Origin of the sequence: Ensifer sp. Root423 (assembly GCF_001426275.1) — a bacterium.
Classification (GTDB): Bacteria; Pseudomonadota; Alphaproteobacteria; order Rhizobiales; family Rhizobiaceae; genus Ensifer; species Ensifer adhaerens.
The window spans coordinates 1-53,913 of sequence record NZ_LMEG01000001.1 but is presented as its reverse complement, the minus strand read 5'-3'; the positions used below and the strand labels follow the sequence as shown (position 1 = coordinate 53,913).

Sequence of the window (53,913 nt, the reverse complement as noted above, 5' to 3'; positions counted from 1 at the left end):
AATGGTGTCCACTACGGCACGCCCTACGTCTGGGGCCCGAACGTGCTGATGTACAACAAGGACGCCTTCAAGGGCGAAGCGCCGAAGAGCTGGAACGTCGTCTTCGAGGAAATGAACCTGCCCGACGGCAAATCCAACAAGGGCCGCGTCCAGGCCTATGACGGCCCGATCCATGTGGCCGACGCTGCCAACTACCTGATGAAGCACAAGCCGGAACTCGGCATCAAGGACCCCTACGAAATCAATGAAGACCAGTACAAGGCAGCGCTCGAGCTGCTGCGCGGCCAGCGCAAGATCGTCGGCCGCTACTGGCACGACGCAATGATCCAGATCGACGACTTCAAGAACGAAGGCGTCGTCGCCTCCGGCTCCTGGCCGTTCCAGGTCAACCTGATGGAAGCCGAGAAGCTGCCGATCGCCTCGACCATTCCGGAAGAAGGCGTGACCGGATGGGCCGACACCACCATGCTGCACGCCGACAGCCAGCATCCGAACTGCGCCTATATGTGGATGGAGCACTCGCTGTCGCCGAAGGTCCAGGGCGACGTCTCCGCCTGGTTCGGCGCCAACCCGTCGGTCGGTGCGGCCTGCAAGGGCAACGAACTCTTGACCGACGCCGGCTGCAAGACCAACGGCTACGAGGACTTCGACAAGGTCAAGTTCTGGAAGACGCCGGTGACGAAGTGTGAAAGCCAGGGCGAATGCGTGCCCTATCACCGCTGGGTCTCCGACTATATCGGCGTGATCGGCGGCCGCTAAGCCGTCAGACCTATCGCAAGCATTTGCCCCTCACCCTGACCCTCTCCCCGCACGCGGGGAGAGGGAACGCCCCCGGCCAAACCGTAGGGCGTGAACTTGAGGCAAGACGCCCGCCGCACGTCCCCTTCGCCCCGCCTGCGGGGCGAAGGTGCCCGGCAGGGCGGATGAGGGGCCACATTTCCCGGAGCCATACAATGACCACCGCCGTTCTCTTCGACAATGTTTCCCGCCACTTCGGCGCCGTGCGCGCCGTTGATGGCGTGAACCTCGAGATTGCCGAGGGCGAGTTCTTCGCCATGCTCGGCCCCTCAGGCTCCGGCAAGACCACCTGCCTGCGCCTGATGGCCGGCTTCGAGCAGCCGACCGGCGGCCATATCGAGATCTTCGGCGAAACGGCGGAGGGCGTGCCGCCCTATCGCCGCAGCGTCAACACCGTCTTCCAGGACTACGCGCTCTTCCCGCACCTCTCGATCCTCGACAACGTCGCCTATGGGCTGATGGTCAAGGGTGTCGGCCGCGAGGAGCGCCGCAAGGCGGCCGAGGACGCACTCGCCATGGTCAAGCTGCCGGGCTATGGCACCCGCCGTCCCGGGCAACTCTCCGGCGGCCAGCGCCAGCGCGTGGCGCTCGCCCGGGCACTTGTCAACAAGCCCAAGGTGTTGCTCCTCGACGAGCCGCTCGGCGCGCTCGATCTGAAGCTGCGCGAGCAGATGCAGGAGGAACTGAAGAGCCTGCAGAAGTCGCTCGGCATCACCTTCGTCTTCGTCACCCACGACCAGGGCGAGGCGTTGTCGATGGCCGACCGCATCGCCGTCTTCAACGATGGCCGCATCCAGCAGCTTGGCAGCCCGGAAGACGTCTACAAGCAGCCGAAGACGCGGTTTGTCGCAGATTTCGTCGGCTCGTCCAACGTGCTGCCGCAAAAGCTCTGCCAGCGGCTCGGGCTGAAGGCACCCTTTGCGAGCCTGCGTCCCGAAGCGATCGTCCTCGCCCAGCCGGTAGATGGCGCGCTCAGCCTCTCGGGCACCGTCTCGGCCCATAGCTTCCTCGGTGCCGTCAACCGTGTCGTCGTCGATGTCGATGGCGCCCGCGTCGCGGTCGCCAGCCCCGCAGCGCTCGCCGTGCCCGCGCTCGGCAGCCCCGTCACCATCAGCTTTGCCGCAAACGAGCTGCACCCGATGGAGGACGCATGACCGCCTTTGCCGAACCCCTCGTTCTGCCTGAACGCCGAGGCCCCGCCGGCCGCCTGTCGGACTTCTTCTGGAAGCACCCGCATCTGCTTCTGTTGATCATGCTCGCCCCGCCGCTGCTCTGGCTCGGCGTCGTTTATCTCGGCTCGCTGTTTGCGCTTCTGCTCCAGAGCTTCTTCTCGATCGACGATTTCTCGGGCCTGATCAACTACGAGTTCACGCTCGCGACCTATCGCCAACTGCTCAGCGAAACCAATCTCGACATTATCCTGCGCACCGTGCTGATGGCGGCGACCGTCACCGTCGCTTCCGCCGTCATCGCCTTCCCGATCGCCTATTACGCCGCGCGCTACGCACAGGGGAAATGGAAGGTGCTCTTCTATCTCGGCGTGATGCTGCCGCTCTGGTCGAGCTATCTGGTCAAGATCTATGCCTGGAAGCTGATTTTGGCCAAGGAGGGCATCCTCACCTGGTTCTTCGAAAAGCTGCATCTCATGTGGCTGCTCGACGGCTGGCTGTCGCTACCCGTGGTCGGCGGCAACTCGCTCTCGGTCAGCTATACCGGCACCTTCATCGTCTTCGTCTATGTCTGGCTGCCCTTCATGATCCTGCCGATCCAGGCAGCGCTGGAGCGCGTGCCCGGCAACCTGATCGAGGCCTCCTCCGATCTCGGCGGCACGCCGGCCCAGACCTTCCGCCACGTGCTCTTTCCGCTGGCCCTGCCCGGCATTGTCGCCGGCTCGATCTTCACGTTCTCGCTGACGCTCGGCGACTACATCATCCCGCAGATCGTCGGCTCGTCGCGCCTCTTCATTGGCCAGGCCGTCTATGCCCAGCAGGGCACGGCCGGCAACATCCCGCTGGCCGCCGCATTCACGGTCGTCCCGATCGTCATCATGGGCGCGTACCTCTTCGTCGCCAAACGCATGGGAGCCTTCGATGCGCTCTGAACGAAACCGCTCACCGATGGGCCTGAAGATTGCGGCCGCCGCCGGCCTCGCCTTCCTGCACCTGCCGATCCTCCTGATCTTCCTCTATGCCTTCACGACGGAGGAAAAGAGCTATCAGTTCCCGCCGCCGGGGCTGACGACGCAGTGGTTCGCCGTTGCCTGGAACCGGCCCGACGTCTGGGCGGCGCTAACGCTTTCGGTCAAGGTCGCCTCAATCGCAACCGCGGTCGCGCTGGTGCTCGGCACGCTCTGCGCCGCAGCCGTCAGCCAGACGCGCTTCTTCGGCCGCGAGACGGTCTCGCTGCTCGTCATCCTGCCGATCGCGTTGCCCGGCATCATCACCGGCATTGCGCTGCGCTCCGCCTTCTCGATGGCCGATATTCCGTTTTCCTTCTGGACCATCGTGCTCGGCCACGCGACCTTCTGCATCGTCGTCGTCTACAACAATGCGGTCGCCCGCTTCCGGCGGATTTCCGGCTCGCTGATCGAGGCCTCGATGGACCTTGGCGCCGACGGCTTCCAGACCTTCCGCTACATCATCCTGCCCAACATCGGCACGGCTCTGCTTGCCGGAGGCATGCTCGCCTTCGCGCTCTCCTTCGACGAGGTGATCGTCACCACCTTCACTGCCGGCCAGCAGTCCACGCTGCCGATCTGGATGCTCGAAGAGCTGATCCGCCCGCGCCAGCGCCCGGTGACCAATGTGGTTGCCATGGTCGTGGTGCTCGTCACTTTCCTGCCGATCCTCGGCGCCTACTACCTCACCCGCGACGGCGACCAGATCGCCGGCGCCGGCAAATAACTCGACTATCAAGGGAGAACAGACATGGACACCCAACTGCTGATCGGATCGCGCTTCGAGGCCGGCACCGAGGCCGACGAACACATCCTGAACCCGCGGACGGGCGGCAAGATCGTCGATCTGCCGGAAGCCTCGCATGCCCAGGTCGAGGCGGCCGTCGACGCTGCTGAAAGCGCCTTCACCAGCTGGTCGCAGACGACACCGGCCGAACGCTCCAACTATCTCTTGAAGATCGCCGATGCGATCGAGAAGGATGCGGACGGCTTTGCAGCCCTCGAGGCGCTCAACTGCGGCAAACCGATCAATGCGGTCAAGAATGATGAGCTGCCGGCGATCGTCGACTGCTGGCGTTTCTTTGCCGGCGCCGTGCGCAACCTGCACGCCCCGACCGCAGGCGAATACCTGCCCGGCCACACCTCGATGATCCGCCGCGATCCGATCGGCATCGTCGGCTCGATCGCGCCGTGGAACTATCCGCTGATGATGATGGCCTGGAAGCTGGCGCCGGCGATCGCCGGCGGCAACACCGTCGTCTTCAAGCCATCCGAACAGACGCCGCTGACGGCGCTGAAGCTCGCGCGGGTGCTTGCCGACATCCTGCCGGAAGGCGTGGTCAATGTTGTCAGCGGCCGCGGCGAAACCGTCGGCAATGCGCTGATCAACCATCCGAAGATTTCGATGGTCTCGATCACCGGCGATATCGCCACCGGCAAGAAAGTGCTGGCGGCGGCCGCCAAGACCGTGAAACGCACCCATCTGGAGCTCGGCGGCAAGGCCCCGGTCATCGTCTATGACGACGCCGACCTCGAAGCGGTGGTCAACGGCATCCGCACCTTCGGCTATTACAATGCCGGCCAGGACTGCACCGCCGCCTGCCGCATCTATGCCGAAGCCGGTATCTACGAGAAGCTGGTCGCCGACCTCACCTCGGCCGTCTCGACCATCCGCTACAACCTCGCCGACGACACCGAAAACGAGATCGGCCCGCTGATCTCGCGCCGCCAGCGCGATCGCGTTGCGAGCTTCGTCGAGCGCGCCGCCGACCAGAAGCACATCGAGATCACCACCGGCGGTGCCGCCGGCAGCTCGGACGGCTTCTTCTTCCAGCCGACGGTTGTGGCCGGCGCCACGCAGGAAGACGAGATCGTGCGCCGCGAAGTCTTCGGCCCCGTCGTCTCCGTTACCCGCTTCACCGGCAAGGACGATGCCGTCGCCTGGGCCAACGACAGCGACTATGGCCTCGCCTCCTCCGTCTGGACCAAGGACATTTCCCGGGCGATGAAGGCCGCCTCCCGCCTGCAATACGGCTGCACCTGGATCAACACCCACTTCATGCTGACCAACGAGATGCCGCATGGCGGCGTCAAACAGTCGGGCTACGGCAAGGACATGTCGGTCTACGCGCTCGAGGACTACACCGCCGTTCGCCACATCATGATCAACCACGGCTGAGGCTCACCGCCCCGGGCGCGGAGAATGCATGCAAACGAAACAAACGGGAGGAGTTTGCGATGTACCGTCGTCAATTGCTTGTTACCGCTGGAGCCCTCGGCCTCAGCGCCCTCGTGCTCACGCCGGCGGCGTTTGCCGCCGACGCGGCGCCGGATGTGGTCGCGGCCTATGTCGCGGCCTGGAATGCCCATGACTCGAGCAAGGCCGCATCCTACTTCGCCGATGACGTCACCTATTACGACGCGTCGGTCGGCAAGCCGGTCACCGGCAAGGATGCCGCCAAGACCGGCGTCATCGACAATTTCCTGAACGCGGTGCCTGATGCCGTCTGGACCATGAAGGGTGATCCGATCGCTAGCGGCGACAAGGTCTCCTTCGAATGGGAGTTCTCCGGCACCAATTCGGGCGCCTGGGCCGACGGCACGGCCGCGACCAACAAGAGCTTCAAGTTCACCGGCGCCTCGGTCTTCACCGTCAAGGATGGCAAGATCGCCGCCCAGAACGACTATTACGACGCGCTCGGCTTTTACAAGCAGCTCGGTCTGATGCAGTAGACGAGCCGAGCGGCGGTTTCGCCGCTTCGATGGCCGCAGGCTTCGGCTTCCGGCCATCGTCTCTTGGCTTCAAATCATGAATACAAAACTCATAAATGACTTGCACCGGAAAAAATCTTGAGTAACACGATCACCTTATGAGTTTCTGACCACGCTCAGAAGGTATCGCATGCTTGCAGGACGGCGTTCTTCCAAGGCTCCATTTCCGATCGGGCTTACCCGCGCGCGGGTGACGTCTTGACGGCGGCCGTGTCCGAACCGGTCGTCGCGACAGGCGGCCCCAAGGCGCTGTCGGCCGCCTTTGCCGGCACCCATGCCTGGTGCAATGAGAAGATGGTGCTCTCGGACGAGCTTTCCGACGGCATGGCGCTGCCGGACTTCTTTGCCTCCGGCGCCTTCGACCGCGCGCTCGATATTCACACGGAGAAATCCGGCGCCAGCGACCGCCGTGCCGTCGCCTCCATGTGGTCGCTCTACTATTTTTCGAGCCTCACCATTCCCTATCTCGTCGCGCGCGTGCTTGACCATCAGGTGCTGCCCGTCGCCTTCGATCAGATGAAGGTGGCGCTCGCCGAGGATGGCCTGCCGCGAACCTTCGGTGTCGCCACACCGGGCGACTGGCAGAAAGCGGACGATAGCGACGTTTTCGCCACGCTTGCCCCCCTGATGCAGGGGCATCTGCGTGAGGTCGTCAGCTATCTCAAGTCCGTCGGCGGCATCGCCCCGAAGCTCGCCTGGAACAATGCGCTCGTCTATATCGACTATGCGCTGCGCGCCTCCGGCATCGAGCCGCTGAACGCGCAGGCCGACGCGCTGATCGGCAGCAAGTCCCTGCCGGACGGTACACCCAATCCCTTCTTCGATTGCCTGCGGCACGAGGAGGAAGATGGCGCCCGTGTCTGCCGGCGCAAGATCTGCTGCCTGCGCTATCTGCTGCCCGGCGTCCCGAGCTGCGGCAGCCTCTGCGCCCTCCCAAGCCAAAGGAACCAATAGGTTTTGTCTTCCCGCTTCCTCTTCCCGGCCGCCCTGCGGCTGACGCTCGTTTTCATCACCGCCCTGCTCTTTGCTGTCTCCGCCCGCGCCGAAAGCAACTGGCCGATGACCGTAACCGATGCGGTCGGCCGCGAGGTGACGATACCGGCAAAGCCGAAGGCGATCCTGCTTGGAAGCGGCTTCAATCTCGTCGCCCTGTCGCTCATCCATCCCGATCCCGTCAGCCTGCTTGCGGCCTGGTCCGGCGACATGAAGACCGACAACCCCGAGATCTACGAGAGCTTCCGGCGTAAGTTTCCTGATATCGCCGACGTGCCGCAGATCGACGATGGCACCGGCCCGGGCCTCTCCTTCGAGACGCTGCTGACGGTGAAGGCCGATCTCGCGCTGCTCAATAACTGGCAATCCGACACCGAGTCCGGCAGGCGCGCCATCGAGTATCTGACCGGCATCGGCGTGCCCGTGGTGGTGGTCGATTTCAACAACGACGCGCTGACCGGCACGCCGCGCATGATGCGTCTGCTCGGCCGCATCCTCGAACGGGACGAACAGGCAGAAGCTTTCGCCCGGTTCTACGAGGACAAGCTCAAGCTGATCCGCGACCGCATCGCCGCCAAGCCGGAACCGCGCCCGCTGGTGCTGATGGACGCCTTCCCCCAACCCGACCGCTGTTGCTGGGCCTATGGCACCGGCGGTCTCGGCGAATTCCTGACGGTGGCCGGCGGCCGCAACTTTGCCGAAGGCGTGCTGCCACGGCCGGGCGGGACCGTCAACGCCGAGGCGATCATGGCCGCCAATCCGGAAATCTATATCGCCACCTCCTCGCCCGGCGGCAAATACGGCACGCTCTCGATCGGCCCCGGCGTCAGCGAAGACGAAGCGCGCGAGACGCTGGCCCGCACCATCGAGGCGCCGGCGCTGAAGACCATCCGCGCCGTCGAGGAAAAGCGCGTGCACGGTCTCTGGAACTTCTTCAACGCGATCCCGCTCAACATCGTCGCCGCCGAAGCCTTCGCCACCTGGATCCGGCCGGATCTGTTCGGCGATCTCGACCCCCAGAAGAGCCTTGCCGAGATCAACGCCCGCTTCGCCGCGGTGCCCTTCGAGGGCACCTACTGGGTGGACCTGACACCCGCCAGATAGGGAGACGTCCTGTACACGCGAGCGCGGACCCACGCGGCATCGTCATGCGTGTTCACCAATTCGTCAGGGTGCTTCCTTTCGTCCGACGCCCCGGCGTGTTGCCAGTCGGCGCCCACCCTATATAAAGGCCAGGTGGTATAGAGCACCGTTCCAAAATGCGAGCGTCGCTGTAACACGTTGATCGGCTGCACGATTTCTCTGTTGCGTCGATTCCGGACCAAGGAATGATGCGGGGTTGAGGAGGATCTTGATGCTATGGTTGATCGCGTTACCGCTGGGTCTTGTCGTGGTGTATCTGGCAGCGCGCTTCAGCCGCTTTCGTCATTGGGCCGAACCGATCCTCTCCGTCGCCGTGGCGCTCGGCCTGCTCGTCGCCTTCATCATCTGGTTTGCCGACCGCGACGGTCGCACGCCGGCCGCGCCCCCGCCCGTTGAGACGACCCAACCGGCCGGCCTCACGGCCGCCGACGTTGCCCTCGAAGGCCTGACCTTCGAACAGAGCCAGCCGGAGAGAAGCTTCCGGCTGCGCGGCACGGTGACGAACAAAGGGCCGCAACTGCTCGAATATTTCCGCCTCGCGGTAACGCTCGAAAACTGCCCTGACGGCAATTGCGAGACGATCGGCAACGACACCGCACTCATCCTCGCCCGCGTGCCGGCGGGCCAGAGCCGTTCGTTCGAAACCTTCCTCACCTTCCCCAACCGCGAGGGCGAAAGCCTGACGGCGCCGAAATGGACGACCGAGATCCAGGAAGTCCGCGGCGCCAACCGGTAGTCGGCGGCGCGGGAGCGGAAGCACCTGAACGGTAGCCCCGTCTGCCCGCGCCCGACCGTCAAGCCGCTGCCGGTCGCTGCAACGCCTCGACGAGCTTCGCCGTCGACAACACCTCGGCAAATTCCGCCCGCAAGGTCGCCACGTGGGCGCGGTGGATTTCGCGCGCCGAGATCACTCCGCCTTCGCCGTCCGGCTGGTCGAAACAATCGCAGGCATCCTCGACGAGGATCATTCGGTAGCCGAGATTGGCGCCGACGCGCACCGAGGTCGAGACGCACATGTCGGTAGAAATGCCGAAGGCGACGACCGTCTCGACGCCGAGACGACGCAGGCGCAAGTCGAGGTCGGTACCGATAAAGGCGGCGTTGACGCCCTTGGTGACGAGTGCCTCGTCTCCCATCGGTCCGAAGCCCGGCCGGAAGCCGTTGCCGGGCGCGCCGAGGGAAAGCGTCGAGCCGGGCATGACGCTGTCGTGGCGCACGTGAATGACTGGTCGGCCGCTTGCCCGCCAGGCGGCAAGAAGCGCAAGGCCGTTGCTGTCGACCGCCTCATTCCAGCGACGCGGCCAGGGGGTGCTGTCAAAGGCCTGCTGCATGTCGATCGGCAGCAGCACGGCGTTGTCGGGGACACTCATTTTGGGCATGGCAAGGCTCCTTGGTTGTAGGGAGACGCTATCTTGCCTATCGTCCGATTTCACTGGACATGATGACGCCTGACCGGACATATGTCCGGAAATGGCGACAAGGAGGCGACGTTTTGACGGAAATCGATGAAAAGGATCGCCTGCTTTTGGCAGCGCTCAGGCAGGATTCGCGCCAGAGCCTGGTGGCACTGGCCCGCCACAGCGGTCTTTCGCGCAGCGCGGCCCATGACCGGCTGCGACGGCTGGAATCGAAGGGCGTCATTGCCGGCTACACCATCCGCCTCGGCATCGAAGACCAGAGCCCGACCGTCAAATCGCTGATCGCGATCACCTTCCAGCCCGGCAAGAACTGCGACCATATCGTGCCGCATCTCTCGGCCATGCCGCCCATCGTCACCTGCTGGTCGCTCGCCGGCGCCACCGACCTGATGGTGCTGGTCGAATGCGCCTCCAACGGCGATCTCGACACCATCCGCCGCCAGATATCGATCATCCCGGGCGTCGCGACGGTGCAGACGCACGTGGCGCTGAGGACGCATTTCAACCGGCGGGACTAGGCAAACGAAATGCGTCGCCGGCACGCTTGCACCGGCGACGCGATTTGCCTGCAGCTTGCCGCTCAGGCCGGCCGGCTGATCTCGTCGAGATACCAGTTGATGTAGCGCAGCTCGTTCTGCTCCATCGGCGCGATTGGGCCTGGCACGAAGTAGTGCGAACGCACGCCGCGCGACGTGTGCTCGATGATCGCCTTGTCCTCGTCGGTCGTCACCTTCCAGAGCCAGGTGAGCTTTTCCAGATCGTAGTCGCGCCCCTCCTCGGCCTTGCCGTCGACGAGCCAGATCAGCTCCATCTCCGAGGTTTCGGCCGTCTTCGGGATGAAGCGGTAGATCATGCCGTGGTCCGGATAGCAGACGAGGAAGGTGGTGCCACCCAGATGGATCGAGGTGACGCCGCCGTCGAAATCGGTGAAGCGGCCCATCAGCGTGCTCAGCGCCTGCCCGTCCTTGCTGCCGGTCTGGACGCCATCATAGAGCGCGTAGCGGAAGGCATGAATGGTCTCCTTGCCGCCGGTGGAATTCTGCCAGTGATTGCCGGAGGCGACCTCGATGCCGAGCGCGCAGGTGCGCGCCTCCATCCTGGCGTTCAGTTCCTCGATCAGGTGCAGCGGCTGTTCCAGCGCATGGGTTTCGGAATATTCCGGATGCGCCGGCCCGCAATGGTAGCACTCGACATAGTTTTCGACCGCAAGCTTCCAGTTGGCGTCGATCGCATAGCTCTGACGATGGGCGATCTTCGCCGATCCCCAGCCATACTGGCCGCAGGTCGCACGCAACAGGCGCTCGACTTCGGAGAAATCAAGCGGCTCGGCGGCAAAGGAGATGAAGATCAATCCTTCGACGACACGCACGTTGAGCTTCTTCAGGCCGTGGTCCTCGCGCTTGAAGTCCTTGGGCATCAGCCGCGCCGCCTTCAGCGCGCCATCATTGCCATAGGTCCAGGCATGGTAGGGACAGACGAAGGCACGGGCATTGCCCTTGTCCTTGGTGCAGACCTCGGCCCCGCGATGACGGCAGACATTGAGCATCGCATGGATCTCGCCGCTTGCCGTACGGGTGACGATCACCTGCTCGGAGGCCATGCGGAAGACCTCGAAATCATTGGCGTTGGGGATCGCGCTTTCATGGGCGACGCAATGCCAGTGACGCCGAAAAACCCGCTCGAGGTCCCGTTCATAGATCTCCGGGTCGAGGTAGAAGGCGCGGGCAAGCCCATGGCCCGGACGATGGCCGGCGACCAGCTGATCGATGCGGTCGCCCGCAACTGTCGTATCCTTAAGCTCCGATGCGAGCATGGACTGAACTCCAGAAAGAAGACCGGAAACCCGCGATCCGGCACGCGTATTTTCGTTGTGCCTCGAAGAGCCCCTCATCCGCGCGGTGAGGGGCTGTCTCAAGCGCCAGGCACGCCACCCAACGCCTGCCTACATCCGCACCCGCTCCGCCCGCGGGTCGTACATCGGCTTCAACGACGCCTCCGCCTTCACCCGCGTTCCGGCGATCTCGATCTCGAAGCTTGATCCGAGCACGTCCTCTGCGCTCTCGCCTTCCGAGGGCACGTAGCCGAGGCCGATGGCGCCGCCGAGGTGGTGGCCGTAATTGCCTGACGTGATCGTGCCGACGATCTTGCCGTCGCGAACGATCGCCTCGTTGTGGAAGAGCAGCGGCTCTGGATCTGCGAGCCGAAACTGCACCAGCCGGCGCGAAAGCCCGCGATTGTGCTTGGCAAGCACCGCCTCGCGGCCGATGAAATCGCCCTTGTCGGCCTTGACCGCAAAGCCGAGTCCGGCTTCGAGCACATGATCTTCGTCGGTGATGTCGTGGCCGAAATGGCGGAAGGCCTTTTCGATGCGGCAGCTATCCAGTGTGTGGATGCCGCAGAGCTTGAGGCCCAGGTCCTGCCCCGCCGCCTCCAGCGCCTCGAACACATGCGCCGTCTGGTCGGTCGAGACATAGAGCTCCCAGCCGAGCTCGCCGACATAGGTGACGCGGTGGGCGCGGGCGAGGCCCATGCCGACCTCGATCTCGCGCGCCGTGCCGAACGGATGCCCCGCGTTGGAAAAATCGTTCGGGCTCACCTTCTGCATGAGCTCACGCGCCTTCGGCCCCATGACGCAGAGCACGCTTTCGCCAGCGCCGACATCAGTGATCACCACGAACTCGTCCGTCAGATGCTTGCGCAGCCAGGCGAGGTCGCGCTGGAGCGTGGCACCGGGCACGACCAGCAGGAAGGCGGTTTCCGACAGCCGCGTCACCGTCAGGTCGCTCTCGATGCCGCCGCGGGCGTTGAGCATCTGGGTATAGACGATCCGGCCGGGCTCGACGTTCATCTCGTTGGCGCAGAGCCGCTGCAGGAAGGAAAGCGCATCGCGCCCTTCAACCCGGATCTTGCCGAAGGAGGTCATGTCGAACAGGCCGACGCCGTTTCGCACCGCAAGATGCTCGTCCCTCTGGTTCTCGAACCAGTTCTGCCGCTTCCATGAATAGCGGTACTCGCGCGACTGGCCTCCCTTCGCAAACCAGTTGGCGCGTTCCCATCCGGCGACTTCACCGAAGACAGCGCCGCGAGCTTTCAGATGCTCGTGCAGCGGCGAACGGCGCACCCCGCGCGCGGTCGCCATCTGGCGATAGGGGAAATGGTCGGCGTAGAGCAGGCCGAGCGTTTCCGAGACGCGGTCTTTCAGATACGCGCGGTTCTTCTGGAACGGCTGCGCCCGGCGGATATCCACCTCCCAGAGATCGAAGGGCGGCTCGCCGTCATTCATCCATTGGGCGAGCGCCATGCCGGCGCCGCCCGAGGAAACGATGCCGATCGAATTGTAGCCGGCCGCGACCCAGTATCCCTTCACCTCCGGCGCTTCGCCGAGATAGTAGCGGTCGTCGGGCGTAAAGCTTTCCGGGCCGTTGAAGAAGGTATGGATCCCAGCCGTTTCCAGCATCGGCATGCGGTTGACCGCCATTTCGAGGATCGGCGCGAAGTGGTCGAAATCGTCCGGCAACTGGTCGAAGCAGAAATCCTCGCGGATGCCGTCCATTCCCCAGGGCTTGGCCTTGAGCTCGAAGGCCCCGATCAGCATCTTGCCGGCATCTTCCTTGTAGTAGGTGCACTCGTCCGGCACGCGCAGAACCGGCAGGCGCTTCAGCTCCGGGATCGCCTCGGTGACGATGTAGAAATGCTCGCAGGCGTGCAGCGGCACCGTGACGCCCGATTGCCGCGCAAACTCCCTGCCCCACATGCCGGCGCAGTTGACGACATGATCGGTCTCGATCGTGTAGCTCTCGCCATTCTGCTCGCAGGTGACGCCGGTGACCCGGCCGTCCTTCTTCAGGACGGATGTCACCTTGACACCTTCGATGATCGTTGCGCCGTTTTGCCGGGCGCCCTTGGCGAGCGCCATGGCGATGTTGGCCGGGTCGCACTGGCCATCGAGCGGCAGATGCACCGCCGCCTTCACATCCGAGGTGTTGAGGTGCGGATACATCGCCTTGACCTCGTCAGGCGTGATCTCGCGCACGTCGACATTGAAGGCGCGCGCCAGCGATGCCTGGCGGTAGATCTCTTCCTTGCGTTCTTCCGTCAGTGCCACGGTGATCGAGCCGTTCTGGCGCATGCCGGTGGAAATGCCGGTTTCGGCCTCGAGCTTGACGTAGAGGTCGGCCGAGTATTTCGCGAGCCGCGTCATGTTCTGCGAGGCGCGAAGCTGACCGATCAGGCCGGCCGCATGCCAGGTGGTACCGGAGGTCAGCTGCTTGCGCTCAAGCAGAACCACATCGGTCCAGCCGAGCTTGGCGAGGTGATAGGCGACGGAACAGCCGGAGACGCCGCCACCGATGATGACTGCGCGGGCTTTCGAGGGAATGGGCTTGCTCATGCGCGCAGTCTTTCATTGGAGGGATCCCAGAGCGGCTGGTCGGCCTCGACCGTCGCCTTGAAGCGATCGCCGAAGATCTCGACCTCGATCTCGTTGCCGGGCACGGCGAGATCGGCGCGCAGCATGCCGAGCGCGATCGACTTGCCGACGCGGTAGCCCCAGTTGCCCGAGGTGGTCTCGCCGACAACCTGGCCGTCCGACCAGAGCGTCGACATATAGGGCGCATCGCAGCCGTCGGCGGCGACGGTCAGCGTCACGAAGCGTTTGGAAACGCCCTGCTGCTTCTCACGCTCCAGCGCCGCCTTGCCCTTGAAGCCGGGCTTGCCCCAGTCGACGAAGCGCTCCAGCCCACCCTGCAGGATGGTGTAGTCGGTCGACAGATCGCCCTTCCAGGCGCGGTAGCCCTTCTCGATGCGCAGACTGTCGAGCGCTTCCATGCCGAAGGGTTTGAGGCCATGCTTCTGCCCGGCCGCCCAGACGGCGTCGAAGATGGCGGCCGTATCCTCCACCTTGGTATGGATCTCCCAGCCGAGTTCGCCGGCGAAGGAGACGCGCACGAGCTGGCAATAGCGCCCGGCGATCTGCGCCGTCTGGTGCGTGAGCCAGCCCTTGGCGAGATCCGCTTCGCTGACCTCGGCGAGGATCGCGCGCGACTTCGGCCCGGTCAGGATCTGGCAGGAGAAGGACTTGGTGACGTCGTCGATGGTGAAGGCGGCGTCGGCCGGCCGGTGCTTCATCAGCCATTCGAAATCGTGCCACTGCGCGGTTGCGGCGGTGATGAGGAAGAAGAAGTCTTCGTCGAGCATCATCACCGACATCTCGGTAACGATCCGGCCCTTGTCGTCGGCGAAATAGGCCAGGCCGATGCGCCCAGGCTTCGGCACGCGGCCTGTGATGAGGCCGGAGAGCCATGCGGTCGCGCCCTCGCCCTTTACCCGGAAGCGCGAGAAGCCCGGCAGGTCGAGTATGCCGGCGGCATCGCGCACGGCCAGGCACTCTTCTTCGATGCGCTTGGCCCAAGGCCCTTCGCGGCCCCAGGTCTGCGTCGCCTCTTCCGAGGTGTCGTCGCCTGGTTTGGCGTACCACATCGCACGCTCCCAGCCGTTATAGGGCTTGAACTGGGCGCCGAGGGCGGCGATGCGGTCGTGGATCGGCGATAACTTCTTGCCGCGCCCGGCTGGCCAGTAATGCTTCGGAAAGTGCATCGCGTATTCGTGGCCGTAGATCTCCATGCCCTTGGCGATGCAATAATCCTGGTCGGTATAGTCGGTGTAGCGGCGCGGATCGCAGGACCACATGTCCCACTCCGTCTGGCCCTCGGTGATCCATTCGGCGAGCACCTTGCCGGCGCCACCCGCCTGGCAGATACCGAAAGTGAAGACGCAGGCTTCGAAGGCGTTCGGCACGCCCGGCATCGGGCCGATCAGCGGATTACCGTCGGGTGCATAGGGGATCGGGCCATTGATGATCCGCGAAAGGCCGGCCGTGCCGAGGATCGGCACGCGCTCCACGGCATCGTTCAGGTACCATTCCAACCGGTCGAGATCGTCCGGAAAGAGCTGGAACGAAAAATCCTCCGGCATCGGATCGTCAGGCGTTACCCAGTGGGCGCGACAGTTGCGCTCGTAGGGGCCGAGGTTCATGCCGTTCTTCTCCTGGCGGAGATAGTAGGAGCTGTCGACGTCACGAAGCAGCGGCAGCTTGTGGCCGGCCTCCTTCGACCAGGCGGCAAGCTCCGGGATTTCGTCGAACAGGATATACTGATGGCTCATCACCATCATCGGCACGTTGCGGCCAAACATCTTGCCGACCTCGCGGGCGTAGTAGCCGGCGGCGTTGACGACGTATTCGCAGCGGATCTCGCCCTGCGGCGTAGAGATGACCCATTCGTCGTTTTCGCGGCGCGCGCCCGTGACCGGACAGAAGCGGATGATCTTGGCGCCCATGTCGCGCGCACCCTTGGCGAGCGCCTGCGTCAGCTGCGCCGGGTCGATGTCGCCGTCATAGGGATCGTAGAGCGCGCCGGTCAGCTCGTGTGTCTCGAGAAACGGATAGCGGGCGCGCATCTCGTCGGGCGACAGGATATCGAGATCCATGCCCTGGTAGCGCCCCATGCCGACGACGCGCTTGAACTCCTGCAGCCGCTCCTTCGAATGGCCGAGCCGGATCGAGCCGGTGACGTGATAGTTCATCGGATAGTCGACGAGCGCGCCGAGGTCACGATAGAGCGACGCTGAATAGCGCTGCATGTTCATGATTGACCAGGAGGACGAGAAAGTCGGCACGTTGCCGGCGGCATGCCAGGTGGAGCCCGCCGTCAGCTCGTTCTTTTCCAGAAGCACGCAGTCGGTCCAGCCGGCCTTGGCGAGATGGTAAAGCGAGGAAGCCCCGATCGCTCCCCCACCGATGATCACGACGCGTGCGTGCGACGGCAAATTCGACATCAACTGTTCCCTCGTTTTGGCGAATTCTTGCCGGTGAAGCCGGGCGCCATCAAGCAACGGAAACAGGCTTTATTGATCGATGCTTTCGATTAGATTGGAGCGATTGCAGCGGGAGAGAACGGCATGCAGGTGGAGCTGATCGAAACCTTCCTGGACCTGATGGAGAGCCGCTCCTTCAACCGCACCGCCGAGCGCCTGAATCTCACCCAGTCGACCGTCTCACATCGGGTGAAGGCACTGGAAGCGCAGTTCAACCGCAAGCTCTTTACCCGCAACAAGGGTGGCACCGTGCCGACGGCCGCCGGCCTGCGCTTTCTAGATTACGCAAAAGCCCTGCAAAACCAATGGCATGAGGCCACACGCGCGGTCACCAATGCCGGCGCGCTGGAGCGCTCCATGCGGCTTGGTGTCCAGCATGATCTGGCGGAAGCCTTTGCCGGGGAATGGATGGCAACGATCCGCCGGGAGCTGCCCGGCATCGAGATCTATATGGAGGCGGACTACTCCAACCAGATGAACCGCGATCTCGGCGCTGGCGACCTGGATCTGGCGATCCTCTACACGCCCCACTACCTGCCCGATCTCTATTACGAAAGGATCGGCGATCTGCATTACGTGATGGTGAGCACGGAGGCGCAGATGCTCGCCGAGATCCGCTCCGAGAGCTACATCCGCTCAAGCTTTTCGCCAGGCTTCGATCGCGCCCACCGGCTGGCGCTGCCGCATCTCTCCGCAGCGCTGCTTGCCGCCGGCCAGAACATGGCGATCACCCGGCTGCTTCGCACACTCGGCGGATCGGCCTACGTGACGGCAGCAACGGCCGAGCGGCTGGCGGACGATGGATTTACTGCGCGCGTTCAGGACGCGCCCGTCATCCCGCAAACGGTCTATGCCGCCACCAGCCTGCGCACCCGCCACGCCCACCAGCACCGCAAGATCATCGCCGCCATGGCCGATCTGCTCGCGACGCTGCCGGTGCCGAATTCGGAAGCGGGTTAAGCCATGCGCCGCTGGATCAGCCGCTGCAGAAACATCAGGATCGAAACGATCGCGAGATAGTAGACCAGCGCTGCCGAATACCACTCGACGAAGCGGAAGCTGGAGGCGATCGCGTCGTTGACGACCGCCATGATCTCGCGCATCGAGATTACATAGGCGAGCGAGGTCAGCTTGATCAGGTTGATGAATTCGTTGACCAGCACCGGCATGACGATGCGCAGCGCCTGCGGCAGAACCACCAGAAAGAAGGTCTGCCAGCGATTGAGCCCGAGCGCGCGGGCGGCATCCGTCTGCCCCTGGCCGATCGCCGCAAGCGCCCCGCGCATCGCTTCCGCCATATAGGCGGCCGTGACCAGCGTAAACGCGATGAAGGCAGCGACGAAGGGCGTGTACCAGGGCGCCCGCGTGAGCCCCGGAAAGAGCTGCGGTGCGCCGTTCCAGACGATCAGGAGCACGAGGATCAGCGGCGCCGAGCGAAACAGCCAGACATAGACCTGCGCCGCTGTGCGCCTGACCGCCGCCATCGAATTGAGCGCGACGGCCAGCGGCAGGCAGAGCAGGAACGACGCCGCCTGCACCAGGATCGACAGCAGGATGGCGATGCCCGCCCCCTGCAACATGACGGGCATGGTCAGGGCATCGAAAAACAGTTTCGTATCGAAGTTCATGCCCCGCCTCCTTTCGCTCAGGAGTCGTAGTCGACGTCGAAGAGCGCCGGATCGAGCCCGTATTTCCTGGCGAGATCGCCGAAGAAGCCCTTCTCCTTGAGCGCCTTCAGCCCTGCCTTCACCGCGGCTGCATCGCCACCGTCACGGCGGCTGTAGATGCCGTATTTGAAGTCCGAGGCCCAGATATAGGGGAGCGTGAGCGCGCCGTCGGAGCGCGACGCGCGATAGGCGCCCTCCGCCTCTTCCGTTACGGTCGCATCGACGCGGCCGACGAGCACCTGCTGGTAGGCGGCCTGCTGGGTCGGGTATTCCTGCACATCGACCGGCGGCAGGCCCTTGGCCGCGAGCGCCTCGTTTAAGGGCCCGATCCGCTCTTCCTTGTAGTAGGCGCCGGCTTCGAGCGCGATGACCTTGCCGCTGAGATCCTCCGGCGCCTTGATCGTATCGCTGCCCGCTTTGGTGACCATGGCGGTCGCCGATTTCATGTAGGGCACGCCGTCATAGGTCTCGCGCCGCTTGGCGTTGATGTAGATGCCGCTGACGATGACGTCGCAGCGCCCTGCCCCGAGCGTCGGCAAGAGGCCGGCGAATTCGGTGACGGTGTAGTTCACCTTCGCATTCCATTGCGCGGCCAGCGCTTCGGCGATCTCGATGTCGATGCCGGTCGGCTTCGCATCGGCCGGATGCTCCTTGAAGGAAAGCGGCGGAAAGGCCGCGGTGGTGCAGACGCCAACCTCTCCATCGGCGGCGAAAGCCGGCGGCTCGGCCTGTGCGGCGCCGGCCGTAAGCACGGCGGTCGTCAGAAGGGTTGCGCAGGATGCCAGTCTGATCATCTTCATTCCCCTCATTGTGCTGGTGAAACGCGGCCGACGATGTCGCCATAGGTCTGGCTGTCGAAGGCAGGAAGGATGAGCGGATCCACGAAGCCGTCGCGCCGCGCCGTCAGCACGTATTGCATCATCGACGCATTGTCCGGCATCTCGAAAACCTGGACGAAGTCATAGGTCCCGAGCGTGGCATAGAAGGCGACCGAGCGGCCGCCGAGCGCTGCGACCCGATCCTCGCTCACCTTGCGCCGGCTGCCACTATCGGCAAGCTCGGCCAGTCCCTTCGAGGTCAGTCGCATCAGCGAGATGTATCGTTGCATAGGGCATCATTCCGTTGATGGTTGGCAAAAGGCTTTGGAAATGTGAGGACCGCGCCTGGAGCAATTCCAGGAGAAGCGTGAAGCGGCTTTTCGCCCGGAATTGCGCGGTGCCAGAGCGCTAGCGGGCGGCGGCCTTGGCCAGTCCGGCAATAACGGCATCACTGGTCGAGACCGTGCCGAAGATGCCGTTCTCGATCGAGATCATGTTGATCGCCGCCTCATGCGCCCACTGCTCGCCGCTGGCGCAGCAGTCTGAAATCGTCAGGCACTGGAAATTGCGGTCGCAGGCTTCGCGCAGCGTCGTATGCACACAAACGTCCGTGGTGCAGCCGGTAAAGAGCATGTGGGTGATGCCCTGGGATCTCAAGACATGCTCGAGATCCGTATAGGTGAAGGAACTGTTGCAGGTCTTGTCGATGATGACGTCGGTGTCGGCGACATCGAGTTCCGGAAGCAACTGGAAGCCGGGGCTGGAACGCAAAAGCACCTGCGTGTTCTCAAGTCCGGAGCGCTTGCGCCGCCATTTCTCGTAAGGCGTCATGTCGGCGAGATCGGCGCGGTAGCCCTGGCGCGTGTGGATGATCAGGCAGCCGGCTTGCCGTGCGGCCGCAATCACCCGGTTGACCGCGGGCACGATCGCGGCCAGCGGCGCCGGATCGTAGCCCATCGAGGCGAAGTAACCGTTGGCCGAGCAGAAGTCGATCTGCAGATCGATCACCATCAGCGCCGTCTGCGCCGGAACCAGCTTTCCATCATAAGGAAAATCAAACGGTTGTGCCTCGATCATTGTGTTCTCCCTCTCTCAGGCCCGATTCATAGGAGCAAAAATCGATTGGGAATAGCGATTTTTTATGCTTGATATTGTGCAGTCTGGCTAAACGATTTCACGCCGTGAGGGGCGCGATCAGAGCGGGAGGGCTCACGTGAAGGCGTTGCATTTCCTGCCCTATATCCGGGCGTTCGAGGCGGTCGCGCGCATCGGTTCCGTGCGCCAGGCGGCGGATGAGCTCGGCTTGAGTCCCGGCGCCGTGTCGCTGCAGCTGCGCCGGCTCTCGGAGACGACCGGCCTGACGCTGCTTGAAAAATCCGGCCGCAACATCAAGCTCACGGCCGCCGGCCGCGAGTTCGCGCAGACGGTTTCCCACGCGATCGGCAACCTTGCCGCCGCCGTGGAGGACGGCACCGACCGACGGCTCGAAAGCCACCAGCGCAAGCTGACAGTCGGCCTGCCCCCGGCGCTCGCGATTGCCTGGATGGCCGGCCTCCTCGTACAGTTCGCGGGTGCGCGCGGCGTCACCGATCTTTCGATGCGCAATTGCATCCGCGCCAGCGACGTCGTCTGGGACGATGTCGATCTCGCCGTCGTCTACGACAATCCGCCCTTCGACGGCCTGTGGTGGCAGCCAGTCAGCGACGTGAAGCTCAGGACGGTCTGCTCGCCGCTCCTCTTCCCCCGGCTTGAAGGCCCGCTGCGCGAGCGGAAGCTGCGCGACGTCACGCTGCTGCATGAGGATGACGGCCGGGAATGGACGCGCTGGTCGGCCGCATCGCGCATTTCGCTCGAAGGCAGCCGGAGCGTGCGGGTGCAATCGGTCGCGATCGCCGTCGCCTCGGCGCTACAGGGCCAGGGCATCGCGCTCGTCTCAGACGTGCTGACACGCTCCTATCTCTACGAAGGACGCCTGATCCAGCCCTTCCCGACGGCGATACCGGCCTCGGCCGGCTACTATCTGCTCTGCCCGACGGAAAAGGCGGAGGAGCCGCTGATCCAGGCCTTCGCCAACCAGATCGCCGCGCACCTGCGTGGCGAGCGGTCCGGCGACAAGCAGGCTCAGTAGCGACCCTTGAGCAGCGCCTTCAGCCGCTCGGCGTCCGCCTCGCTGACATCAGCCGGTGCCATCACCTGCATCCACGCGTCGATATAGTGCTCCGGCGCATAGACATGGCCGTAGCCGATCGGCGAGGTCGTCGCGAGCGCCATGTCGGCAAGCAACTGAAACATGGTGACGACGGGGAACCATCTGAGCGCAGGAGAGACGTCGGCACCGCGCGGCGCCTTCATCCAGTCGGGCTCGCGGTAGAAGGAGTATGGATCGAAGAAGGTGATCGGATCACTGGCATATTGCAGATAGACGATGCGGACATTGCCCCAGGTCGCGCCCGGGATGTTCAGCGCATTCTCCTGATTGGTGAAACGGATCACCGAGCCGTCGCGATAAAGCGGCCGCCATTCCGGCGAGCCCGGATTGCGGTTTCGGGTGATCTGCAGCCAGGTCTTGGTCGGGAACGGCGAGCCGACCCAGAGCGCGCCCTGGAACGGATCGCTGATGATATCGAAGGGATCGACCGAGCCTTGCGAGTTCATCGAGCCGAGGCTGAGGCCATAGAGATAGAGCTTCGGCCTTCTGTCCTTCGGCAACGTCGTCCAGTAGCCATAGACCGCATCGAAGAGCGCATCGGCAGTCTCCGCGCCATATTCCGGCTCGACCAGCAGCGACAGCCAGCTCGTGAGATAGGAATACTGCACCGCGACGCTGGCGACATCGCCCTTCAGCAGATATTCGAGCGAATCGAGGCCCGGCGGGTCGATCCAGCCGGTGCCGGTCGGCACCACGATCAGAAGGTTCGATCGCTCGAAACCACCGACGCGCTTCAATTCCTCCAGCGCGAGCTTCGCCCGCTCCTTGGCGGTCTCGGCCGAGTTGAGACCGGCGTAGACGCGCAATGGCTCTTGTGCCTCTCCGCCGAAGAAGCCGCCGATGTCCTTCGCCGTCGGACCGGAAGCGATGAACTGGCGGCCCTGGCGGCCGAGTTCGTCCCACGTCATCAGCGACGCGCTGCTGCCGGTCTTCAACGGATCGGTCGGCGGCGCGACATCCGGATCGATCAGCGCGTCCAACCGCTGGAACGAGCTGTCGGCCGCATGCAGCGCGAAGCGGAAGATGACGCCGTCAACGGCGGACCAGAACAGCGCGACGGCGGCAACGACGGCTGCGACCTTTGCCAGCGGCCGGGTCAACACATGCTCGAAGCGGCGGGTCAGAAACCGGAAGGTCAAGCGGAACAGGCGCGCGATGAGCACGATGGCGACAAACACGAGTGCCGCGATCAGCCCGAGCTTGAACGGCTCAGCACTTTCGACCGGGTCGAGCCCCATGATCTGCCGCACCGTGTTCTGCCAGTAGGCGGTGCGCCAGAGGAAGGCGAGCGCAACCGCGGTGCAGCCGAGCGCCGCTAGCACCTTCACCGTAAGGCCTGTGCGGCCGCGGATCTCCGGCAGGTCGAGCAAGGACCACAGCCAGCGCAACAGTACGCCGATCGCATAGCCGGCGGAAAGCGACAGGCCCGAAATCACCGCCTGCACCACATAGGGCCGCGGGATGAGGCTCGGCGTCAGCGACATGGCAAAGAAGAAGACGCCGACGATGAGCCCCGTGGTCGAGAACGATGCCAGCAGCGTCGAGAGAAAACGCGGCATCGGCAACCTCGACAGCGGCGTCTGTTGAAGATGGTCCATGGCGTCGGGTCCCCACTGATGCTGGCACGGTCACCGGAACGACTGCGGGCTGTTCCGGCGCCGGCAATGTCGCTTCCCCGGCGTGTCCAGTCAATCGCCACAACCGCAAGACACCCTGACGCGAACCGGCCGACGGGCACTTCGGCCCCTAAACCCGGGTGACCTCGACCGGCGTCTTCATGATGATTTCACGGTGCGGGAACGGGATCGAAATGCCCGCCGCCTTGAACGCATCCCAGAGCGCCATCAGCACCTGGCCGCGGATGTTGGTGAGCCCGTTACTCGGATCGGAGATCCAGAACCTCAGCTTGAAATCGAGCGACGAGGCGCCGAAACCCGTCATCCAGCACACCGGCTGCGCGTAGCTGCTCGCCACCCGCGGCAGCGATGCGGCAGTCTCGATGGCGATGCGCGCCACCTCGTGCGGGTCGCTGTCATAGGAGGTACCGAAATCGACCTCGATGCGGACGAAGTCGCTGGAGAACGACCAGTTCACCACCTGCTGCGAGATGAAATCCTCGTTTGGAATGAGGTATTCCTTGCCGTCCCGGGTGATGACGGAGACGAAGCGGGAGCGCAGGTCGCGCACGGACCCGAAGGTATCGCCGAGCGTGATCGTGTCGCCCGGCTTGATGGATTTGTCGAGCAGGATGATGATACCGGAGATGAAGTTGGAAACCACCTTCTGCAGACCGAAACCGATGCCGACACCGACCGCCCCGGAAAAAACCGTCAGCGCCGTCAGGTCGATGCCGGTGGCCGATAGCGCGATTGCGCCGGCAAAGCCAATCAGCGCAATCTTGACCAGCTTGCTGATCAGAACCTTGAAGGAGGGGGTCAGGTCCGCTGACCGCTGGATCCAGTGCGACGAGACATTGCCGATCAAAACGGCAAGCCAGATCAGCGCGGCGGAGAGCACGATGGCTTTCAGGACGAGCAGCAGCGACAGGCGAACCGCACCGAGATTGATGGCAACGCCATCAAGTGTCGTCAGGATCACCCGGTCGAGCCCGACCGCATAGAGCGCAAAATAGATCCAGCCGACGACGGCGGTGACGCGCGCCAGCATCTGGTTGCGGATGATGCGTGTGAGCACCGAGATGACGAACCACGCCGCCGTCAGCGTCAGCGCGGTCGCCACCAACCAGCGATAGGACGGCCAGCCAAAGCGCAGGATCATGCCGTCGGCAATCCAGAGCCAGACGATCAGAAACAGCCACCGCAGCCGCCGCATGAAGGCGATGATGACCCGCAAAAGATCCGGATTGCCCTTGATCAGACGGGCTCGAGCCTCGACCCGCGGCTCTATTCGCTTCGCCAGTGCGCCGCAGACCAGGTAGCCGGCGACGATGACGGCGAGCTGATAATAGGTCCACTCGTTCAAAAAGACCGTCTGCAGCCAGGAAGCGGCGGCATCGAGCGCTGTTGCGAAATCCATCGTCTCTCTCCGAGAGAGCAAGGCGCCCGCCGAGCGTGTGGGACGCCCTCCTAACTCGAATCTAGGGCATCCCTGATGGTTTCAAAGCCGGATGGACGATTATCGAACCGCTTCAGAGGCTTATGGAGGGGTTGGCGCTAGACTCGCCGCTCCTTGATCGTGTTCATCACGAAACTCGTCTCGATCGAGGCGACGCATTTGAGCCTTGCGATCTTCTCCTTGATGAAACGCTCGTACTGATCGAGGCCGGCGCTCATCACCTTCAGCACGTAGTCGCGCGAGCCGGTCACCAGATGGCATTCGAGCACCTCGTCCCAGCCGCGCACCGCCTCTTCGAACATGACGATCTCGTCTTCGTGCTGGCGGCTGAGCGTGACGGTCGCAATCGCCGTCATCGTCCAGCCGTCGACTGCGGGATCGACCAAAGCCGTATAGCCGCGGATGACCCCGGTCTCCTCCAGCCGCCGTAGCCGACGCAGACAGGGCGACGCCGAGAGCCCCACCCGCTCGGCGAGCTCGTTGTTGGTCAGGCGGGCATCCGCCACCAGTTCCTTCAAAATCCTGCGATCCGTCTCGTCGGCTATTTTCTGCGCCATATCTTCTCAACTCAGCCAAATCTTTGCGCAACTCAAGGCGATCCCGCCGGAAATAGCAAGGATCGGTCCAAGCATCTGATATAATTTGCCTGTCAGTCGAGTCCGCTTCGCTTGAGGAGACAAGCCATGACCGCACCGCATCCCTCCAAAACCCACATCGGAAACCACAAGCTGCATCCTGAAACGCAGATGCTGAACTATGGCTACGATCCGGAACTGTCGGAGGGCGCGGTCAAACCTCCGGTCTTTCTGACCTCCACCTTCGTCTTCCGCTCCGCCGAAGAGGGCCGCGACTTCTTCGACTTTGTCTCCGGCCGGAAGGAACCGCCGGCGGGTGTCGGCGCCGGCCTCGTCTATTCGCGCTTCAACCACCCGAACAGCGAGATCGTCGAAGACCGTCTCGCCGTCTACGAGCGCACCGAAAGCTGCGCACTGTTCTCGTCGGGCATGTCGGCGATCGCCACGACGCTGCTCGCCTTCGTCAAGCCGGGCGACGCGGTGCTGCACAGCCAGCCGCTCTATGGCGGCACCGAGACGCTGCTTGCCCGCACCTTCCTCAATCTCGGCGTTTCCGCCGTCGGTTTTGCCGATGGCGTGAACGAGGCGGCCGTCAGCGCCGCCGCAGAAGAGGCGATGGCCAAGGGCCGGGTCTCGGTGATCCTGATCGAGACGCCGGCGAACCCGACCAATAGCCTCGTCGACGTCGCCATGATCCGCCGCGTTGCCGATGCGATCGGCAGGAAGCAGGGCCATACCCCGATCGTCGCCTGCGACAACACGCTGCTTGGGCCCGTCTTCCAGCGGCCGATCGAGCACGGCGCCGACATCTCGCTCTATTCGCTGACCAAGTATGTCGGTGGTCACTCCGACCTGATCGCCGGCGCCGCGCTCGGCTCCAAGGCGGTGATGAAGCAGGTAAAGGCGCTACGCGGTGCGATCGGCACGCAGCTCGATCCGCATTCCTGCTGGATGCTCGGCCGTTCGCTCGAAACGCTGGCGGTGCGCATGCAGAAGGCCGACGACAATGCCCGCATCGTCGCCGAATTCCTGCACGACCACCCGAAGGTCGAGCGTATCCACTACCTGCCCTTCCACGGCGAGGACACGCCGGTCGGCCGCACTTTCAAGACGCAGTGCACCGGCGCTGGCTCGACCTTCTCCTTCGATATCGCTGGCGGCCAGGAGGCGGCCTTCCGCTTCCTCAATGCGCTGCAGATCTTCAAGCTCGCCGTCAGCCTCGGCGGCACGGAATCGCTCGCCAGCCACCCGGCGGCGATGACCCATTCCGGCGTGCCGATCGAGGTGCGCCACCGCATCGGCGTGCTGGAATCGACCATCCGCCTGTCGATCGGTATCGAGCATCCCGACGACCTCGTGGCCGATCTTTCAAACGCGCTGTCGCTCGCCTGATGCAAGAGGCCGCCGGTCCAGCCGGCGGCATCCTTCGCGAGTTTGCAAGGACGCAATTCCGGACGGAAAACCGCTGCGCACTTTTCCTGGAATTCGCTCGCTTGGCTGGCGCAATTGCTTCGCACTTTTCCTGGAATTGCTCAGTGCGCCAGGATGTTGACGATATTGCCGAACGGGTCGCGCATGTAGAAACGGCGCACGCCCCAGGGCTCGTTGGTGATGTCGTAGACGATCTCGACACCGGCGGCCTTGGCTCGCTGATAGGCCCGGTCGACATCGTCCACCTCGATCGAAAGCACCGGCACCGGCGTATCGTTGCCGCCCTCGCTGGCGATGCTCACCTGTGGCATCGCGGCCTTGCCCTCGGCGGCAAAGGTCAGGATCCAGCCGTGATCCATCACCACGTCGAGTTCCAGCAGGTCGCCGTAGAAGGCGCGCGCCACTTGCGGGTCCGGGGCGTAGAGGTTTGAGACGATACGCTTGACTGTCATGGATTTCCTCCTCCGGTGAGCCGCAACGCGGCCACACCGGCGCTCAATGGTTGTTCGGCTGATAACGATACAGCCCATACTGCCCGCCAACGGCAGCCGATTGAAAGCGGAAATCGCCTCGCTTCAGAATGAAGCCGCCGCATGTTCCGATGGCGCCTTCGGGTTTGCTCCGGCAAGCGCCACCCGCACAAGCGTCGCCGCAGCCTTGCCCGCCACCTCCATGTAGTTTGGATCCCGGTGCAGCAGCACGACCGCGAAACTGCCGTCGAGCAGCAGCAGGATCTGCTTTGCCAGCACGGCCGGCTCGGCGACACCGGCTTCGGTAAAGGTCTCGGCAATCCAGGCCTCGAACTTCTTCTTGTGGGCGGCACCGATGCGGATCGCCGGATGACCGGGCATGTTGGCAAGCTCGGCGGAGGTGCGCAGGAAGCCACAGCCCTTCCATTTCGGATGGCGCGCCGCCCGCGCCAGGTTGACGAAGATCGCCTCGACCTTGTCGGCAATGTCCCCGTCGCCCGCGTCGAACCACTTGCGGAAGAGTTTCAGATTGGGCTGGTCGCGGCCTTCGAGATAGGCGGCGATCAGCTCGTCCTTGCTGTCGAAATGATAGTAGAGCGTGCGTTTGGTCACGCCCGCGGCTTCCGCCACCGCATCGACGCTGACGGCGCGGATGCCCTCGGCATAAAATAGCTTTTCCGCCGCTGCGACGATCAGCTCCCGGGTCGATTTCTCTGCTTTCGCCATCTCTCATGTATACCGACTAGTGAATATACATGGCATCTTCCCTCACCTAGCCTCTCCCCGTCAACACCTGCCGGAGAGCAACCATGTCGAACACCGTGCTGATGCAGATTTCCGAGGGCATCGCCCTCCTCACTCTCAACCGCCCAGAGAAACTCAACGCGCTGAACTACGAGCTGATCGACCGGCTCATGAGCCTTCTCGACCAGATCGAAGCGAACGACGGCGTCGGCGCCGTGATCATCACCGGCACCGGCGACCGCGCCTTTTCCGCCGGCGGCGATATCCATGAGTTCTCGGAAAGCGTGGCCAAGGGCGTAAACCCGGCCGTGCGCGATTTCGTCCGTCGCGGCCAGGGCCTGACGGCCCGGCTCGAAGCCTTTCCGAAGCCGGTCATCGCTGCCGTCAACGGGCTTGCCTATGGCGGCGGCTGCGAGATCACCGAAGCGGTGCATCTCGCTGTTGCCAGCGACCGGGCGCGTTTTGCCAAACCGGAAATCAAGCTCGGCATGCCGCCGACCTTCGGCGGCACCCAGCGCCTGCCGCGGCTGGCCGGCCGCAAGCGCGCGCTTGAACTGCTGCTGACAGGCGAGGATTTCTTGGCCGATCGCGCGCTGGAGTTGGGGCTCGTCAACCACGTCGTCGCTCATGAGGAACTGATGTCGGCCGCCCGTGACCTGGCAAAACGCATCATGGGCCACTCCCCGCTTGCAGTGCGCTCGATCATCACCGCCGTCACCCGCGGCCTCAACATGTCGATCGCCGAGGGGCTGCTGGTCGAAAGCGAACAGTTTGCCCAGATGGTGCCGACCGACGATCTTGCCGATGCGCTTGCCGCCTGGAAGGGACGGCGCATCCACGACGACCCACCGCGGCCTGGTCTCTTTTCGCGATACTTTTAAATTCAACCGAACGGTTGACAATTAGGTCGGCCGAGAGGATATTCAACAATATGGTTGAATATCAGAACGCACATCTCGATGCCGTGTTTCACGCGCTTTCGGACCCGACGCGGCGCGCCATGCTCCAGGACCTTTCGCAGGGCGAAAGACTGGTGGGTGAGCTTGCGGCGCCGTTCTCGATCTCGCTGGCCGCGGCATCGAAGCACATCAAGGTGCTGGAAGGAGCAGGTCTGGTGCGCCGCGAAGTGAAAGGTCGCACGCATGTGTGCCGGCTCGATGCCGCGCCGATGCATGCAGGCATGGAATGGATGCGCCACTACGAAGCCTTCTGGCGCACCCGCATCGACGCACTCGAGGCGCTGCTTCTCGCCGAAGACGCCACAATCCAAACTGATCCGGAGGAAAAGCCATGACTTCGTCTGCCACAGCCTTTGCCGGCGCCGATTACGGCCGTGTCGTCGCACCGGACGCGGTGCGCATCGAGCGCCTGCTTCCCGGCCCGATCGAGCGGGTCTGGTCCTATCTGACGGAGGAAAGCAAGCGCCGGCTCTGGATGGCGTCCGGAACGATCGGATCGAAGGAAGGGGCCGAGGTCGAGCACGTCTTCCGCCATTCGGAACTGACGACGGAGGACGATCGGCCACCGCAGAAATACGCCGAGCACGCCGGCGAGGTGCGCAATTACGGCCACGTGCTCGCCTGGGAGCCGCCACGACTACTGGCCTATACCTGGAACGAAGAGACCGGCACCCCGTCGGAGGTCCGCTTCGAGCTCAGCCCCCGCGGCGACAAGGTGCTGCTCGTCGTCACCCATAAGCGCATCGCCGACCGCGCGGTCATGACCAGCTTCTCTGCCGGCTGGCACGTACACCTCGACATATTGCGTTCTCTGCTCGAAGGCGAAAAGCCGGCAGCCTTCTGGAGCAAGTTTGCCGACCTTGAAGCGCAATACGACGCGCGTATTCCGAAGCCCTGACGGCGGGATGTGCTTGAAGGTCAAGGCGCGTGCAGGCGCCGGCAAGGATCGACTTGCCGGCGCTTTTCGTCAGGCGCGGGCGAAACCGAGAACGAAAAACGCCAGCGCGCCGATCGAGGCCCATGTGCGCACGTGGTTCCACCAGACCCAATCAGTCAGATAGCGCTCACGCCAGAGATCGGTCGCCGCCTGACCGGGGGCTGCCGCGGCGAGCGCGTCATTCATCGGCACGTTGAAGACAATGGTCACCAGCAGCACGCCAACGACATAGGCAATGCCACCGGCGGCAAGCCACCACCTGCCCTCGCCCCCCGAGATGAAGGCGACGACGACGAGCGCAAGGGCGAGCAGCGCCGTGCCCATGAAGGCGCTGAGGAAGATCGGGTTCTGGATCACGACATTGATGGCGTTCATCGCGGCGATCCCCTGCTCCGGCGGCAGCCGCGACAGGGCCTGCATGATGCAAACCGAGAAGATGAAGAACAGCCCGGCCATCAGGCCGGAACCGATCGCGGCGGCAAACGCCAGAGCGGGGATCAACGGGATCATGCGGCAAGACTCCAAACACCAGTTGCTGCGGTTTCCCGGGCGTAATCGGCAAATTCGCGCGGACGCCGCCCAAGCACGCGCTCGACATCGGACGTCATGCTGGAATTGCGTCCGTCGAGCACCGAGGTGAAGAGATAGCGGATGAGTTCGACATAGTCATCCGGCACGCCGTCCGCCTTGAGATGCGCTGCGAAGTCGGAAACCGGAATGGCCTGATAAGAGATCCGACGGTTGGCGGCCGCGGCGATCTCGGCGACGGCCTGGGCAAAGGTCATCAGGCGCGGGCCGGTCAAGGCATAGACCTTGCCGATATGCGCATCGTCCAGAAGGGCCTCAACCGCCACGTCGGCAATGTCGTCGCAACTGACGAAGGGCTCGGTGACCTCGTCCACCGGCAGGAAGACCGAACCACTCACCACGCTGTCAGCCAGGAAGCCTTCGTCGAAGTTCTCGAAGAACCAGCTGCCCCGGATGACCGTCCAGTCGGCGCCGGAGGCCTGCAGCGCACGCTCGGAGGCTTCCGCCTCGTCCTCGCCGCGGCCCGACAGGAGCACCAACCGTTTGATGCCGGTGCGAACGGCAAGGCTCGAGAACTTGGCGATGACGTCGACGGCGCCCGGCACCGCCAGATCGGGCTGGTAGCAGACATAGATGCGATCGACATTTTCAAGGGCGGGCGTCCAGGTCGCCTCATCCGTCCAATCGAAGGAAGGCGACGCCGAACGGGCGCCGATGCGGACCGCTACGCCCCGCTCCCGAAGGCGATCGGCCACCCGCCGCCCCGTCTTGCCGGTACCGCCCAAAACCAGTGTGACTTTCTGAGACATCGCTTCCTCCTGAGGTTCCACCAACAAACATGAGCATCTCTCACATTTGCAAATGTGATAAATCCTCGTATTTTAGGAGTCAAGTCAAAATGTGAGCATTACTCATGATTCCAGATGCAAGTCCCGCCACGCTTCCCGCCGACGACGAGCCTGCGCTGCGCCGGACGCCGAGCCAGAAGCGCAGCCGCGAGCGCGTCGAGCAGATCCTTGCCTGCGCGACGGCGCTCATCCAGGAGAAGGGCAGCGACGCCATGCGCATGAGCGAAGTCGCTGAAAAGGCGGGGATCTCGATCGGCTCGCTTTATCAGTACTTCCCCGACAAGGCGGCAATCGTGCGCACGCTGGCCGAGCGCTACAATGCGGTCTGCAACGAGTGCATCGCGGCCGAACTGGCAAAGGTCACGTCGATAGCCGAACTGCGCGACGCCTTCTCGCTGCTGTTCGACATCTACTACGACATGTTCCTCGCCGAGCCGGTCATGCGCGACATCTGGTCGGCGATGCAGGCCGACAAGGCACTGCGCGAGATCGATCTTGCGCAAAGCCGCGCCGGCGGAAAGCTGCTTGCCGATGTCTGGGCCTGCCTTGTGCCGGAGACGCCGCGCGAAGAGATCGACAGCGCCGCCTTCCTGATCATGCATCTCGGCGACTGCACCATGCGACTTGCAGTCTCGGTCGACCGGGCCGAGGGTGACCAGATCGTCGAAGCCTACAAACGCATGACCATCAAGGATTTTGTCGCGGATGGACCGCGCGGCGGCGCGCACTCAATTGACAACTCCATGACACAATCCTAATCATCTGGGATCGATTGGTTCCCGGGACGCGAACGTGTTTCGGGAGTAAACGGGAATGTGACGGATGGACCCAAGCTGGGCATTCAAATCACGGCCGACCCCGCGACTGTAGAGCGACGTCGATCCACCGTTCCGGAGCGATCCGGAAGAAGCCACTGGCAAGACCGCGAGAGGGCGGCCGAGCTGGGAAGGCGAGGCAGATCGAGGGCATCGAGCCCAACGCCGTGAGCCAGGAAACCTGCCACTCGATACGGGCATAGGGCCCAACCGGGAATTTCCCGATGCCATCACGGAGGTTGTCATGGCTACGTCTACCATTTCGAGCACCCCGCTCTCCCTCAGCGATCGTCTGACCGCTGGCGTCATCGCGCTCTTCATCGGCGCATTCCTCGTCTTTGGCGCCGGCCTTGCCAACTCGGCAGTGCTGCACGACACGGCGCACGACACTCGCCACTCCTACGGCTTCCCCTGCCACTGACCGATGCGCCGGAACGTGAACAACGTTCCGCATCGAACAATCTGCGGACCTGAACGCATCCGGCCTGAGCCGGATGGAGGCCTGCGTGCATCCCGGTTTTTCCGGCGCGCGAAGGCCATCCGCAGCATTGGGAAAATGGGAAGGCTCAAGGACCACGCCACAGGGCGTGGCTTTTGTCGTTATCGAGGGATTTCAAGATGATTGTCAGAACGCTTCTGGCCGCGATCGTGGCTGGATTGATTGCCGGTGTCTTCATGACCGGCGCCCAGGAACTGCGCGTCACACCGCTGATCCTGCATGCAGAAGAATTCGAAGGCGAGGCACCGGCCGCCACCGAACAGCCCGCCGCCCAGCCGGGTGCGGCACAGCCGGCCGCAGAAAACCACGACCAGCATTCGTCGCTCAAAGCCGTGTCGCCGTTCGGCGCTTTCCTCGACGCTTTGTCGCCGATCACCCCGGCCTATGCCCATGAGGGCGAGCATGAGGAAGGCGGCATCATGTTCGGCATGAGCCGCTTCTCCGGCACGCTGATGGCGAACCTCGTCACAGGTTCCGGCTTCGGCCTGCTGCTCGCCGGCGTCAGCCTGGTGATCGGCTACCCGATCACGCTCAGGAACGGCGCGCTGTGGGGCGCCTGCGGCTGGCTTGCCGTGCACATGCTGCCGGCGATCGGTCTGCCGCCGGAACTGCCGGGCTTTCCGGCAGCCGAACTCGGCGACCGCCAGACCTGGTGGCTGGTGACCGTGGCGCTCTCCGCCGTCGGCCTCTATCTCGTCGTCCTGCGCGAGGAGATCGTCTCCAAGGTCGCAGGCCTGGTGGCGATCGCAGCACCCCATGTCTACGGCGCGCCGCAGCCGCTCGATATCACCAGTAACGTTCCGGCCGTGCTCGGCGCCGAGTTTGCGGTTGCCGCACTCGCCACCACGCTTGCCTTCTGGATCGTGCTCGGCGTCGTCTCCGGCTTCATCAACGAGCGCTTCGTCAAGGCACAGTGATCACTGATCACAGATCGTCAGCAAAGCGACGGCGGGGTTCAGGTCCCGCCGTTTTGCATGAGATGCGCCGCCAGCCGCGCGCGGCGATCTTCCGGCTCCAGCAGCACGCAGGTGTCGCAGAAACTGCCCCCTTCCGTCTTGAAGTAGAGACAGCAGCCGCAACGGATCCGATACTGGCGCGACAGCTGAGCGCCGCTTGCCGGATCGAGAGCCGCGATCTGCTCGTAGCAGAGCTCCTCTGAGTAGAGCCGCGAACCCGGTCGTTTGACGATCGCCAGCGCCTCGGCCATGCCGCGCGCCTCGTCGCCGATCGCGCGGCCGATTTCCAGGAACGCGCCGGCCAGGGCATCAGCCGCGAGCCGCCATTGCGCCCCGCTCGACAGCCCTGCTCGCGCTTTCAGAACCGCAACGACGGGTGCCAGATGGGCGATGAAGCCCGGTTCGAATGCGCTGACGCCTTCGCCACCCTGGCGCTCCGTCGCCGGCGGATGCAGGCGAAAATGATAGCGCTTGCCCGCGACTTCGACGCCACGGTGAAGCCGCGTCCAATCCTCGAAACGAATGCCGGCCACCTCCGCCTGCAACCCGGCGCCGAGATGGAACGCGCCAAGGACCACGCTCAGCTGGCGGCTATAGAAGGCGATCAGATGCGCCGCCCGGATCCGGTCGGCCATGCCGACCCCGAAGAAATCCTGATAGGCGAGCCCCGCCTCAAGGCCAGCGCTGCCCGCAGCCCAGAAGTCGCCCGGCGCGCTGAAATCACTGGCCGCCGGCCCGAGCGAGACGGCAGCCTCGGGAAACTGGGCACGCAGATGGTCGGCGACGGCCAGCGCCTGCGGCGCAAACGCCGCGGTCTCCGCTGTCGGCCGGTGGTCGTTCAAGCGCATGCCGTCTCCGTCGTCCATTCTCATCCTCTGGCGCGGGATGCGGGCGGATTACCACACGCGCCTTCCCCCTCCTGCAGCCAGCCACCGTCGAAGCCCGCCCGCTCAAGGCCGAGACGGATCGCCGGCATGCTGCGCATCAGCGCCCAGCTAAGGCCGCTTTGCCAGTTCTCGATCATCATGACAACGATGCCCTGGTCAAGACCGACGACACGCGCATCGATCCAGCCCTCCGGGCCTGCGCCGGCGGCCAGGCTCGGGTTAAAGCCGCCGGGAAAGCGCCCTTCGCTCAAAAGTCCCGGATAACTGTCTGCCATATGCACGAGGGAGGCCCGCGCCGCGTCCGGCTCGAACGGCAGGCAGGCGAGCGGCGCCCAGGGCACGAGCGTGCCGTCATCAAGGCCGTAGGGTGCGCCGCGGTTCACATAGCCGAAAAGCCGCTGCTGGCGCCCATCCGCAAGCCGCAGCCGGCCGCGCGGCGCATGGCAGGCGCTCAGGCCCCACAGGTCCTCGCCATATCCGGCGAAACCGCCGGGATTGGAGCGCGCATGGTCCCGCTGCAAGGCGATGGCGCGTCGGGTATTCTCGAAATAATCCGTCCCCCGCTCCCGCATCGTCCGGTCGGAAAGCCCGCGCAGATCGAGCCAGGCCTGCGGAAAGAGATGGATGAAGAGTGGCGCCGCATGCAGATGCGGCCGGCCGTCGACGGGAATCCAGTCATGGCCCTCGGCAAAGGCCGCATAGTGCTCCGGTTCGATCGAATGGTCGGGCGCGCCGAGTGCCAGCACATAGAGCAGCAGCGCTTCGCTGTAACCCCGCCAGCGATGCTTCAAGAACCGCCCCGGCGGCCGCCAGCCCATCGTCAGCGTGTCGGCCCGATTGAGCGCCCAGCGCCAGTCCACCCGCGCATAGAGCCGATCGGCAAGCGCGCGGATCTCGCATTCGTCCGCATCCCTACCGGAAAAATATGCAGAGGCGGTCAGGCAGCCGGCGATCAGCAGCGCCGTATCGACGGTCGAAAGCTCGCTCTGCCAGGTGCGCTCGCCGGTCCGCATGTCGAGGAAGTGATGGTAGAAGCCGCGATAGCCGGTCGCCTGCCGGTGGCGGGACTGCGGGCTTTGGACAAGGAAGCGCAGGGTCGTCACCACCCGCCGCGCGGCATCGCTGCGCGAGAGCCAGCCGCGCTCGACGCCGATCGGATAGCAGGAAAGGCCGAAGCCGGTCGCAGCGATGCTCGCCGGCGCGCCCGGCAACGCGGTGTCGGCGATCAGTCCGGTGACCGGATCCGAATGTTCGAGGAAATACCCGAACGCCGCCTGCTGCAATCGATCGATCTGAAATCGCTCAGTATTTTCCGTACGCTGCGGCATTTCGCCTTTCCTGTCCGACATCCGGCCTCATGCAGGACCCGGCAAAATCACTCTTTAGTGAAGGCCAACTACACCCAAACGGTCGCCGAAATCCAATCTTGTGTTACAGTCTTCTAATCTGACCGCGCGCAATGACTGGTTGAAGCGATGTTGAGCGTGTTGGCGTTACTCCTTTCATTGAGTGGTGGCCCGAGCCCATCGACCGCCGAGGCGACGAATGTCGACGTCGAACTGATCCTGGCGGTCGACATGTCCGGCTCGATGGATCTCGACGAGGCCCGCATCCAGAGGGCCGGCTATGTCGAGGCACTCCGGCATCGCGACTTCCTTGATGCGGTCGAAAGCGGCCAGCTGGGCAAGATCGCCATCGGCTATTTCGAATGGGCCGGAACGGTGAACGAGTCCTCCGTTGTCGCCTGGAAGGTCATCGACAATGCCGCCGACGCCGACGCCTTCGCCAAGCTGATCGAAGCGCGGCCGGTCGGCACACGCCGCGGCACCTCCATCTCCAACGCCATCACCTATGGCACGGCGCTGATCGATTCCAACGCGTTCAGCGGCGTGCGAAGGGTCATCGACATCTCCGGCGACGGGCCGAACAACATCGGCCCGCCGGTGCTTCCAGCCCGCGAGATCGCGATCACGCGCGGCATCACCATCAACGGGCTTGCCATCCTCATCCGCCCGTCGGTTTCGACCGGCCCGCTTGACCAATATTATGCCGAATGTGTCATCGGCGGCCCCGGCTCCTTCGTGCTGCCGGTGCACGAGCCCGAAGATTTCTCCATCGCGATCCGCCAGAAACTGGTGCTCGAAGTCAGCGGCCTGCCACCACCGCCGACCATACGCTATGTCGATGCCTTCCCGGCGCCCGATTGCCTGATCGGCGAGAAATTGCGACCGGGCTTCCTCGACCGGGTCTATCCGGAGCTCGACAAGTAGCCTCGCTCGACCTGACGATGCCCCCGCAACCTTTGCGCGTCAGATTGTCGTTTCCCTTCGCTTCGTCCGACGATAAGATGGCGCGTTGCTTCGCGGATCGATTCATGTCCTTGACCACCACGCCCCATCAGGCCGAACTGGCCACAGACCCGACCACCGACACCGGCAGTCAGCACATCCGCGATACATTGCGCGATGCGATCGTCGAGCGGCGGCTTGCGCCTGGCACGAAGCTTTCGGAAAGCGACGTCGGCGAACTCTTCAACGTCAGCCGAACGCTGGTGCGCGCCGCCCTGCAGGCGCTGTCCTATGAGGGCCTCGTCAACGTCGAGAAGAACCGCGGCGCCTTCGTTGCGCACCCTTCGATCGACGAGGCGCGCCAGATCTTTGCGACCCGCCGGCTGATCGAACCCGGCGTCGTGCGCGCCGCCGCCGCCCAGATCGGCAAGGCGGAGCTTTCCGAACTCAGGCGCATGCTGGCAGCCGAGCGCCAACTGACCGAACAGCGCGGTCAATCGGCCCGTCGTGCGGAAATCAAGGCATCGGGCGATTTCCACCTGGCGCTTGCCGACCTCTCGGGCAACACCATTCTGCGCCGCTTCATGGACGAGCTCGTCGCCCGCTCCTCGCTGGTCATCGCGCTTTACGGACAATCGACCGTTTCGAGCTGCGGCCACAGCGAACACGACGAGATCGTCAACGCGATCGAGCGTGGCGACATCGACGCGGCCGCGCGGCTGATGATCCACCACATCGACCATATCGAAGCCGACCTCGACCTGCGCGTTCTGAAGTCGACCGACCTCAAGGCAGCGCTGGAACTCTAGTGCCGCCACCTGCGCCGGGCCTGGATTTTCAAAACTTTTCAACACCGGTCCGAGCTCGATGGAGCTCCCCGCCGCACCTCCCTTCGTCCGCCGTCGGCAAAAGCGACGCAACCAAAAGATCAGGTTCGCAAAGCCGGAGAGAACTCGCCTGCCGTCAGCGCGAATAAAATCGGTCGACAACATGGAACCATCCCGCTGCTCTCGCGTTGCCCTCTCGCTCGAAAAGACTGTGAACGAGGAATGCAATGAGCGAGAAACTCTTTCCCACTCCCATCCCCCTGAAACTTTCGGCACGACGGCAGACCGTGGTCAGAACGGTGTTCGAAGCCGTGGAACTGCTCAGGCAGTGGCCGGGCCGTCGTGGCCGGGAATATCGCGCAGCCCTCAGACGCTGCCTGGATGCGCTGGATGGATTGACGAGTACGGACCGGGCGAGCCGCTGCTTTGCCGCAGCCGCCCGGGAATCGGGCCTGTTGCTGGCCTGATCCGGGCGACCGGGATGATCCGGAACCGCAAAGGTGATCCGGGATATCAAGGGCTCGGAGTTTGAAGCTTTCACGATGCGCCGAAGGACGATCGGCGCATCGCCCCGACCGAAAGCACCTCAGCTGCGATCAGCAAGATTTCATGCCACGCGCGGCGATCAGTCGGCGAGTTCGGCCGCTTCCTTCGGTCCACGGTCGGCAAGCGCCTTGAGCGCCGCCTTGTCGAGCCGCCAGTCCGGCGCGCCGTAACCGAGCGGCCACTTGTACGGCTCCTTGTCGTTGAAGAAGACGACGGTCGTCAGAAGCGGGAAGGCCTGGCGGTAGGTCTGCTGATCCAGGATTTCGGCATACCATGCACGCTTGTAATCGGCCGAGCCGGAGACCCCGAGTTCGGCAACGATCACGGGCTTGCCGTAACGCGAAACGCGCTGGTACTTTTCCTTGAGCGCTTCGCCGAAGCGACGCTCGCGGCCCCAATAGTCGACGTCCATCTTCTGCAGGCCCCAGACCGGGATGCCGATCGCATCGACGACATCGTCGCCCGGATAATAGGCCGCGAGATTGCGATGGCCCTTCGGCGACCAGACGTAGCGGGCGGCCGGCGCGAGTTCCCGGCACTTGCTGACGAAGTAGCGGAACGCCGTCTTGTAGCCTTCGCTGTCGCGCCGCGCCCAGGGATAGCGCTCGCCGGGCTCTTCCATCTCATGGCCCCAGCGAATGTAGACCGGCCCGCGGAAGTCGGCGGCGCGCGTGCAAATATCGGTAATCTCGCGATCGAAGCGGCCCTTGCCGATATCGGCAAACAGCCGGTTGCCGCCGGCGCGCCAGTCGGCGGCATGGGTATAGGGCTCGACCGAAAGCATCAGCGCCCGCCCCTGTCGCGCGGCATTTGCGAACTTCCGTTTCAGCTGCGCCCGATCCGGCTTCTGCCAGTAGACGAAGACATGCTCGAGTGTCAGCGCGTCGCTGGATGCGACCGCATCATGCGGATCGTAAACACCGATTTCGACCGTGCGTGTTTCCCGCTCCCTTGCCTCAGGCGTGATGGCGGCGGTCGTCAGCGACCGGTCGATACCATCTACGGGATCCTGCGCGCGGCCCGGCGTGACACCGGCAACCGCCAGAAGCGCCAGCGCGCCAGCACCGAGGACCGATCTTGGGACAGCAATAGGCAACGATTTTCTCCGGCGTGCCACATCTGGCACCGCATAAAACCAGACATGGCTTGCTGCGCGCTGGAAGCCGGTGCGATCGCGAGGCCGTGGGCGTCATGCCCGGATGGCAAAAAGGCCGCCGCCAAGGCTGGCAACCGCCCCGTCTCCATGATCGATTGCGCCTGCCTTCCCGAACGCGACAGACTGTTAGAGCGAGGCTCTGAGGAAACAGTGCGACGTGCGCCCGAAGCCGCTCGGCGAGCAGATATAGGGCGCGCGGCCGAGGTAGGTTGCCGTGCGCCTGCGCGTCGGTGCCGGCTCGACGATGTCTTCATCCGCCTCGGCGATCTTCAGCTGCTTCTCTTCCTTGCGGACCTTGATCGAAGGGCTCGCATAGGCACTCGAATGGCCCGATGCAAACAGCGGCGTTTCGCTGACGACCGTCGACGAGCAGCCGGCGGACAGAAGCAGGAGGCTTAGAACTGATGTCGTCGGTACGAGAAACTTGAAACCCGAAACGGCGGTGCGGCCTACGCCGGCACATGCGGTTTTGATTCGCATAAACGTCCTTTCGAATAGCGGTCCAGCCGCCTGGGGCTTCCTTTGGGCGAAAAGGCGGCGATCTTCAACCCCCTTTTTCATTATTCATTGCTTAAATTAACAATTCCTTTCTTAGAGATTCCGCCATGGTTGTGCCGCCGCTTTCGCCCTGCGCTGGCGAACATCGACGCCATGCGGACGGCGGACGCAGGCATCGGCGCGGGCTATGAGCGAAACAAATACGGAAAAGCAAAGGCTTGCCGGGCCCCCTGTATCACGGCATCGGCGAACGGCGACCCGTCTCTGCCGCTTCCGCGCCACCACGCCCGGTGGCAATATCCGGCCGATGCTACGGCTGATGTCCCCGGACAAAAAAATCGACCCCACCCACCGGTTCTCCGCTGGAATCCGGACGGCGGCGGCTGGCGGGGACGACGGGCCGCTGCCATTCGCTATTTTTAGCTATCGCGCATTTACGGATCCTTGACCTCTGCCGGCCACCTTGGAGCGAGGCGCAACATGTTTGAGCGTATGCGCCCACTCCAAAACTGCCCGCCTCCCGCGGGCATTTTTTTGCGCGCACGGTAGCCCTGCGAGCACCAGCCGCCCGGTATTCCCAGAAACGACGCCTTCCCCCGCGCGCCGCTTCATCCCGCCCCATCCTCGACGCCCATTGCACGGGCTGAGGCCTTCCAACGTCTGGCCTCGCCTTGCCGATGGGACATGCGAACTGCGCGCCGGCCAGCCGCGATCGGCTGCTCGCCAGCGCGTTTACCACACTGCGAAAGTCCCATTGCGCGAATTTAAGGAGTTGTTAATAATAGAAAGCGGAGAGCGAGGGGCAATCCAAATTGGATCAAGATACAGGTGCCGACATCGTCGGAGCCGCCGGCATCGCTGGCGCGCGCATAACCATCATTGTTTCTGCACTCGGCGCCGGGGGTACCGAGCACGTCGTCAGTCTCGTTGCCAGCCACTGGGCCCGCCTCGGCTGCACGTCACGGTCATTACACTCGAAGCGCCGACCTCCGAACCCTATTACAGGCTCGATCCGCGCGTCACCATCGAGCGGCTCGACGTGCCGGTTCAGAAGGCTGGCAAGCTGCGGGCCGCCTGGCTGGTGGCAAGGCGGCTCTACCGACTGCGCTCGACGATCAGCCGCACCCGTCCCGACTTCGTGCTGAGCTTCCTGACGCGCACGAACGTGTTGACGCTGCTCGCAACACGAGGCCTCAGGCTCCCGGTGATCGTGTCCGAGCGCAACAACCCGGCGGTGCAGCCCTTCGGCCCCTTCTGGAAATGGCTGCAGCTTCGTCTCTACCCGCGCGCCTTTGCGCTGGTGACGATGACCAAGGCGCGCTGGACTATTTCCCGCCGAATNATCGTGTCCGAGCGCAACAACCCGGCGGTGCAGCCCTTCGGCCCCTTCTGGAAATGGCTGCAGCTTCGTCTCTACCCGCGCGCCTTTGCGCTGGTGACGATGACCAAGGGCGCGCTGGACTATTTCCCGCCGAATGTTCGCCGCTCCAGCCGGGTGATCGCCAATGCGATCAATCTGCCCGACGGCTGGCAAAAGAAGCGCGGCAACAATGTGCTCACCGCCGTCGGGCGCCTGACTGAGCAAAAAGGCTTCGATCTGCTGCTCGAAGCCTTCGCCAAGGTGGCCAGTGACCACCCCGAATGGAAGCTCGTCATCTGGGGCGAAGGCGAGGCGAGAAAAGCGCTGGAAGCCCAGCGCAATGCGCTCGGATTGGCCGACCGGGTGGAAATGCCCGGCGTCACCGCGAAACCCGGCCTCTGGGTCGAAACCGCCGACCTCTTCGTCCTGTCATCCCGCTACGAAGGCTGGGGCATCGCCCTGCTTGAAGCGATGGCCGCAGGCCTCCCCGTCGTCTCCTTCGCCTGCGAATGGGGCCCGACCGACATGATTGCCAACGGCGACGACGGCATCCTCGTCGAAAACGGCGACATCAACGCCCTGGCCGAAGCCCTCTCCAACCTGATGGGCGACGAGACCCTGCGCGCCCGTCTCGCGGCCAACGCCGAAGCCAATGTCCGACGCTACGACGCCGAACATATCCTCTCCCAATGGGACGCCGTGGCGCTCTCGGCACTGGAAAACTCGAGCACCCCGAGGGCCACGATGAAGCCCCGGGCCATCCCCGCTTCCGGCTAAGGATCTGGCCGCGTTGGCGGAGACAACTGCGAACGTGGCCTCGGAAAGGGTATGTCCTGTCAAACCGGTCGCGACAGGCGAGCGCTTTGTAGACCAATGCTGGTCAGCGTGCCGCCATAGTTGAAGACCCGGTAGATGCCGGCGCCGAAGCTGCCGCCGGAGGAGACGGAAACGTTGAGCGTGCCGTCGAGCACCAGGTTGCCACCGACATCGACAAGATCGTTGAGCGCGCCACCGGCGACATTGGCCTGGCCGAATTCGAAATCGACGATGGAAGCGGCAGCGAGCGACAGATTGCCATTGATCGTCAACGTTCCCGGGCTGTTGCCGAGCGCCAGCGTGCCGCGTCGTTCACGACGACGCTGCCGCCGATCGTGCCGTTGCCGCCGAGCACGGCGCCAGAACCAACCGTCGTCAGTCCGGTTGCAATCGACTGGTTGCCGTTGACCAGCAGCTTGCCGGCATCGACGTTCGTGGCACCCGAATAGCTGTTGCGCCGGAGAGGATCCGTCGCTCACGATCCTTGCATGAGGTGACGTGCAATCTGCACCAGCGCTGCATCGCTGCCGTCTGACCCCTTTGTTCGTTTTCCCGCCTCCAGCCAGCAAACGTTCATGACCGCCAGAATGTCGTCATCCGACTGGACCACGCCTGCCGCGTCAAAGTCTCTTCGAATGATCGCAAGAATGTCGCTGCGTTCGACCTCCAGCGCCGCCATCGCAAGACCATCCGAGTAGGTCTTGGCATTTTCGCCGGCAAGGGCCAGTTTCTCCGCCGCCCAAAAGCCAACCAGCTTGTTGCGACGTACGATTCGCACCATTTCCGCGCCCGGACCAGCCATCGAAATTCTCCATTGCCGCCTGGCCGGCCATCCTAGCAGAAACCACGAGGAAGAGGGTTGGATTATCCGACGTTGGCGGAACATGCCGTGCGCAATTTCGCGTCGTGCAAAGTCGCTGGAAGTGTCCCCAACCTGCGCGCACATCAAATCTGGGCAAAAATCAGCCAGAAAACCTAGAAAACTCAATGTTCGCAAGTGACTGGTGGGCCCGGAGGGACTCGAACCCCCAACCAAGCGGTTATGAGCCGCCGGCTCTAACCATTGAGCTACAGGCCCACTCTGGATCCGCTCCTGTCCTTAAACCGTAACGGTCCAGGGATAAGACACGGGGCAGCAACTTTAAGTGCTACGGTGGCCTTTGCGCTTCTGAACGAGGCGTGGCACCGTCGTGATCCAGGCCCGCGAACCAATGGCAGTTTGCGGGTGGCCAAGGCTCTAGCGGAAAACCTTTTTGCGGACAAGCCATTGCCGCAATGCTCACACAATCGATAGCCAAGAAGACGCTTGGGACGGAACAACCGGAGAGACATTGAAGATGATTTCCACACGCACTGCCCGCACGCTTTCGATCGCCGCCTTCGCTGCGGCTTTTGCTGGCGTTGCCGCCGCTCAGGCGCAGGAGACGGACAAGGACAAGGCCACCATCGTCGTTGCCGGCGAAGGCCGCGCGACGACCGCGCCGGACATGGCAGTCCTGCAGCTGAGCGTCGTCAAGGATGGCAAGACCGCGCGTGAAGCGCTGGACGCCAACAACAAGACCATGGCCGAAGTGCTGAAGGCGCTGAAGGACGGCGGCATTGCCGATCGCGACCTGCAGACGAGCGGCTTCATGCTCAACCCGCAATACAGCTACCCGACCAACACCGACGGCAGCAACCGCGCGCCGGAGTTGATCGGCTACCAGGTGACGAACGGCGTCAGCGTCCGCGTTCGCGATCTCGCCAAGCTCGGCGAAGTGATCGACAAGTCGGTTTCGCTCGGCGTCAACCAGGGTGGCGGCGTACAGTTCACCAACGACAAGCCGGAAGCCGTGATCACCGAAGCGCGCAAGGCAGCCGTTGCCGATGCCGTTGAGAAGGCCAAGGTGCTGGCCGAAGCGGCCGGCGTCTCGGTCGGCAAGATCGTCAACATCTCCGAGCAGGGCTTCCGCCCCGAGCCGGTGCCGATGATGCGCGCCGGCATGGCCAAGGAATATGCCGCCGACGCCGTTCCGGTCGCAACCGGCGAAAACAGCTACAACGTGACGGTCAACGTGACCTTCGAAATCAAGCAGTAAGGCTTGTCAGCAACGCCCGCGGCCAAGCGCGGGCGTTCAGCGATCGAACGCCCCTGGTGCCAAGGATGGGTGCCGGGGGCTTTTCTTTTGGGCGCTGGTGCTCGCGATGCACTCGACTAAGACCGGGCCCGGCGCTGAACGCCGTCCGACCTCCAGGCTTAAATTTGCCGGCACCTGCTTTGACATCGCTTCCCGCGCGCGATTTGCTGCCGCCCCTAGCCCTTCGGCATCGCCCGCGACCGCTCCGCGATCTCCGCCTGGCGTCGCCCTCGCCTCCACGTCCTCGTCATCTTCGCCGCTAAAGCGGACCTCCAGCCACATCGCATGGATCGTTGGTCCCGAGTGTTCGGTCGAGGAGATCCTTGGCAGGTATTCCGGGCGATGGCTGACACATGGGCTGGATCTGGTCTGAAGAAGATCAGCCGATGCCTAGGCCGCAGATGTCCGCGATGGAATTGCGCCGCGCGTTCATTCGTCTGGCAATGCTAGAGGGCAAACCGGCCGGAACCTTGCCGTCGGTTCGGCAACTACGGTGCCTGACACGACGATCGCCCGAGCGGACGATTCGCACGTGTGGACCGCGCTGTCGGCCTGATCCACTTCGCTTCGTTCACGCGTCCCGACCAGGACTGCGCGCAACCGGCGCCCCTTGGTCGCTGCGGCGTCAAACAAAAAGCCCCCCATGCCTTGGCATGAGGGGCCATTCTTCCGCCGGCCGGGGGAGACGAGGCGGGAAGATTGCTTAGGTGTTACCAGCGGCCGATCGTCGGGCAGCCGCGGGCGTTCGCAAACACGATCGTCTGGCGTTGGCCGTGGCGACGGCCTTCGACGACGACGCGGCGCGAAGAGACGTCGGCGACATAGGCGCGGCGGAGTCCACGATCGCGGGCCTTGTCGACGGCCATCCAGGGCGCGCAACGGCCGCGGCGGTCACGGTCCCAGTGGCGGTCACGGCCGCGACCCCAGTCGCGCTCGTCACCGTAGCCGCCGTCGTAGTCGCGATACTGGACATCGACGCCACCGCGCGGGCCGAAACCGAATTCGATCGATTCCGCCGAAGCGGTGGAGGCGGCACCCAGCAGGCCGGTAAGTCCGATGACGGCGGCGGCAGCGGCGTTAAAAAGGCGGTTCTTCATAAGATCTCTCCAAGCTTGAAGGGTTCGAGGGGCAATCACCGTCCCAAGCGATTGATCAGAGAATAGGGTCGCCAAGCTGAACGACAGCGGAACCCGATGTTCATGGGACGTTCAGATTGCCAGAACGTGATGACCACACGCGCGTGGAGGAGACTTTCGTGCAAGTCACAGTCGATAAGGCATTGCTTATAAACAAGTATTTCGAAGGGCTTTGACCGCGGCCAAGGCGCTGGGACGCGCCTTCGCCTGCGCTTGGACAAGCGGCGAATCAGCCGCCGTCATCGGCGTGCCAGAGGTGATTCGCGCCCGTATTTTCCCGATCAAGACATGATCGGTCATCCGGCGGTCAGTAAGAAAACTTGAAAATGAAGGGGCGCGACCGTCAGGAGCGGTCGGCTACGCGTCGCTCAGCCGGCAAGCGCCCGCTCAAAGACGCGAATATTGCGATAATGGCTGAGGCGGGTGATGGCGCCGTCCTCGATCTCGAAGACGAGCACGCTGGGAATGGAGTAGCTCTGGCCAGTCGCAGGGGGAAAGCCTTCCATGGTCTCGCGGTAGGTGCCCCGTACCGTCAAATCGGCGGCCACGCGCTGGCCGAAGGCATCGCGCATCAGTACCACGTCTCCGAACTGCTCGTCGAATCGGCGCAGATAGTTCATCAGCCAGGCGCGCAAGGGGCCGACGCCGACGGTGCGTTGACCGGTCAGCGAATCGAGTTCGATGTCCTCATGCACGAGCCGCGCCAGCGCCTCGAAATCCCGCTGGTTCAGCGCCTCGATAAAGCCGCTGGCAATCGTCTGTGCATCGGTCATTCCGGTTCCTCCCTAGCCTCGAAGGCCGGTTCCCAAGCCCTTGCTCTCGCCCCTTTATCTAGAACCCTTGCGCCGCCGTTCAATCGTCGGCGCCGGCCAATCAGGCGGAAAGATGCAGGACGATCTCGCGGCGATGCGGGCGGTCGCGATGCTCGAAGAGGTAGAGCCCCTGCCAGGTGCCGGTGAGCATCCGGCCACCACTGACGGGAATGCCGAGCGATACCGGCGTCAACGCCGCCTTGATATGTGCCGGCATATCGTCGGGGCCTTCCTGGGTGTGCACGATCCAGCGCATGGAGGGATCCGAGGACGGCGGCACGAGGCGGCGGAAAAAGGCGTCCAGATCGCGCTTCACGTCCGGGTCGGCGTTTTCCTGGATGAGAAGCGAACAGGAGGTGTGCCGCACGAAGACCGTGAGCAGCCCCTCGCCTGCCGCGTTGGCGCGCACGAAGGCCGCCGCCTCGTCGGTAAATTCATAGAGCCCCTGGCCATGGGTGGCGATGGTGATGCGCGTTTGCGGCATGAAGGCCTCCGGCAGGCGGTCGCATCCGCCCGAGAGGCGGTGCGACCCGTTGATATGCCCAATGCTTTTATCCCCGGACCGTTCCCGGTCCAAGGCGATCTGCCGCAATCCGTCGCGGTGGCGTGCCTACATCTCCAGGAAGGTCTCGAAGCCGCCATAGATCATGCGCTTGCCGTCGAACACCTGCTTCCAGGCATCGCCCTGCAGCCGCGGATCGGCCATGACCTTGGCAACGATCGCGTCGCGCTCGGCGCGGGATTTGTAGGTGATCCAGGAGAACACCACCGTCTCATCGTCCTTGGCCTGCACCGAGCGGGGAAAGGACGTCACTTCGCCATAGGGCGCGTCATCCGCCAGGCATTCGGTGTAGGCGAGCGCGCCGTGCTCCATCCACACCGCACCCGCCGCCTTCGCCATCGCCTTGTAGGCCTCGATATTCGCCTTCGGCACGGCAACGATAAAGCCATCCACATAGGTCATCGACATAGTCTCCTCTGTTCGTTCTACGAGCATAGGACGCAGGACGGCCAAGAGTTCCGACATCGGGACGGAATTTTCTTTCAAGTGCGGCGCTGCTTTTGTCGGAACCGCGCTTCCCCGTTCGTCCTTGGCCGGTAGCATCCAAATCGGGAGACACCCATGCAGAAGATCACGCCGTTTCTCTGGTTCGACGATCAGCTGGAGGACGCCATCGCTTTCTACACCGCCATTTTCCGCAACAGCCGCATCACCGACGTGAAGCGGGGCCCCGACGGCAGGGCCTTTACCGCGTCCTTCGAGATCGAGGGGCAGCACTTCATGGGGCTCAACGGCGGGCCGCATTTCAAGTTCAGCGAGGCCGTGTCGTTCTTCCTACGCTGCTCCGACCAGGCGGAAGTCGACTACTTCTGGGAAAGGCTCTTGGACGGCGGCACGCCGCAGCATTGCGGCTGGCTGAAGGACAGGTTCGGTCTTTCCTGGCAGATCATCCCGGACGCCCTGATGCGTCACCTCGGCGATCCTGATCCGGCGCGTGCGGCCCGCGCCCAGCAGGCGATGATGGGCATGGTGAAGATCGATGTCGCGGAACTTGATCGCGCAGCCGCTGGTTAAGCGGAAGAACGGTCCCCTGGCGCCGGCTCAACCGGGCTGCGGCGTCAGCTGCCGCAGCCTCTGAGCTGCTTGCTGTAGACCTGGGCCATGCCGGCCGCCCGCTTGGCGCCGTTCTTGGCCGTATCGCTCCAGTTGCCTCGGGAATAGCCGCCGTGGCCATGGTAATAGGCGATGTAGAGCCTGTAGGCGTCGTTGAGGGCGATGCCGTTCCGCTGGGCACTTTCGCGATGGTACCAGGCGATGAAGCGGATCGCGTCGCCGAAGTCCGAACGCCGCGCTGCCCAGCGGCCGGTCTCGCTCTGATAGCGCGCCCAGGTGCCGTCGAGCGCCTGGGAATAGCCGTATGCTGTCGAAGCGCGCGTCCAGGGGATGAAGCCGAAAAGCTTGGTGCGTGGCGGACGGGCATTATGGCGGAAGCCGGATTCGGTGTAGATCGTCGCCATCAGGATCGGCACGGGCACGCCGTATTCACGCTGGGCGCTATAGGCTTCCCGGCGCCAATTGTTGAAAAGGCCATCTTGCTGCTCGAAAACCGCGCAGGCATTCCGGGTGTCTCTCGGCACCGTTCCGCAGCCGGCCAGCAACAGGAGGACGACGACAAATACGCAACGCATCGCAGAACCTCTTGCTTCCCCGCAGCACGGCGATTGCGCGCAAGGCAATGCCGCGGGAAAAATGCTCGAACACCACGGGCCGCCCGTCGGGGCCGCGGCGCTCCAGAGATTGATAAAACGTAAACCTTAAGGATCTCTTTTGATTCAAAGGAGAACCATCGAAGGCCCGGCCATTGAACTTTCGCCACCGGAGGTTTTACGATCCACGGGAGACATGCAGCGCCAGCCATAGGGCGCAAAGGAGCGTATCGATGAAAATATCCGCCTTGATGGTGCTCGCCTTCACGGGCTTGTTCGCCGCGACTGGCCTTGCGCGCGCCGACGAATGCGCCGATGCGAGCGACCAGGCGACGATGAATGTCTGCGCCGACAAGGCGCTGAAGGCCTCCGACGCCGAACTGAACGCCCTTTACAAGCAAATCCAGGGACGCCTGAAGGACGATGCCGACAAGACGAAGCTGCTGGTTGCCGCGCAAAGGGCCTGGATCGCCTATCGCGATGCCGAATGCGATTTCGCAAGCTCGGGCGTTGCCGGCGGCTCGGCCCAGCCGATGATCACGCTTGAATGCCGCGACGATCGCACACAGAAGCGCGTCGCCGACTTCAAGACCTATCTGAGCTGTGAGGAGGGCGATCTCAGTTGCGTCCTGCCGCCGGCAAACTGATCCGGAAAAGAGCGACGGTCACGGCGCTCGTAGCGGCGCTTCTCTGCCACGCCGGCAGCAACGCCGGGGCGGCAGATATCGACGCGCTTTATCGCAGTGACGCGATCGTCACCGGCACGGGTGAGGCCAACCGTGCTATCGGTTTTCGCGAATGCCTGCGTGAAGTGCTCGTCAAACTATCCGGCGATCCGATGATCACAGAGGCGCCTCGGTTTGCTGCAGCGGAGGCCAAGGCCGGCAGCTTCGTCTCGACCTTCTCCTACCGCGATCGCCTCGAAGGCATCCCGATCCATGACGAACAGGGCACGCACGACCGCCCGCATGACCTCACCTGCCGGTATCACCCGGCAACGCTGGACCCGCTTCTCGCAGAACTCGGCCGCAAGCCATGGCTCTCCCCTCGCCCGGCGATCGCCGTATGGCTGGCGGTCAAGGACCAGAAGCGCCGCTTCGTGCTGACACGCGACAGCAGTGAAAGTCCCTATATGGCGGATTCGCTTGAGGCAGCTGCAAAGCCGCTGGCGCTTTCGACCGTGCTGCCGGATGCGGCGACCGTAACCGCCCGGAAACCCGCGCTCGACACCCTGCCGCAAGCGGATCCGGCGCAGCTCTTTTCACCCGTGACACAAACCGACGGCGACGTGCGGCTCATCGGCACGCTCGTCTGGTCCGACGCCGCCCGTGGCTGGATCGCCCAATGGCAGATGGACGCGGGCGGCAAGCGTTACCGTTGGCAGTTGAGCGGCATCAGCTTTGACGACGCCTTTCGCAACGCCATGCGCGGCGCGGCCCGCATCCTCTCGGGAAACGGTGCGCCGTGAACGAGGCATCTGGCGTTGTGGCCGCGATTATCCTCACGGCCGCAACACCGGCTGTTCATCCAAGCGAGGCAATCAGTTCGCGATAGGCAGCCTCAGGGAAGGCTTTCAGCGTCGTCGAGCGCACATTGCCGGCCATGCCAAGCGTGAGCGCGAAGCGTGCGGCCACCGCATCGTCAGGCGCTTCGACGATGGCCACCATGTCGTAGTCACCCATGGTCAGGAAGAAATGCTTGAAGGAGCCGCCCATCTCGCCGAGCACATTCCGTGCGAGGTCGAGCCTCTTCGGGGAATCACGCACATTCTTGACGCCCTGCTCGGTCCAGTTGAGGAGCATGACATACGTCGTCATCTGACACCTCCACGGGGGCACGCTTCACGCCCGCGGTGCGATTGCTCCCGCGTACAAGACGGGGTGCCCCAGATTACTGCGAAGGGGCGACTATACTCCCCGGCGAAAGCGCCCACAATAAATCGCATGGGTGAGGCGGAAACGAAAAAGCCGGGCACGTGGCCCGGCTTTCGATCTTTCCATGTACCCGACTTTAGCTGTCGAGGAAGCTTCTGAGCTTCCTGGAGCGGCTCGGATGCTTGAGCTTGCGGAGCGCCTTCGCCTCGATCTGACGGATACGTTCGCGGGTAACCGAGAACTGCTGGCCGACTTCTTCGAGCGTGTGGTCGGTGTTCATGCCGATGCCGAAGCGCATGCGCAGAACGCGCTCTTCGCGCGGCGTCAGCGAGGCGAGAACGCGGGTGGTTGTCTCGCGCAGGTTCGCCTGGATGGCGGCGTCGATCGGCAGCAGTGCGTTCTTGTCCTCGATGAAATCGCCGAGGTGCGAATCCTCTTCGTCACCGACAGGCGTTTCGAGCGAGATCGGCTCCTTGGCGATCTTCAGGACCTTGCGGACCTTTTCGAGCGGCATGGCGAGCTTTTCGGCCAGTTCTTCCGGCGTCGGCTCGCGGCCGATCTCGTGCAGCATCTGGCGCGAGGTGCGGACGATCTTGTTGATCGTCTCGATCATGTGCACCGGGATGCGGATCGTGCGGGCCTGGTCGGCGATCGACCGGGTGATCGCCTGACGGATCCACCAGGTGGCATAGGTCGAGAACTTGTAACCGCGGCGGTATTCGAACTTGTCGACCGCCTTCATCAGGCCGATGTTGCCTTCCTGGATGAGATCGAGGAACTGCAGGCCGCGGTTGGTGTACTTCTTGGCGATGGAAATGACGAGGCGCAGGTTCGCTTCGACCATTTCCTTCTTGGCGATACGCGCTTCGCGCTCGCCCTTCTGCACCATCGAAACGATGCGGCGGAACTCGGCGATCGAGATGCCGGTTTCCGTGGCCAGATTCTGGATCTCCTGGCGGATGTCGCGGATCGTCTGGTTTTCGCTCTTGGCGAATTCCTTCCAGCCCTTGCCGGCCAGGTTGCTGATCGACTTCATCCAGTTCGGATCAAGTTCGGCGCCCGAATACTGCTCCAGGAACGAGTCGCGCTTGACGCCGTAGGATTCTGCGAGACGCAGCAGGCGGCCTTCGTTCTGCATCAGGCGCTTGGAGATGTCGTAGAGCTGCTCGACCAGGCTGTCGACGCGGTTCTGGTTGAGCGACAGCGACTTGACCGCCTTGATCAGCTCGTCCTTGAGTTCCTTGTAGCGGCGCTCCTGGGCGGGCGACAGCGTGCCGGTGGCAGCAAGGCGGGCTTCCACCTGCTGGTCCTGCAGCTTGCGCAGCTTCTTGTAGGTCTCCGCGATGATGTCGAGGGTTTCCATGACCTGCGGGCGCAGTTCCGCTTCCATGGCGGCGAGCGAGAGGTTCGACTCGTCGTCGTCTTCCTCTTCCTCCTCGGCCGGCATGACGTCGCCGCCGACATTGGTGATGTCGTCGTCGTTGGCAGGCGAGCGAACCTTGCGGGTCTTTTCCTTTTCCTCGGCAGCCTTGCGGTCGGCCTCGATCTTTTCCGGGCTCTGGAACTGCGGAGCAGCCTTGGCCTCGGGACCGGAATAGGTGGTCTCGAGATCGATGATCTCGCGCAGAAGCGTCTGGCCTTCATTCAGTTCGTCGCGCCAGATAATCAGCGCCTGGAAGGTCAGCGGGCTCTCACAGAGACCGGCGATCATTGTCTCGCGGCCAGCCTCGATGCGCTTGGCAATCGCGATTTCGCCTTCGCGCGACAGAAGCTCGACCGAACCCATTTCGCGCAGGTACATGCGAACCGGGTCGTCAGTGCGATCGGTCGGTTCCTTCTTCTTGCTGGTCGCAAGCGAAGTACCGCTGGAAGGGGCCAGTTCGCCGCCTTCGCTTTCGTTATCGTCGTCGCTGGCCTCATCGTCGCCGCCGCCGGCAGCTTCTTCGGCTTCCTCGTCCTCGATCACGTTGATGCCCATGTCGGACAGCATTGCCATCGTGTCTTCGATCTGTTCGGAGGTGACTTCCTCGGACGGAAGGACCGAGTTCAACTCGTCCATCGTCACGTAGCCGCGCTTCTTGGCGGCCTTGATCATCTTCTTGACAGCGTCATCGGAAAGATCGAGAAGCGGGCCGTCCGGAGCGCCTTCGCGTTCTACGTCAGCTTCTTCGTTTTCTTTGACTTTGGTTGCCATTTAGTTCGTCGCTTTCCTTGTCGCAACCGGCGTGAGCCCGGTGCCAATGCCGCTCGAAGGTCCGGGTGCGCCGCGCACCCGCCACCGAATCATTTCCCCTGACGTAACGGGATGATGTTTAATTCCTGTTTAACCACGAGTGTACTCGTGGCAAAGCGGACAAGCTCCGACAGTCCTGCCACTGAAACGTCTCTGGCATGATTCCCTAACCGCCGTGTCATCTCGCCATTTCTTATTCGGAAATGGTGATTCCCAGAATTTTCGATCCCGTCAAGCATTTCCGCTGAAAAACCGGATGATTCGATAAAAATCACCGTTCCTGTCGCTTTTTGGGGTTTATCAGCTTCCGCTGAAGATGTAGGCGCTGCCCGCCAAAAGACAAGGGTAGCAACAATTTAATCGGCAAGGTCTCGTTGTGCCATATGCGCACGCGCAACCAGGACTGAATTTTTCGGTCCGGTGCTAAACCGATCGGCCGTCGTATTTGACGACTTTCACCGCCTCGATATCGAACTCCGGCAGGCAGCGCAGGTTGATCGCCGCCATCTTCCCATGCGGCCCGTCGCCCTCACCGAATGGCGCGATTCCGCAGGTGTCGCAGAACCGGTGCTGGATCACATGCTTGTTGAAGACATAGGTCGAGAGGTCCGCTTCCGGCGTCGTCAGCGTCAGCTTGTCGCGGGCAACGAAGGCGAGCAGTCCGCCGCGACGACGGCAGAGCGAGCAATTGCAGTCGATCGCTTCGCCAAATTCCCCTTCCACCTCGAAGGCGATCTTGCCGCAATGACAGCTTCCCTCATAACGCATGCATGCATCTCCTCTACTTCCCGGTGCGACGACGTCGCCACTGCCATCAAGATAGAGCCTCCCTGCCCTCAAGCAAGCGCAGGCGGCAGCCAGGCATGTGCACGCAAAACGATTCCCGAAGGAGCCCATTGTCGAGGAAAAATCGCAAGATTATTCCGGCTTTTTGCTTGCGCTTGACCTGATCGCGCAGGACCTTCGCACCGAAACGGAGGCTCGAATGCTCATCAAGGAAACCGACGCCATGCGGGTGTTATCGATCGGTCGGCGGCTCACCATTCCAGACGTCAAGACGGAGAGCGCCATACTGGCGCCTCTCATCGAGGCGGAGATGGAACGTGCAGGCATGATGCCCGCAGGCCCCTGGATCTTCATCGCGAACGATCTACCGAAAAACGCCAAGACGCCGTTCGACTGGCGCATCTGCCGCCCGGTCACGGGCGGCAAGGATTATCGCGGCGCGCTCGATCTGATCGAACTGGAGCCGATCATGGTGGCGTCCACGCTGCACCAGGGTCCGATGCGCAGCCTTTTCACCCAGGGTTACGCGCCGCTGGTCGCAAAGATCGAGATGTCCAGGCACAATTTCTCCGGCGAGAGCCGCGAGATTTACCACCGCTGGGCGGGCCAGGGCGCCCGCTATCACGAGATCGAGATCCAGTTCGGCCTCGCCAACTGAGCCGCCGACCCTCAAGGGGTACGCCGGCCCTTGCGGCCCTACCAGTCCATGACGACCTTTCCGGAATTGCCGGAGCGCATGGCCTGAAAGCCGTCGCGGAACTCGTCGATCTTGATGCGGTGGGTGATGACGGGGGCAAGGTCGAGCCCGCCCTGCACGAAGGCGATCATCTTGTACCAGGTCTCGAACATCTCGCGGCCATAGATGCCCTTGAGGTTGAGCATCTTGAAGATGACCTTGTTCCAGTCGATCTCGAAGCCGGCCGGTGCGATGCCGAGAATGGCGATCTTGCCGCCATTGTTCATCTTGTCGATCATGTCGCGGAAGGCAGGGGCCGCTCCCGACATTTCCAGCCCGACGTCAAAACCTTCGGTCATGCCGATCGCCTTCATCACGTCGGCAAGGTTTTCCTTCGAGGCATCGACGACATGGTCGATGCCGACGCTTTTGGCGAGCGCGAGCCGCGTCGGGTTGATGTCGGTGATCACCACCTTGCGCGCGCCGGAGCGCTTGGCAACCAGCGCCCCCATGATGCCGATCGGACCGGCGCCGGTCACAAGCACGTCCTCGCCGACGAGATCGAAGGAGAGTGCTGTGTGCACCGCATTGCCGAACGGATCGAAGATCGCCGCGATCTCGTCGGGCACATCCTCTGGGATCGGCACGACGTTATACTCCGGCAGGCAGACGAACTCGCCGAACGAGCCCGGCCGGTTGACGCCGACGCCGAGCGTGTTGCGGCACAGATGCCCGCGGCCGGCCCGGCAGTTGCGGCACTTGCCGCAGACGATGTGGCCCTCGCCGGAGACGCGCTCGCCGACATGGTATTTGGTGACGGCCGATCCGACCTCGGCGATCTCGCCCATGAACTCGTGACCAACGACCATCGGCACCGGAATGGTTTTTTGGGCCCACTGGTCCCAGTTCCAGATGTGCACGTCGGTGCCGCAGATCGCCGATTTCTTCACCTTGATCAGCACGTCGTTCGGGCCGATCTCCGGCACCGG

Annotated in this window: 58 protein-coding genes, 1 tRNA gene, 2 pseudogenes and 1 riboswitch (1 of these 62 only partly in view); of the genes and pseudogenes, 30 read left to right on the top strand and 31 right to left on the bottom strand. The window is 63.5% G+C overall.

The features are described 5' to 3' along the window. The 9 genes from ASD01_RS00300 to ASD01_RS00260 form a co-directional block, all read left to right on the top strand. Positions 1–759 carry the 3' portion of an ABC transporter substrate-binding protein gene (locus tag ASD01_RS00300; RefSeq protein WP_034792104.1) on the top strand. The gene continues 402 nt to the left of window position 1, outside the view, so 759 of the gene's 1,161 nt are visible here — the last part of the coding sequence; its start codon lies beyond the left edge, outside the window; its stop codon occupies positions 757–759. 194 nt (positions 760–953) lie between these two features. Further along, entirely contained in the window at positions 954–1,952 is a 999-nt protein-coding gene (locus tag ASD01_RS00295; RefSeq protein WP_029742593.1) for an ABC transporter ATP-binding protein, read from the top strand. Then, complete coding sequence (locus ASD01_RS00290; RefSeq protein WP_034792101.1) at positions 1,949–2,899, top strand: ABC transporter permease; 951 nt, start codon at positions 1,949–1,951, stop codon at positions 2,897–2,899. Before ASD01_RS00295 ends, ASD01_RS00290 begins: the two co-directional genes overlap by 4 nt. After that, on the top strand, positions 2,889–3,701 hold the full coding sequence (locus ASD01_RS00285) for an ABC transporter permease (RefSeq protein ID WP_034792091.1): 813 nt from the start codon (positions 2,889–2,891) through the stop codon (positions 3,699–3,701). Before ASD01_RS00290 ends, ASD01_RS00285 begins: the two co-directional genes overlap by 11 nt. Positions 3,702–3,725: 24 nt before the next feature. Further along, a complete protein-coding gene (locus ASD01_RS00280) occupies positions 3,726–5,153 on the top strand; it encodes a gamma-aminobutyraldehyde dehydrogenase (RefSeq protein WP_034792090.1) in 1,428 nt (475 codons plus the stop codon). A gap of 59 nt (positions 5,154–5,212) precedes the next feature. After that, positions 5,213–5,707: an ester cyclase gene (locus tag ASD01_RS00275; protein WP_034792087.1), complete on the top strand. Its 495-nt coding sequence runs from the start codon at positions 5,213–5,215 to the stop codon at positions 5,705–5,707. Positions 5,708–6,040: 333 nt separating this feature from the next. Beyond that, positions 6,041–6,700, top strand: coding sequence for a siderophore-iron reductase FhuF (fhuF, locus tag ASD01_RS00270; protein ID WP_082572779.1), 660 nt, complete (start codon positions 6,041–6,043; stop codon positions 6,698–6,700). A 33-nt stretch (positions 6,701–6,733) separates the two neighbouring features. Further along, on the top strand, positions 6,734–7,843 hold the full coding sequence (locus ASD01_RS00265; RefSeq protein WP_034793544.1) for an ABC transporter substrate-binding protein: 1,110 nt from the start codon (positions 6,734–6,736) through the stop codon (positions 7,841–7,843). A gap of 250 nt (positions 7,844–8,093) precedes the next feature. Beyond that, positions 8,094–8,618, top strand: a complete 525-nt coding sequence (locus tag ASD01_RS00260; RefSeq protein WP_060515871.1) for a hypothetical protein — start codon at positions 8,094–8,096, stop codon at positions 8,616–8,618. A 58-nt stretch (positions 8,619–8,676) separates the two neighbouring features. On the opposite strand, the gene ASD01_RS00255 is transcribed toward ASD01_RS00260, so the two are convergent. Beyond that, positions 8,677–9,261, bottom strand: a complete 585-nt coding sequence (locus ASD01_RS00255; RefSeq protein ID WP_034792084.1) for a cysteine hydrolase family protein — start codon at positions 9,259–9,261, stop codon at positions 8,677–8,679. A gap of 113 nt (positions 9,262–9,374) precedes the next feature. Between ASD01_RS00255 and ASD01_RS00250 the strand changes: the two genes are divergently transcribed. Then, positions 9,375–9,818 (top strand): Lrp/AsnC family transcriptional regulator, encoded by a 444-nt coding sequence (locus ASD01_RS00250; protein WP_226020607.1) that lies wholly within the window; start codon positions 9,375–9,377, stop codon positions 9,816–9,818. A 62-nt stretch (positions 9,819–9,880) separates the two neighbouring features. Here ASD01_RS00250 and ASD01_RS00245 read toward each other — a convergent pair whose 3' ends face one another. The 3 genes from ASD01_RS00245 to ASD01_RS00235 all read right to left on the bottom strand — a co-directional run bounded on the left by ASD01_RS00245 (position 9,881) and on the right by ASD01_RS00235 (position 16,134). Beyond that, positions 9,881–11,113 carry an aromatic ring-hydroxylating oxygenase subunit alpha gene (locus ASD01_RS00245; RefSeq protein WP_034792082.1) on the bottom strand — a complete coding sequence of 411 codons (1,233 nt, stop codon included), beginning with the start codon at positions 11,111–11,113 and terminating at the stop codon, positions 9,881–9,883. 129 nt (positions 11,114–11,242) lie between these two features. Further along, positions 11,243–13,690, bottom strand: a complete 2,448-nt coding sequence (locus ASD01_RS00240) for a GcvT family protein (RefSeq protein ID WP_034792080.1) — start codon at positions 13,688–13,690, stop codon at positions 11,243–11,245. Then, positions 13,687–16,134, bottom strand: coding sequence for a GcvT family protein (locus tag ASD01_RS00235; protein WP_034792077.1), 2,448 nt, complete (start codon positions 16,132–16,134; stop codon positions 13,687–13,689). Before ASD01_RS00235 ends, ASD01_RS00240 begins: the two co-directional genes overlap by 4 nt. A gap of 123 nt (positions 16,135–16,257) precedes the next feature. Between ASD01_RS00235 and ASD01_RS00230 the strand changes: the two genes are divergently transcribed. Continuing rightward, positions 16,258–17,133, top strand: coding sequence for a LysR family transcriptional regulator (locus tag ASD01_RS00230; RefSeq protein ID WP_034792075.1), 876 nt, complete (start codon positions 16,258–16,260; stop codon positions 17,131–17,133). On the opposite strand, the gene ASD01_RS00225 is transcribed toward ASD01_RS00230, so the two are convergent. The 4 genes from ASD01_RS00225 to ASD01_RS00210 all read right to left on the bottom strand — a co-directional run bounded on the left by ASD01_RS00225 (position 17,130) and on the right by ASD01_RS00210 (position 19,735). Beyond that, positions 17,130–17,801 (bottom strand): amino acid ABC transporter permease, encoded by a 672-nt coding sequence (locus ASD01_RS00225; RefSeq protein WP_034792072.1) that lies wholly within the window; start codon positions 17,799–17,801, stop codon positions 17,130–17,132. The genes ASD01_RS00230 and ASD01_RS00225 overlap by 4 nt on opposite strands. A 17-nt stretch (positions 17,802–17,818) precedes the next feature. Further along, positions 17,819–18,634, bottom strand: coding sequence for a transporter substrate-binding domain-containing protein (locus ASD01_RS00220; RefSeq protein WP_159415440.1), 816 nt, complete (start codon positions 18,632–18,634; stop codon positions 17,819–17,821). A gap of 11 nt (positions 18,635–18,645) precedes the next feature. Beyond that, entirely contained in the window at positions 18,646–18,948 is a 303-nt protein-coding gene (locus tag ASD01_RS00215) for a GYD domain-containing protein (RefSeq protein WP_034792064.1), read from the bottom strand. Positions 18,949–19,066: 118 nt separating this feature from the next. Continuing rightward, positions 19,067–19,735 carry a cysteine hydrolase family protein gene (locus tag ASD01_RS00210; protein WP_034792059.1) on the bottom strand — a complete coding sequence of 223 codons (669 nt, stop codon included), beginning with the start codon at positions 19,733–19,735 and terminating at the stop codon, positions 19,067–19,069. A gap of 136 nt (positions 19,736–19,871) precedes the next feature. Between ASD01_RS00210 and ASD01_RS00205 the strand changes: the two genes are divergently transcribed. Next, entirely contained in the window at positions 19,872–20,786 is a 915-nt protein-coding gene (locus tag ASD01_RS00205) for a LysR substrate-binding domain-containing protein (RefSeq protein WP_034792055.1), read from the top strand. Here the strand turns inward: ASD01_RS00205 and ASD01_RS00200 are convergent. The 3 genes from ASD01_RS00200 to ASD01_RS00190 form a co-directional block, all read right to left on the bottom strand. Continuing rightward, a complete protein-coding gene (locus ASD01_RS00200; protein ID WP_034792053.1) occupies positions 20,780–22,465 on the bottom strand; it encodes an alpha/beta hydrolase in 1,686 nt (561 codons plus the stop codon). The genes ASD01_RS00205 and ASD01_RS00200 overlap by 7 nt on opposite strands. A 148-nt stretch (positions 22,466–22,613) precedes the next feature. Next, positions 22,614–23,903 carry a mechanosensitive ion channel family protein gene (locus ASD01_RS00195; protein WP_034792051.1) on the bottom strand — a complete coding sequence of 430 codons (1,290 nt, stop codon included), beginning with the start codon at positions 23,901–23,903 and terminating at the stop codon, positions 22,614–22,616. A 137-nt stretch (positions 23,904–24,040) separates the two neighbouring features. Beyond that, positions 24,041–24,499: an Lrp/AsnC family transcriptional regulator gene (locus ASD01_RS00190; RefSeq protein WP_034792047.1), complete on the bottom strand. Its 459-nt coding sequence runs from the start codon at positions 24,497–24,499 to the stop codon at positions 24,041–24,043. 126 nt (positions 24,500–24,625) lie between these two features. Between ASD01_RS00190 and ASD01_RS00185 the strand changes: the two genes are divergently transcribed. Then, positions 24,626–25,909 carry a cystathionine gamma-synthase family protein gene (locus ASD01_RS00185; protein WP_034792023.1) on the top strand — a complete coding sequence of 428 codons (1,284 nt, stop codon included), beginning with the start codon at positions 24,626–24,628 and terminating at the stop codon, positions 25,907–25,909. A 140-nt stretch (positions 25,910–26,049) separates the two neighbouring features. Here the strand turns inward: ASD01_RS00185 and ASD01_RS00180 are convergent, their stop codons facing one another. Next, the gene (locus ASD01_RS00180; protein ID WP_034792008.1) at positions 26,050–26,400 is read right to left on the bottom strand and encodes a VOC family protein; all 351 of its coding nucleotides are present in this window, start codon (positions 26,398–26,400) and stop codon (positions 26,050–26,052) included. 123 nt (positions 26,401–26,523) lie between these two features. Next, entirely contained in the window at positions 26,524–27,144 is a 621-nt protein-coding gene (locus tag ASD01_RS00175; RefSeq protein WP_034792004.1) for a TetR/AcrR family transcriptional regulator, read from the bottom strand. An 83-nt stretch (positions 27,145–27,227) separates the two neighbouring features. Here ASD01_RS00175 and ASD01_RS00170 point away from each other — a divergent pair, with 83 nt between their 5' ends. From ASD01_RS00170 to ASD01_RS00160, 3 genes are read left to right on the top strand one after another with little or no spacing between them, the layout of a single operon-like run. After that, positions 27,228–28,043 carry a crotonase/enoyl-CoA hydratase family protein gene (locus ASD01_RS00170; RefSeq protein ID WP_034791976.1) on the top strand — a complete coding sequence of 272 codons (816 nt, stop codon included), beginning with the start codon at positions 27,228–27,230 and terminating at the stop codon, positions 28,041–28,043. Positions 28,044–28,093: 50 nt separating this feature from the next. After that, complete coding sequence (locus tag ASD01_RS00165) at positions 28,094–28,456, top strand: ArsR/SmtB family transcription factor (RefSeq protein WP_034791974.1); 363 nt, start codon at positions 28,094–28,096, stop codon at positions 28,454–28,456. Then, positions 28,453–29,019, top strand: coding sequence for an SRPBCC family protein (locus ASD01_RS00160; protein ID WP_034791972.1), 567 nt, complete (start codon positions 28,453–28,455; stop codon positions 29,017–29,019). Before ASD01_RS00165 ends, ASD01_RS00160 begins: the two co-directional genes overlap by 4 nt. A 69-nt stretch (positions 29,020–29,088) precedes the next feature. Here the strand turns inward: ASD01_RS00160 and ASD01_RS00155 are convergent, their stop codons facing one another. Together ASD01_RS00155 and ASD01_RS00150 are read right to left on the bottom strand one after the other, a co-directional pair. Then, on the bottom strand, positions 29,089–29,568 hold the full coding sequence (locus tag ASD01_RS00155) for an anthrone oxygenase family protein (RefSeq protein ID WP_034791970.1): 480 nt from the start codon (positions 29,566–29,568) through the stop codon (positions 29,089–29,091). Continuing rightward, positions 29,565–30,395 (bottom strand): NAD(P)H-binding protein, encoded by an 831-nt coding sequence (locus tag ASD01_RS00150; RefSeq protein WP_034791968.1) that lies wholly within the window; start codon positions 30,393–30,395, stop codon positions 29,565–29,567. The genes ASD01_RS00155 and ASD01_RS00150 overlap by 4 nt, the downstream gene beginning before the upstream one ends. Before the next feature lie 104 nt (positions 30,396–30,499). Between ASD01_RS00150 and ASD01_RS00145 the strand changes: the two genes are divergently transcribed. The 3 genes from ASD01_RS00145 to ASD01_RS00135 all read left to right on the top strand — a co-directional run bounded on the left by ASD01_RS00145 (position 30,500) and on the right by ASD01_RS00135 (position 32,665). Continuing rightward, positions 30,500–31,192: a TetR/AcrR family transcriptional regulator gene (locus ASD01_RS00145; RefSeq protein WP_051659240.1), complete on the top strand. Its 693-nt coding sequence runs from the start codon at positions 30,500–30,502 to the stop codon at positions 31,190–31,192. Then, positions 31,191–31,452, top strand: a riboswitch (cobalamin riboswitch). (Overlaps the previous gene by 2 nt.) 41 nt (positions 31,453–31,493) lie before the next feature. Next, positions 31,494–31,670: a CbtB domain-containing protein gene (locus tag ASD01_RS00140; RefSeq protein ID WP_034791966.1), complete on the top strand. Its 177-nt coding sequence runs from the start codon at positions 31,494–31,496 to the stop codon at positions 31,668–31,670. Between the two features lie 197 nt (positions 31,671–31,867). Further along, a complete protein-coding gene (locus ASD01_RS00135) occupies positions 31,868–32,665 on the top strand; it encodes a CbtA family protein (protein ID WP_034791964.1) in 798 nt (265 codons plus the stop codon). Positions 32,666–32,703: 38 nt separating this feature from the next. Here ASD01_RS00135 and ASD01_RS00130 read toward each other — a convergent pair whose 3' ends face one another. Further along, positions 32,704–33,570, bottom strand: coding sequence for a ferric iron reductase (locus ASD01_RS00130; protein ID WP_244495180.1), 867 nt, complete (start codon positions 33,568–33,570; stop codon positions 32,704–32,706). A 2-nt stretch (positions 33,571–33,572) separates the two neighbouring features. After that, the gene (locus ASD01_RS00125) at positions 33,573–34,919 is read right to left on the bottom strand and encodes a glucoamylase family protein (protein WP_060528742.1); all 1,347 of its coding nucleotides are present in this window, start codon (positions 34,917–34,919) and stop codon (positions 33,573–33,575) included. Between the two features lie 147 nt (positions 34,920–35,066). Here ASD01_RS00125 and ASD01_RS00120 point away from each other — a divergent pair, with 147 nt between their 5' ends. The 3 genes from ASD01_RS00120 (at position 35,067) to ASD01_RS00110 (ending at position 37,173) form a co-directional block, all read left to right on the top strand. Continuing rightward, the gene (locus tag ASD01_RS00120) at positions 35,067–35,861 is read left to right on the top strand and encodes a DUF1194 domain-containing protein (protein ID WP_034791962.1); all 795 of its coding nucleotides are present in this window, start codon (positions 35,067–35,069) and stop codon (positions 35,859–35,861) included. Between the two features lie 104 nt (positions 35,862–35,965). Next, complete coding sequence (locus tag ASD01_RS00115) at positions 35,966–36,688, top strand: GntR family transcriptional regulator (RefSeq protein WP_051659285.1); 723 nt, start codon at positions 35,966–35,968, stop codon at positions 36,686–36,688. A 245-nt stretch (positions 36,689–36,933) separates the two neighbouring features. Further along, positions 36,934–37,173, top strand: coding sequence for a DUF982 domain-containing protein (locus ASD01_RS00110; RefSeq protein ID WP_034791960.1), 240 nt, complete (start codon positions 36,934–36,936; stop codon positions 37,171–37,173). A 158-nt stretch (positions 37,174–37,331) separates the two neighbouring features. Here the strand turns inward: ASD01_RS00110 and ASD01_RS00105 are convergent, their stop codons facing one another. Both ASD01_RS00105 and ASD01_RS00100 read right to left on the bottom strand, forming a co-directional pair. After that, a complete protein-coding gene (locus tag ASD01_RS00105; protein WP_051659238.1) occupies positions 37,332–38,348 on the bottom strand; it encodes a glycoside hydrolase family 26 protein in 1,017 nt (338 codons plus the stop codon). A 186-nt stretch (positions 38,349–38,534) separates the two neighbouring features. Then, positions 38,535–38,888, bottom strand: a complete 354-nt coding sequence (locus ASD01_RS00100; RefSeq protein ID WP_034791958.1) for a hypothetical protein — start codon at positions 38,886–38,888, stop codon at positions 38,535–38,537. Positions 38,889–38,930: 42 nt separating this feature from the next. Between ASD01_RS00100 and ASD01_RS35230 the strand changes: the two genes are divergently transcribed. The 3 genes and pseudogenes from ASD01_RS35230 to ASD01_RS34250 all read left to right on the top strand — a co-directional run. Beyond that, positions 38,931–39,329, top strand: a complete 399-nt coding sequence (locus tag ASD01_RS35230) for a hypothetical protein (protein ID WP_143106220.1) — start codon at positions 38,931–38,933, stop codon at positions 39,327–39,329. Between the two features lie 389 nt (positions 39,330–39,718). Continuing rightward, positions 39,719–40,247 (top strand): annotated as a pseudogene (locus ASD01_RS36400) (glycosyltransferase); the annotation flags it as partial. Position 40,248: 1 nt separating this feature from the next. Next, on the top strand, positions 40,249–41,043 hold a 795-nt coding region (locus ASD01_RS34250; RefSeq protein ID WP_156623607.1), incomplete at its 5' end, for a glycosyltransferase family 4 protein. A 74-nt stretch (positions 41,044–41,117) separates the two neighbouring features. Here ASD01_RS34250 and ASD01_RS37485 read toward each other — a convergent pair. From ASD01_RS37485 to ASD01_RS00080, 3 genes and pseudogenes are all read right to left on the bottom strand, one after another. Continuing rightward, positions 41,118–41,536 (bottom strand): annotated as a pseudogene (locus tag ASD01_RS37485) (hypothetical protein); the annotation flags it as partial. 21 nt (positions 41,537–41,557) lie between these two features. Further along, positions 41,558–41,884 (bottom strand): ATPase inhibitor subunit zeta, encoded by a 327-nt coding sequence (locus ASD01_RS35920; RefSeq protein WP_034803424.1) that lies wholly within the window; start codon positions 41,882–41,884, stop codon positions 41,558–41,560. Positions 41,885–42,084: 200 nt separating this feature from the next. Next, positions 42,085–42,160: transfer RNA gene (locus tag ASD01_RS00080), tRNA-Ile, on the bottom strand. Between the two features lie 259 nt (positions 42,161–42,419). On the opposite strand from ASD01_RS00080, the gene ASD01_RS00075 reads away from it, so the two are divergent. Next, a complete protein-coding gene (locus tag ASD01_RS00075; RefSeq protein WP_034803426.1) occupies positions 42,420–43,160 on the top strand; it encodes an SIMPL domain-containing protein in 741 nt (246 codons plus the stop codon). 749 nt (positions 43,161–43,909) lie between these two features. Here ASD01_RS00075 and ASD01_RS00065 read toward each other — a convergent pair. The 4 genes from ASD01_RS00065 to ASD01_RS00050 form a co-directional block, all read right to left on the bottom strand. After that, positions 43,910–44,296, bottom strand: a complete 387-nt coding sequence (locus ASD01_RS00065; protein WP_034803430.1) for a hypothetical protein — start codon at positions 44,294–44,296, stop codon at positions 43,910–43,912. A 407-nt stretch (positions 44,297–44,703) separates the two neighbouring features. After that, positions 44,704–45,108, bottom strand: coding sequence for a ketosteroid isomerase-related protein (locus ASD01_RS00060; RefSeq protein WP_034803432.1), 405 nt, complete (start codon positions 45,106–45,108; stop codon positions 44,704–44,706). A 100-nt stretch (positions 45,109–45,208) separates the two neighbouring features. Then, positions 45,209–45,631 carry a secondary thiamine-phosphate synthase enzyme YjbQ gene (locus ASD01_RS00055; protein WP_034803443.1) on the bottom strand — a complete coding sequence of 141 codons (423 nt, stop codon included), beginning with the start codon at positions 45,629–45,631 and terminating at the stop codon, positions 45,209–45,211. A 126-nt stretch (positions 45,632–45,757) separates the two neighbouring features. Beyond that, positions 45,758–46,111, bottom strand: coding sequence for a DUF1428 domain-containing protein (locus ASD01_RS00050; RefSeq protein WP_034803445.1), 354 nt, complete (start codon positions 46,109–46,111; stop codon positions 45,758–45,760). Between the two features lie 159 nt (positions 46,112–46,270). On the opposite strand from ASD01_RS00050, the gene ASD01_RS00045 reads away from it, so the two are divergent. Continuing rightward, positions 46,271–46,723 (top strand): VOC family protein, encoded by a 453-nt coding sequence (locus ASD01_RS00045; protein ID WP_034803434.1) that lies wholly within the window; start codon positions 46,271–46,273, stop codon positions 46,721–46,723. Positions 46,724–46,767: 44 nt separating this feature from the next. Here the strand turns inward: ASD01_RS00045 and ASD01_RS00040 are convergent, their stop codons facing one another. Beyond that, positions 46,768–47,337 carry a transglycosylase SLT domain-containing protein gene (locus ASD01_RS00040; RefSeq protein WP_034803436.1) on the bottom strand — a complete coding sequence of 190 codons (570 nt, stop codon included), beginning with the start codon at positions 47,335–47,337 and terminating at the stop codon, positions 46,768–46,770. Positions 47,338–47,588: 251 nt separating this feature from the next. Here ASD01_RS00040 and ASD01_RS00035 point away from each other — a divergent pair, with 251 nt between their 5' ends. Together ASD01_RS00035 and ASD01_RS00030 are read left to right on the top strand one after the other, a co-directional pair. Next, a complete protein-coding gene (locus ASD01_RS00035) occupies positions 47,589–48,002 on the top strand; it encodes a lysozyme inhibitor LprI family protein (protein WP_082572739.1) in 414 nt (137 codons plus the stop codon). Next, on the top strand, positions 47,978–48,823 hold the full coding sequence (locus tag ASD01_RS00030; RefSeq protein WP_051659655.1) for a DUF2066 domain-containing protein: 846 nt from the start codon (positions 47,978–47,980) through the stop codon (positions 48,821–48,823). Before ASD01_RS00035 ends, ASD01_RS00030 begins: the two co-directional genes overlap by 25 nt. Before the next feature lie 55 nt (positions 48,824–48,878). Here the strand turns inward: ASD01_RS00030 and ASD01_RS00025 are convergent, their stop codons facing one another. From ASD01_RS00025 to ASD01_RS00015, 3 genes are all read right to left on the bottom strand, one after another. Next, complete coding sequence (locus tag ASD01_RS00025; protein WP_034803438.1) at positions 48,879–49,172, bottom strand: GYD domain-containing protein; 294 nt, start codon at positions 49,170–49,172, stop codon at positions 48,879–48,881. A gap of 193 nt (positions 49,173–49,365) precedes the next feature. After that, the gene (gene rpoD, locus ASD01_RS00020; protein WP_034803439.1) at positions 49,366–51,423 is read right to left on the bottom strand and encodes an RNA polymerase sigma factor RpoD; all 2,058 of its coding nucleotides are present in this window, start codon (positions 51,421–51,423) and stop codon (positions 49,366–49,368) included. Between the two features lie 462 nt (positions 51,424–51,885). After that, complete coding sequence (locus ASD01_RS00015; RefSeq protein WP_034803441.1) at positions 51,886–52,230, bottom strand: GFA family protein; 345 nt, start codon at positions 52,228–52,230, stop codon at positions 51,886–51,888. Between the two features lie 217 nt (positions 52,231–52,447). Between ASD01_RS00015 and ASD01_RS00010 the strand changes: the two genes are divergently transcribed. Then, positions 52,448–52,906: a hypothetical protein gene (locus tag ASD01_RS00010; RefSeq protein ID WP_034803450.1), complete on the top strand. Its 459-nt coding sequence runs from the start codon at positions 52,448–52,450 to the stop codon at positions 52,904–52,906. Positions 52,907–52,944: 38 nt separating this feature from the next. On the opposite strand, the gene tdh is transcribed toward ASD01_RS00010, so the two are convergent. Continuing rightward, the coding region (gene tdh / locus ASD01_RS00005) for an L-threonine 3-dehydrogenase (RefSeq protein ID WP_060643510.1) at positions 52,945–53,913 on the bottom strand (969 nt) is incomplete at its 5' end.

What these genes read in the sequence shown, in the direction of transcription:
- ASD01_RS00295 (WP_029742593.1), top strand. Translation starts at nt 954, where the DNA reads ATGACCACCGCCGTTCTCTTCGACAATGTTTCCCGCCACTTCGGCGCC.
- ASD01_RS00290 (WP_034792101.1), top strand. Translation starts at nt 1,949, where the DNA reads ATGACCGCCTTTGCCGAACCCCTCGTTCTGCCTGAACGCCGAGGCCCC.
- ASD01_RS00285 (WP_034792091.1), top strand. Translation starts at nt 2,889, where the DNA reads ATGCGCTCTGAACGAAACCGCTCACCGATGGGCCTGAAGATTGCGGCC.
- ASD01_RS00280 (WP_034792090.1), top strand. Translation starts at nt 3,726, where the DNA reads ATGGACACCCAACTGCTGATCGGATCGCGCTTCGAGGCCGGCACCGAG.
- ASD01_RS00275 (WP_034792087.1), top strand. Translation starts at nt 5,213, where the DNA reads ATGTACCGTCGTCAATTGCTTGTTACCGCTGGAGCCCTCGGCCTCAGC.
- fhuF (WP_082572779.1), top strand. Translation starts at nt 6,041, where the DNA reads ATGGTGCTCTCGGACGAGCTTTCCGACGGCATGGCGCTGCCGGACTTC.
- ASD01_RS00260 (WP_060515871.1), top strand. Translation starts at nt 8,094, where the DNA reads ATGCTATGGTTGATCGCGTTACCGCTGGGTCTTGTCGTGGTGTATCTG.
- ASD01_RS00255 (WP_034792084.1), bottom strand. Translation starts at nt 9,261, where the DNA reads ATGCCCAAAATGAGTGTCCCCGACAACGCCGTGCTGCTGCCGATCGAC.
- ASD01_RS00245 (WP_034792082.1), bottom strand. Translation starts at nt 11,113, where the DNA reads ATGCTCGCATCGGAGCTTAAGGATACGACAGTTGCGGGCGACCGCATC.
- ASD01_RS00240 (WP_034792080.1), bottom strand. Translation starts at nt 13,690, where the DNA reads ATGAGCAAGCCCATTCCCTCGAAAGCCCGCGCAGTCATCATCGGTGGC.
- ASD01_RS00235 (WP_034792077.1), bottom strand. Translation starts at nt 16,134, where the DNA reads ATGTCGAATTTGCCGTCGCACGCACGCGTCGTGATCATCGGTGGGGGA.
- ASD01_RS00230 (WP_034792075.1), top strand. Translation starts at nt 16,258, where the DNA reads ATGCAGGTGGAGCTGATCGAAACCTTCCTGGACCTGATGGAGAGCCGC.
- ASD01_RS00225 (WP_034792072.1), bottom strand. Translation starts at nt 17,801, where the DNA reads ATGAACTTCGATACGAAACTGTTTTTCGATGCCCTGACCATGCCCGTC.
- ASD01_RS00220 (WP_159415440.1), bottom strand. Translation starts at nt 18,634, where the DNA reads ATGATCAGACTGGCATCCTGCGCAACCCTTCTGACGACCGCCGTGCTT.
- ASD01_RS00215 (WP_034792064.1), bottom strand. Translation starts at nt 18,948, where the DNA reads ATGCAACGATACATCTCGCTGATGCGACTGACCTCGAAGGGACTGGCC.
- ASD01_RS00210 (WP_034792059.1), bottom strand. Translation starts at nt 19,735, where the DNA reads ATGATCGAGGCACAACCGTTTGATTTTCCTTATGATGGAAAGCTGGTT.
- ASD01_RS00200 (WP_034792053.1), bottom strand. Translation starts at nt 22,465, where the DNA reads ATGGACCATCTTCAACAGACGCCGCTGTCGAGGTTGCCGATGCCGCGT.
- ASD01_RS00195 (WP_034792051.1), bottom strand. Translation starts at nt 23,903, where the DNA reads ATGGATTTCGCAACAGCGCTCGATGCCGCCGCTTCCTGGCTGCAGACG.
- ASD01_RS00190 (WP_034792047.1), bottom strand. Translation starts at nt 24,499, where the DNA reads ATGGCGCAGAAAATAGCCGACGAGACGGATCGCAGGATTTTGAAGGAA.
- ASD01_RS00185 (WP_034792023.1), top strand. Translation starts at nt 24,626, where the DNA reads ATGACCGCACCGCATCCCTCCAAAACCCACATCGGAAACCACAAGCTG.
- ASD01_RS00180 (WP_034792008.1), bottom strand. Translation starts at nt 26,400, where the DNA reads ATGACAGTCAAGCGTATCGTCTCAAACCTCTACGCCCCGGACCCGCAA.
- ASD01_RS00175 (WP_034792004.1), bottom strand. Translation starts at nt 27,144, where the DNA reads ATGGCGAAAGCAGAGAAATCGACCCGGGAGCTGATCGTCGCAGCGGCG.
- ASD01_RS00170 (WP_034791976.1), top strand. Translation starts at nt 27,228, where the DNA reads ATGTCGAACACCGTGCTGATGCAGATTTCCGAGGGCATCGCCCTCCTC.
- ASD01_RS00165 (WP_034791974.1), top strand. Translation starts at nt 28,094, where the DNA reads ATGGTTGAATATCAGAACGCACATCTCGATGCCGTGTTTCACGCGCTT.
- ASD01_RS00160 (WP_034791972.1), top strand. Translation starts at nt 28,453, where the DNA reads ATGACTTCGTCTGCCACAGCCTTTGCCGGCGCCGATTACGGCCGTGTC.
- ASD01_RS00155 (WP_034791970.1), bottom strand. Translation starts at nt 29,568, where the DNA reads ATGATCCCGTTGATCCCCGCTCTGGCGTTTGCCGCCGCGATCGGTTCC.
- ASD01_RS00150 (WP_034791968.1), bottom strand. Translation starts at nt 30,395, where the DNA reads ATGTCTCAGAAAGTCACACTGGTTTTGGGCGGTACCGGCAAGACGGGG.
- ASD01_RS00145 (WP_051659240.1), top strand. Translation starts at nt 30,500, where the DNA reads ATGATTCCAGATGCAAGTCCCGCCACGCTTCCCGCCGACGACGAGCCT.
- ASD01_RS00140 (WP_034791966.1), top strand. Translation starts at nt 31,494, where the DNA reads ATGGCTACGTCTACCATTTCGAGCACCCCGCTCTCCCTCAGCGATCGT.
- ASD01_RS00135 (WP_034791964.1), top strand. Translation starts at nt 31,868, where the DNA reads ATGATTGTCAGAACGCTTCTGGCCGCGATCGTGGCTGGATTGATTGCC.
- ASD01_RS00130 (WP_244495180.1), bottom strand. Translation starts at nt 33,570, where the DNA reads ATGGACGACGGAGACGGCATGCGCTTGAACGACCACCGGCCGACAGCG.
- ASD01_RS00125 (WP_060528742.1), bottom strand. Translation starts at nt 34,919, where the DNA reads ATGCCGCAGCGTACGGAAAATACTGAGCGATTTCAGATCGATCGATTG.
- ASD01_RS00120 (WP_034791962.1), top strand. Translation starts at nt 35,067, where the DNA reads ATGTTGAGCGTGTTGGCGTTACTCCTTTCATTGAGTGGTGGCCCGAGC.
- ASD01_RS00115 (WP_051659285.1), top strand. Translation starts at nt 35,966, where the DNA reads ATGTCCTTGACCACCACGCCCCATCAGGCCGAACTGGCCACAGACCCG.
- ASD01_RS00110 (WP_034791960.1), top strand. Translation starts at nt 36,934, where the DNA reads ATGAGCGAGAAACTCTTTCCCACTCCCATCCCCCTGAAACTTTCGGCA.
- ASD01_RS00100 (WP_034791958.1), bottom strand. Translation starts at nt 38,888, where the DNA reads ATGCGAATCAAAACCGCATGTGCCGGCGTAGGCCGCACCGCCGTTTCG.
- ASD01_RS35920 (WP_034803424.1), bottom strand. Translation starts at nt 41,884, where the DNA reads ATGGCTGGTCCGGGCGCGGAAATGGTGCGAATCGTACGTCGCAACAAG.
- ASD01_RS00075 (WP_034803426.1), top strand. Translation starts at nt 42,420, where the DNA reads ATGATTTCCACACGCACTGCCCGCACGCTTTCGATCGCCGCCTTCGCT.
- ASD01_RS00065 (WP_034803430.1), bottom strand. Translation starts at nt 44,296, where the DNA reads ATGAAGAACCGCCTTTTTAACGCCGCTGCCGCCGCCGTCATCGGACTT.
- ASD01_RS00060 (WP_034803432.1), bottom strand. Translation starts at nt 45,108, where the DNA reads ATGACCGATGCACAGACGATTGCCAGCGGCTTTATCGAGGCGCTGAAC.
- ASD01_RS00055 (WP_034803443.1), bottom strand. Translation starts at nt 45,631, where the DNA reads ATGCCGCAAACGCGCATCACCATCGCCACCCATGGCCAGGGGCTCTAT.
- ASD01_RS00050 (WP_034803445.1), bottom strand. Translation starts at nt 46,111, where the DNA reads ATGACCTATGTGGATGGCTTTATCGTTGCCGTGCCGAAGGCGAATATC.
- ASD01_RS00045 (WP_034803434.1), top strand. Translation starts at nt 46,271, where the DNA reads ATGCAGAAGATCACGCCGTTTCTCTGGTTCGACGATCAGCTGGAGGAC.
- ASD01_RS00040 (WP_034803436.1), bottom strand. Translation starts at nt 47,337, where the DNA reads ATGCGTTGCGTATTTGTCGTCGTCCTCCTGTTGCTGGCCGGCTGCGGA.
- ASD01_RS00035 (WP_082572739.1), top strand. Translation starts at nt 47,589, where the DNA reads ATGAAAATATCCGCCTTGATGGTGCTCGCCTTCACGGGCTTGTTCGCC.
- ASD01_RS00025 (WP_034803438.1), bottom strand. Translation starts at nt 49,172, where the DNA reads ATGACGACGTATGTCATGCTCCTCAACTGGACCGAGCAGGGCGTCAAG.
- rpoD (WP_034803439.1), bottom strand. Translation starts at nt 51,423, where the DNA reads ATGGCAACCAAAGTCAAAGAAAACGAAGAAGCTGACGTAGAACGCGAA.
- ASD01_RS00015 (WP_034803441.1), bottom strand. Translation starts at nt 52,230, where the DNA reads ATGCGTTATGAGGGAAGCTGTCATTGCGGCAAGATCGCCTTCGAGGTG.
- ASD01_RS00010 (WP_034803450.1), top strand. Translation starts at nt 52,448, where the DNA reads ATGCTCATCAAGGAAACCGACGCCATGCGGGTGTTATCGATCGGTCGG.